Source organism: Emticicia sp. 21SJ11W-3, from assembly GCF_024138715.1.
GTDB lineage: Bacteria > Bacteroidota > Bacteroidia > Cytophagales > Spirosomataceae > Emticicia > Emticicia fluvialis.
Window position 1 is genome coordinate 1,960,049 of the sequence record NZ_CP092074.1, and the last position, 57,671, is coordinate 2,017,719.

The 57,671-nt window shown below is 40.0% G+C and carries 49 protein-coding genes and 1 pseudogene (2 of these 50 running past the window's edge); 23 read left to right on the forward strand and 27 right to left on the reverse strand.

The window, feature by feature from the left end; translation table 11 throughout:
* On the forward strand, nt 1–874 hold the 3' end of the coding sequence (locus MB380_RS08285) for a DUF3857 domain-containing protein (protein WP_253534485.1). The gene continues 1,022 nt to the left of window position 1, outside the view; the window shows 874 of its 1,896 coding nt (coding positions 1,023–1,896); its start codon lies beyond the left edge, outside the window; the stop codon is at nt 872–874.
* A gap of 23 nt (nt 875–897) precedes the next feature.
* Here MB380_RS08285 and hpt read toward each other — a convergent pair whose 3' ends face one another.
* Nucleotides 898–1,437, reverse strand: coding sequence for a hypoxanthine phosphoribosyltransferase (gene hpt / locus MB380_RS08290; protein ID WP_253534486.1), 540 nt, complete (start codon nt 1,435–1,437; stop codon nt 898–900).
* Nucleotides 1,438–1,575: 138 nt separating this feature from the next.
* On the opposite strand from hpt, the gene MB380_RS08295 reads away from it, so the two are divergent.
* Nucleotides 1,576–2,790 (forward strand): lipopolysaccharide assembly protein LapB, encoded by a 1,215-nt coding sequence (locus MB380_RS08295; RefSeq protein ID WP_253534487.1) that lies wholly within the window; start codon nt 1,576–1,578, stop codon nt 2,788–2,790.
* An 81-nt stretch (nt 2,791–2,871) separates the two neighbouring features.
* Here the strand turns inward: MB380_RS08295 and MB380_RS08300 are convergent, their stop codons facing one another.
* Nucleotides 2,872–3,342 (reverse strand): Lrp/AsnC family transcriptional regulator, encoded by a 471-nt coding sequence (locus MB380_RS08300; protein ID WP_101728498.1) that lies wholly within the window; start codon nt 3,340–3,342, stop codon nt 2,872–2,874.
* 242 nt (nt 3,343–3,584) lie between these two features.
* Here MB380_RS08300 and MB380_RS08305 point away from each other — a divergent pair, with 242 nt between their 5' ends.
* Nucleotides 3,585–4,253, forward strand: a complete 669-nt coding sequence (locus MB380_RS08305) for an NAD-dependent epimerase/dehydratase family protein (RefSeq protein ID WP_253534489.1) — start codon at nt 3,585–3,587, stop codon at nt 4,251–4,253.
* 67 nt (nt 4,254–4,320) lie between these two features.
* Here MB380_RS08305 and MB380_RS08310 read toward each other — a convergent pair whose 3' ends face one another.
* Nucleotides 4,321–4,938 (reverse strand): porin family protein, encoded by a 618-nt coding sequence (locus MB380_RS08310; RefSeq protein WP_253534491.1) that lies wholly within the window; start codon nt 4,936–4,938, stop codon nt 4,321–4,323.
* 228 nt (nt 4,939–5,166) lie between these two features.
* Between MB380_RS08310 and radA the strand changes: the two genes are divergently transcribed.
* Entirely contained in the window at nt 5,167–6,546 is a 1,380-nt protein-coding gene (gene radA / locus MB380_RS08315; protein WP_253534493.1) for a DNA repair protein RadA, read from the forward strand.
* 79 nt (nt 6,547–6,625) lie between these two features.
* Here radA and MB380_RS08320 read toward each other — a convergent pair whose 3' ends face one another.
* Together MB380_RS08320 and MB380_RS08325 are read right to left on the reverse strand one after the other, a co-directional pair.
* Nucleotides 6,626–8,599 (reverse strand): M1 family aminopeptidase, encoded by a 1,974-nt coding sequence (locus MB380_RS08320; RefSeq protein WP_253534495.1) that lies wholly within the window; start codon nt 8,597–8,599, stop codon nt 6,626–6,628.
* Nucleotides 8,600–8,611: 12 nt separating this feature from the next.
* Entirely contained in the window at nt 8,612–10,957 is a 2,346-nt protein-coding gene (locus tag MB380_RS08325; protein ID WP_253534497.1) for a TonB-dependent receptor, read from the reverse strand.
* Nucleotides 10,958–11,411: 454 nt separating this feature from the next.
* On the opposite strand from MB380_RS08325, the gene MB380_RS08330 reads away from it, so the two are divergent.
* The 13 genes from MB380_RS08330 to MB380_RS08390 all read left to right on the forward strand — a co-directional run bounded on the left by MB380_RS08330 (nt 11,412) and on the right by MB380_RS08390 (nt 26,157).
* On the forward strand, nt 11,412–12,938 hold the full coding sequence (locus MB380_RS08330; RefSeq protein WP_253534499.1) for a lipopolysaccharide biosynthesis protein: 1,527 nt from the start codon (nt 11,412–11,414) through the stop codon (nt 12,936–12,938).
* A gap of 64 nt (nt 12,939–13,002) precedes the next feature.
* Complete coding sequence (locus MB380_RS08335; protein ID WP_253534500.1) at nt 13,003–14,085, forward strand: EpsG family protein; 1,083 nt, start codon at nt 13,003–13,005, stop codon at nt 14,083–14,085.
* A 15-nt stretch (nt 14,086–14,100) separates the two neighbouring features.
* Entirely contained in the window at nt 14,101–14,949 is an 849-nt protein-coding gene (locus MB380_RS08340) for a glycosyltransferase (protein ID WP_253534502.1), read from the forward strand.
* On the forward strand, nt 14,927–15,976 hold the full coding sequence (locus tag MB380_RS08345) for a right-handed parallel beta-helix repeat-containing protein (RefSeq protein WP_253534504.1): 1,050 nt from the start codon (nt 14,927–14,929) through the stop codon (nt 15,974–15,976). The genes MB380_RS08340 and MB380_RS08345 overlap by 23 nt, the downstream gene beginning before the upstream one ends.
* Nucleotides 15,948–17,132 (forward strand): glycosyltransferase family 4 protein, encoded by a 1,185-nt coding sequence (locus MB380_RS08350; protein WP_253534506.1) that lies wholly within the window; start codon nt 15,948–15,950, stop codon nt 17,130–17,132. The genes MB380_RS08345 and MB380_RS08350 overlap by 29 nt, the downstream gene beginning before the upstream one ends.
* Before the next feature lie 13 nt (nt 17,133–17,145).
* The gene (locus MB380_RS08355) at nt 17,146–18,432 is read left to right on the forward strand and encodes a hypothetical protein (RefSeq protein WP_253534508.1); all 1,287 of its coding nucleotides are present in this window, start codon (nt 17,146–17,148) and stop codon (nt 18,430–18,432) included.
* Nucleotides 18,433–18,505: 73 nt separating this feature from the next.
* Nucleotides 18,506–19,807, forward strand: coding sequence for a hypothetical protein (locus MB380_RS08360; RefSeq protein ID WP_253534509.1), 1,302 nt, complete (start codon nt 18,506–18,508; stop codon nt 19,805–19,807).
* Nucleotides 19,808–19,838: 31 nt separating this feature from the next.
* Nucleotides 19,839–20,867, forward strand: coding sequence for a sugar-transfer associated ATP-grasp domain-containing protein (locus MB380_RS08365; RefSeq protein ID WP_253534510.1), 1,029 nt, complete (start codon nt 19,839–19,841; stop codon nt 20,865–20,867).
* Between the two features lie 226 nt (nt 20,868–21,093).
* Nucleotides 21,094–21,720 carry a sugar transferase gene (locus MB380_RS08370; RefSeq protein ID WP_253534512.1) on the forward strand — a complete coding sequence of 209 codons (627 nt, stop codon included), beginning with the start codon at nt 21,094–21,096 and terminating at the stop codon, nt 21,718–21,720.
* Entirely contained in the window at nt 21,680–22,231 is a 552-nt protein-coding gene (locus MB380_RS08375) for a GNAT family N-acetyltransferase (RefSeq protein ID WP_253534514.1), read from the forward strand. Before MB380_RS08370 ends, MB380_RS08375 begins: the two co-directional genes overlap by 41 nt.
* 110 nt (nt 22,232–22,341) lie before the next feature.
* A complete protein-coding gene (locus MB380_RS08380) occupies nt 22,342–23,358 on the forward strand; it encodes an ATP-grasp domain-containing protein (RefSeq protein WP_253534516.1) in 1,017 nt (338 codons plus the stop codon).
* Nucleotides 23,359–23,526: 168 nt separating this feature from the next.
* A complete protein-coding gene (locus tag MB380_RS08385; protein WP_253534518.1) occupies nt 23,527–24,552 on the forward strand; it encodes an ATP-grasp domain-containing protein in 1,026 nt (341 codons plus the stop codon).
* 87 nt (nt 24,553–24,639) lie between these two features.
* On the forward strand, nt 24,640–26,157 hold the full coding sequence (locus tag MB380_RS08390) for an NAD(P)H-hydrate dehydratase (RefSeq protein ID WP_253534520.1): 1,518 nt from the start codon (nt 24,640–24,642) through the stop codon (nt 26,155–26,157).
* Between the two features lie 35 nt (nt 26,158–26,192).
* Here the strand turns inward: MB380_RS08390 and MB380_RS08395 are convergent, their stop codons facing one another.
* Nucleotides 26,193–27,455, reverse strand: coding sequence for an OmpA family protein (locus MB380_RS08395; protein ID WP_253534522.1), 1,263 nt, complete (start codon nt 27,453–27,455; stop codon nt 26,193–26,195).
* A gap of 134 nt (nt 27,456–27,589) precedes the next feature.
* Between MB380_RS08395 and MB380_RS08400 the strand changes: the two genes are divergently transcribed.
* Both MB380_RS08400 and MB380_RS08405 read left to right on the forward strand, forming a co-directional pair.
* Nucleotides 27,590–28,096 carry a peptide deformylase gene (locus tag MB380_RS08400; protein ID WP_253534524.1) on the forward strand — a complete coding sequence of 169 codons (507 nt, stop codon included), beginning with the start codon at nt 27,590–27,592 and terminating at the stop codon, nt 28,094–28,096.
* Nucleotides 28,097–28,148: 52 nt separating this feature from the next.
* Nucleotides 28,149–28,325: a hypothetical protein gene (locus MB380_RS08405; protein ID WP_253534526.1), complete on the forward strand. Its 177-nt coding sequence runs from the start codon at nt 28,149–28,151 to the stop codon at nt 28,323–28,325.
* Nucleotides 28,326–28,368: 43 nt separating this feature from the next.
* Here MB380_RS08405 and MB380_RS08410 read toward each other — a convergent pair whose 3' ends face one another.
* The 7 genes and pseudogenes from MB380_RS08410 to MB380_RS08440 form a co-directional block, all read right to left on the reverse strand.
* The gene (locus MB380_RS08410; protein WP_253534527.1) at nt 28,369–29,265 is read right to left on the reverse strand and encodes a flavin reductase family protein; all 897 of its coding nucleotides are present in this window, start codon (nt 29,263–29,265) and stop codon (nt 28,369–28,371) included.
* Nucleotides 29,266–29,278: 13 nt separating this feature from the next.
* Complete coding sequence (locus MB380_RS08415; RefSeq protein WP_253534529.1) at nt 29,279–30,454, reverse strand: cation:proton antiporter; 1,176 nt, start codon at nt 30,452–30,454, stop codon at nt 29,279–29,281.
* A 50-nt stretch (nt 30,455–30,504) separates the two neighbouring features.
* Complete coding sequence (gene fahA / locus MB380_RS08420) at nt 30,505–31,731, reverse strand: fumarylacetoacetase (protein WP_253534531.1); 1,227 nt, start codon at nt 31,729–31,731, stop codon at nt 30,505–30,507.
* Between the two features lie 26 nt (nt 31,732–31,757).
* Nucleotides 31,758–32,189 carry a MarR family winged helix-turn-helix transcriptional regulator gene (locus MB380_RS08425; RefSeq protein ID WP_253534533.1) on the reverse strand — a complete coding sequence of 144 codons (432 nt, stop codon included), beginning with the start codon at nt 32,187–32,189 and terminating at the stop codon, nt 31,758–31,760.
* 159 nt (nt 32,190–32,348) lie between these two features.
* Nucleotides 32,349–33,083 (reverse strand): annotated as a pseudogene (phhA, locus tag MB380_RS08430) (phenylalanine 4-monooxygenase); the annotation flags it as partial.
* Nucleotides 33,084–33,096: 13 nt separating this feature from the next.
* The gene (gene hppD / locus MB380_RS08435; protein WP_253534544.1) at nt 33,097–34,227 is read right to left on the reverse strand and encodes a 4-hydroxyphenylpyruvate dioxygenase; all 1,131 of its coding nucleotides are present in this window, start codon (nt 34,225–34,227) and stop codon (nt 33,097–33,099) included.
* A 14-nt stretch (nt 34,228–34,241) separates the two neighbouring features.
* Entirely contained in the window at nt 34,242–35,402 is a 1,161-nt protein-coding gene (locus MB380_RS08440) for a homogentisate 1,2-dioxygenase (RefSeq protein ID WP_253534545.1), read from the reverse strand.
* A 491-nt stretch (nt 35,403–35,893) separates the two neighbouring features.
* On the opposite strand from MB380_RS08440, the gene MB380_RS08445 reads away from it, so the two are divergent.
* A complete protein-coding gene (locus MB380_RS08445; protein ID WP_253534546.1) occupies nt 35,894–36,628 on the forward strand; it encodes a DUF4369 domain-containing protein in 735 nt (244 codons plus the stop codon).
* Between the two features lie 170 nt (nt 36,629–36,798).
* Here the strand turns inward: MB380_RS08445 and acs are convergent, their stop codons facing one another.
* The 14 genes from acs to MB380_RS08515 form a co-directional block, all read right to left on the reverse strand.
* Nucleotides 36,799–38,700 (reverse strand): acetate--CoA ligase, encoded by a 1,902-nt coding sequence (gene acs, locus MB380_RS08450; protein ID WP_253534547.1) that lies wholly within the window; start codon nt 38,698–38,700, stop codon nt 36,799–36,801.
* A gap of 92 nt (nt 38,701–38,792) precedes the next feature.
* Nucleotides 38,793–39,845, reverse strand: a complete 1,053-nt coding sequence (locus tag MB380_RS08455; protein WP_253534550.1) for an acyltransferase — start codon at nt 39,843–39,845, stop codon at nt 38,793–38,795.
* Nucleotides 39,842–40,075: a DUF6814 family protein gene (locus MB380_RS08460; RefSeq protein WP_253534552.1), complete on the reverse strand. Its 234-nt coding sequence runs from the start codon at nt 40,073–40,075 to the stop codon at nt 39,842–39,844. The genes MB380_RS08455 and MB380_RS08460 overlap by 4 nt, the downstream gene beginning before the upstream one ends.
* 17 nt (nt 40,076–40,092) lie before the next feature.
* A complete protein-coding gene (locus MB380_RS08465; protein WP_253534553.1) occupies nt 40,093–41,655 on the reverse strand; it encodes an MFS transporter in 1,563 nt (520 codons plus the stop codon).
* 38 nt (nt 41,656–41,693) lie between these two features.
* Nucleotides 41,694–42,125, reverse strand: coding sequence for a terminase gpP N-terminus-related DNA-binding protein (locus MB380_RS08470; protein WP_253534554.1), 432 nt, complete (start codon nt 42,123–42,125; stop codon nt 41,694–41,696).
* A gap of 175 nt (nt 42,126–42,300) precedes the next feature.
* Nucleotides 42,301–43,620 carry a hypothetical protein gene (locus MB380_RS08475; protein WP_253534555.1) on the reverse strand — a complete coding sequence of 440 codons (1,320 nt, stop codon included), beginning with the start codon at nt 43,618–43,620 and terminating at the stop codon, nt 42,301–42,303.
* Between the two features lie 119 nt (nt 43,621–43,739).
* Entirely contained in the window at nt 43,740–45,356 is a 1,617-nt protein-coding gene (locus MB380_RS08480; RefSeq protein WP_253534556.1) for a SulP family inorganic anion transporter, read from the reverse strand.
* A 75-nt stretch (nt 45,357–45,431) separates the two neighbouring features.
* Nucleotides 45,432–47,303, reverse strand: coding sequence for a proton-conducting transporter membrane subunit (locus MB380_RS08485; RefSeq protein ID WP_253534557.1), 1,872 nt, complete (start codon nt 47,301–47,303; stop codon nt 45,432–45,434).
* 2 nt (nt 47,304–47,305) lie between these two features.
* On the reverse strand, nt 47,306–49,843 hold the full coding sequence (locus MB380_RS08490; protein ID WP_253534558.1) for a YbcC family protein: 2,538 nt from the start codon (nt 49,841–49,843) through the stop codon (nt 47,306–47,308).
* Between the two features lie 248 nt (nt 49,844–50,091).
* Nucleotides 50,092–50,484, reverse strand: a complete 393-nt coding sequence (locus MB380_RS08495; protein ID WP_253534559.1) for a hypothetical protein — start codon at nt 50,482–50,484, stop codon at nt 50,092–50,094.
* A gap of 263 nt (nt 50,485–50,747) precedes the next feature.
* A complete protein-coding gene (locus MB380_RS08500) occupies nt 50,748–51,422 on the reverse strand; it encodes a carbonic anhydrase (protein ID WP_253534560.1) in 675 nt (224 codons plus the stop codon).
* The gene (locus MB380_RS08505) at nt 51,388–52,971 is read right to left on the reverse strand and encodes a SulP family inorganic anion transporter (protein ID WP_253534562.1); all 1,584 of its coding nucleotides are present in this window, start codon (nt 52,969–52,971) and stop codon (nt 51,388–51,390) included. The genes MB380_RS08500 and MB380_RS08505 overlap by 35 nt, the downstream gene beginning before the upstream one ends.
* Nucleotides 52,972–53,169: 198 nt before the next feature.
* On the reverse strand, nt 53,170–53,475 hold the full coding sequence (locus MB380_RS08510; RefSeq protein WP_253534564.1) for a hypothetical protein: 306 nt from the start codon (nt 53,473–53,475) through the stop codon (nt 53,170–53,172).
* 223 nt (nt 53,476–53,698) lie between these two features.
* Entirely contained in the window at nt 53,699–55,195 is a 1,497-nt protein-coding gene (locus MB380_RS08515; RefSeq protein ID WP_253534566.1) for an alpha/beta hydrolase, read from the reverse strand.
* A 203-nt stretch (nt 55,196–55,398) separates the two neighbouring features.
* Here MB380_RS08515 and MB380_RS08520 point away from each other — a divergent pair, with 203 nt between their 5' ends.
* From MB380_RS08520 to MB380_RS08530, 3 genes are all read left to right on the forward strand, one after another.
* Entirely contained in the window at nt 55,399–56,598 is a 1,200-nt protein-coding gene (locus tag MB380_RS08520; protein ID WP_253534568.1) for a class I SAM-dependent methyltransferase, read from the forward strand.
* Nucleotides 56,599–56,645: 47 nt separating this feature from the next.
* Nucleotides 56,646–57,242: a tRNA-(ms[2]io[6]A)-hydroxylase gene (locus tag MB380_RS08525; protein WP_101728541.1), complete on the forward strand. Its 597-nt coding sequence runs from the start codon at nt 56,646–56,648 to the stop codon at nt 57,240–57,242.
* A 204-nt stretch (nt 57,243–57,446) separates the two neighbouring features.
* On the forward strand, nt 57,447–57,671 hold the start of the coding sequence (locus MB380_RS08530; RefSeq protein WP_253534570.1) for an MGH1-like glycoside hydrolase domain-containing protein. 2,430 nt of this gene lie beyond the right edge of the window; only the first 225 of its 2,655 coding nucleotides appear in the window; it begins with the start codon at nt 57,447–57,449; the stop codon falls past the right edge of the window.

Below are 57,671 nucleotides of genomic sequence, written 5' to 3' on the forward strand. Positions count from 1 at the left end.
CTCTTATGAGGCGCTGGTGTTTGTCGGTGAAAAGAAAGCCGATATTCAGACAGATTTTCCTTCTTTTCAGTTCAATCATGTTATTTTATGTGTACCCATGCCTAAAGATACACTCTGGCTTGAATGTACAAGCCAGAATAATCCGTTTGGCTATCTGGGCAGCGTTACCGGCGACAGGCACGTACTACTGCTTGCCGAAAACGGCGGCAAGCTGGTAAAAACACCAACTTATAAACCGTCTGATAACCAGCTTTTAAGAACTGCCTTTGTAAATATCAATGAAAACGGCGAAGCTGATGCCGAAATAAAAACCGAGTATACCGGTTTACAACATGAGATTTTTGCTGAGGTTGCCAATTCTTTAAACACCAACGACCAGAAAAAGTGGTTGTATAAGAACCTGAGTTTGCCAAGTGTAGAAATTATCAGTTTCTCGTTAAAAGAGAAAAAAGATAAACTACCTTCTGTGGAGGAAAAACTGAATCTGCACCTGAGAAACATAGCCAACAAAAGTGGCACACGTACATTTATTACTGCAAATATGTTTAATCAGCAAGGAGGGGTACCTCTGGTTTCGGCAAGCAGAAAAACTGAACTTCAACTCAACAACAACTACCAGGATATAGATAAAATATCTTTTAAAGTACCTAAAGGGTATGCGGTAGAATATTTACCTGAACCCGTAAAAATTGACACCCGCTTTGGTACCTATATTTCGGAGGCCCGCTTAAAAGGCGATACCATTTACTATGAACGAGACCTGAGCATCATTAAAGGCCGCCATGCCCCATCGGTATATAATGAATGGGTCAATTTCAGAAAAAAGATTGTTAAGGCCGATAAAAATCAGATTGTTTTAATCATGAAACCGTAACGGTACTGGTGCTTTGGGCGAAACTATTCGTCTGCTGGTTGTAGAACATAAATGGCGTCCAGGTTTCTGCCCTGGCCGTCATAATCAAGCCCGAAGCCCACCACAAATTTGTTTTCAATTTCAAAGCCTGTATAGTCTACCTTTAAAGGTACTTTCAAGGCATCTGGTTTCAGTAGCAAGGTCATTATTTTTAATGAGGCTGGCTTTTGGGCTGCCAATTGCGCCAGCACTTCATGCATAGTAAGACCGGTGTCAACAATATCTTCTACAATTATTACGTGTCTGTATTTTACGTCTTCTGTAAGTCCCAGGATCTGTTTTACCTGCCCGGTCGATTCAGTTTTCTGATAGGATGCCACCCGTATGAACGTAATTTCGCAATCAATTTCAATAGACTTGAACAAGTCGCTCACAAACATAAAAGAACCATTCAAAACACCAATCAGTAATGGATTCTTTCCTTCATAATCTTTGTTTATCTGATGTGCCAGGGCTTTGATTCTGTTCTGTAATTGTTCTGAATCAATAAACTGAACAAAGTTTTTATCTTTTATATGTTTCATATTATTTGGCGACAGAAGGCCGGAGGTGTATTTTGGCTACAATTTAGTAATTTTGGGTTAGAAAATTAATTTTAAGAAAATTTTAAGTTTTGCAATTTTATTTTTGTTCCTTTCGTTAATCTGGAAAATCTGAATAAAATGAGAGTAAAATATAGCTGGTTGATTCTTTTACTTGTATCGCAGGCTGCTGCTGCGCAGTTTTCGTGGTTTGGTGGCACTACCAAAAAGAAACAACATGAAATATTATTGGCCAACAGAGCTATACAAATTGAGGCAACCGAGGCCATAAATAATATGTATAATTTTAATTATGATGCCGCCGAGCGGGATTTTAAGTGGTTGACGGTGAAATACCCTGAACATCCGATTGGTTATTTTCTGATTGGCCTGAATGAATGGTGGAAGATACTACCCGATAGTAAGAATGAGAAATATGACGACGCCTGTTTTTATTACATGGATAAAGCCATTGACCTGGCCGATGACATGCTGGATGATGACAGTGAAGACAAAGAAGCCGCATTCTTTATGTCGGCGGCGTATGCTGTAAAGGGACGCTTGCATTCAGAACGTGAAAACTGGATAAAGGCCGCCTGGGCCAGTAAACAAGCCATGAAATACCTTGAAAAATGCCGGGGCTTTGGCGATTTCAGCCCCGAACTGGCTATTGGCGATGGCCTATATAATTACTATTCAAAGTGGATTCCTGAGAATTATCCATCTTTAAAACCTATGCTGATTTTCTTCCGTAAGGGTGTAAAGAATGATGGTATTAAACAATTGGAGTATGTAGCACAAAATGCTTTTTATACCCGCATGGAAGCCAAGTATTTTCTGATGCAGATATACTCTATGGAAAACCAGCACCTGAAAGCCTATTACCTGGCGCAGCAGTTGCATCAGATGTACCCTAACAACTCCTTTTTTCATAGGTATGCTGCGCGCACGGCCTTTGTTATGGGTAAGTCGGCAGAGGCTGAGCAACTGGCTGAAGAGCTGCTGCATAATGTTAATTCGGGCAAAACGGGTTATGAAGCCACTGCTGGCAGATATGCCGCGTATATACTGGGCTATATAAACATGAATTACAAAAATGATATACCCAAAGCCAAAGAGTATTACCTGAAAACAATAGAATATGCCGAACAAGCCAAAGCCAAAGAATCGGGATATTTTCTGGCAGCCAATATGGCATTAGCTAAGGTTTCAGTAACCGAAAAAGATTATCCGAAGGCCATTCAATATTATACCATTGTGATGAATAATGCCGAAAAGAAATCTGACAATTATAAAGAAGCCAAAAAACAGATTGATGATTTGAAGAAACAAATGAAGGCAGCTAAAAAGAAGTAACCTTTTGCGAAAGATTTTTTCGGATAAAAAAAGAGCCTTTTCCGGCAGGAGAAGGCTCTTTCGTATAGAAAGCCGTTATTTTCATGGCACAGGTAATACCTGACTGTCTTTGAAACTGGAAAGAATAACCATTGTTTGTGTATTGGCTACTTCTTCTATTTCATTAATAGTTTCCATTATCAGTTTTTGATATGAATTAATATCTTTGGCAATAACTTTCAATAAGAAATCGCAAGAACCTGTCACATGGTGGCATTCAATAATTTCCGGAACCCTCAGTATTTTCTCTACAAAAGCATCAGTAATAGATTTTCTATGGCCTGAAAGAGAAACCTGAACGAAAGTCATAACACCAAGGCCAACTTTTTCTCTGTCAATCTGGGCATGGTAACTTTTAATAATTCCTGATGATTCAAGTTTTTTTACACGTTCTAGTGTAGGTGCAGGTGATAATCCAATTTCTTTTGAAAGCTGTGCGTTGGTAATCTTGCCATTGCTTTGGAGAATCTCCAGAAGTTTATGGTCGATTGGGTCGAGTTTATTAATACTCATTGCTTATAGGTATTTTGAAGTGCAAAATTTTATTTGGCGCAAAGTTATCGGTTTTTTCTTTAAAAGCCTAATATAATACGGAATAGTTGCCAAAATGGGAAATTATTTTTTGTAAATCCTGAAAAATCAAAAAACTGCCTTGTTGCTTTTATTGAAAGTAAATATGGAATGTAATTTTTCCAATTAGTGTTATTTGATTAATAAAACAGAATTGATTCAGGTAAAATAAAATACGTATAGAAATGGCTTCTCAGGTAAACGTAATTGTAACAGGCGCCACTGGCATGGTAGGCGAGGGGGTTCTGCATGAATGCCTTTTACACAATGAAGTGGCTCAGGTATTGGTTATTAACAGAAAGCCTTGTGGTGTGCAGCACCCTAAGTTAAAAGAAATTATTCATAATGATTTTCATGATTTTTCTGCAATTGAATCTCAGCTGACTGGATACAACGCCTGCTTTTTTTGTCTGGGGGTTTCGTCTGTGGGCATGAAAGAAGAGCAGTATTACAATCTTACCTATTCGTTAACCATACATGTAGCCTCTACATTAGCAAAACTTAATCCGGACATGACATTCTGCTATGTTTCAGGTTCAGGTACCGACAGCACCGAGGCTGGCCGGTTAATGTGGGCCCGAGTAAAAGGAAAAACCGAAAATGATTTGGCGAAATTGCCATTCAGGCAAGTGTTTAACTTCCGTCCTGCGGCTATTGAAGCCACCAGAGGCCTTAAAAATGTGCTGCCATATTATAAATACTTTAGCTGGCTTTTTCCGATTGTTAAGTTATTTGCCCCAAATGCAGTTGTGAAACTCAGTGAAGTAGGTTTGGCTATGATTAACACAGTAACAAAAGGGTATGAAAAGCAGATTCTGGAAGTAAGCGATATAAAAATACTGGCAGCCAGATAAAAGAAAAGTCTCGCTAAAACAGAGAGACTTTCTTGCATTTAACCAACAGTTACATTTCTGTAAATGCTTAAATAATCTTTAGAGCAAGTGTTAATTGCCAGCCACTTGCTTTCTGGCTGAACTGAGCATTGTTTTGCAGGTTCAGGGCAGATATCTCAGACAAACTACCTTCTTTTCGCAGGTCTATATCAAATCTTAAAAGCTTAATGCCTACACCAACCTGATAACCAAAGGTGGCTTTTTTCATGGCTTCATCAAAACTGCCCGATGAATAGCCCTTAATGGCGTCTTTCAGGCTTTGGTCTTCGCTAACTTTAAAAGTAGCTACCGGGCCACCCATAATGCGTATAAATTTAAATACTTTTACACCCAGTAGAACAGGTACATCAATGTTACTGTATTTATACTTTACTTTGCCAATGTTCTGCACTTCAATGGTACCGCCGCGTTGGGCAAATAATACTTCCGGTTGTAGAAACAACTTATTACCGACACGACCAAAGGCACCAAAAACATAGCCTGTCTGGGTATCAAGGCTTTCTTTTATATTGGTTTCCATGTTTCCGGCATCGGTATAAACCTTATTGAAGTTTACACCGCCTTTAATTCCTATGCCAGACTGGGCAACGGCAGAGGTATAACAGGTAATAAGAGCAAAAAGACCAAGCAATTTGATTTTTTTCATAAAGTTTTTTGTTAAAATGTTGGCAATGAACAATGATTTTGTTTCTGACTGTAAAGTTGAATCATCAATATTTCTGTAATGATTAACGATAATCAATTTCAAAATTGTATTATTAAACTCATTTTCCAAACTGAATGTTACCAGTTTTTTATTTAACAGCCAAAACGTATTTATTTTATATAACAATTGTGTATCTGCATAGACTTTAAAAATTTAATAGAAATCTAAATGGCAAAAATCAGAACCGCATACTTCTGTCAGAATTGTGGCTATAATTCACCTAAATGGTTAGGTCGTTGCCCATCCTGCGGTGAGTGGAACACCCTGGTTGAGGAGGTTCTCACAAAAGAAGAACCCGAGAAAGGTAACTGGAAGTTCTCAACATCTGGCGCACCTAAAACGGCCAGTAAGCCTAAAACCCTGGCTGAGATTTCAAAACATGAAAGATACAGAATCATAACTGAGGATAATGAGTTAAATCGTGTGCTTGGCGGTGGGCTGGTACCGGGCTCGTTGGTTTTAATTGGCGGAGAACCGGGCATTGGTAAGTCTACCCTAATGCTTCAGATAGCACTAGGGTTGCAAGATTATACGGTATTGTATGTGTCGGGCGAAGAAAGCGAGCAGCAGATAAAAATGCGTGCCGAACGAATGGGTATCATGAACGAGCGCTGTTACATTCTGAATGAAACTTCTACTGACAATATTTTCAGACAAATAGAGTTGACAGAACCAGATATTGTAGTAGTAGATTCTATTCAGACACTAACTTCACCTTTAATCGAATCAGGCGCCGGGAGTGTGTCGCAGGTGAAGGAATGCACCGCAGAGCTAATGAAGTTCTCGAAAGAATCTGATACGCCGGTTATAATGATAGGGCATATAACCAAAGACGGCTCTTTGGCAGGGCCTAAAGTACTTGAGCACATGGTAGATACCGTTCTGCAATTTGAAGGCGACAGGCACATGACTTACCGGATACTGCGTACCACCAAAAACCGATTTGGCAGTACCTCTGAACTGGGCATTTATGAAATGCAGAGCGAAGGGCTCAGGCAGGTAAGTAATCCATCAGAAATATTGATTTCGCAGCGCGAAGAAGACCTGAGTGGCATTACCATTGCTGCCATGCTGGAAGGTAACCGCCCCTTACTGATTGAGATACAGTCTTTAGTTAGTGCGGCTACTTATGGTACGCCTCAAAGAACCAGCAATGGTTTTGATAACCGGCGTTTACAAATGCTATTGGCCGTTCTTGAAAAAAGAGGGGGATTCAGGTTGGGTACTCAGGATGTATTTCTGAATATTGCAGGTGGGCTGAAGGTGGAAGACCCGGCCATTGATCTGGCCATTTGCACATCGCTGGTGTCGTCATTTGAAGACCTAAGCGTGCCTCATTTGTTTTGTTTTGCCGCAGAGGTGGGTCTTGGCGGAGAGGTACGCGCGGTAAACAGAATAGAAAACCGCATTACTGAAGCTGAAAAACTGGGTTTTACTAAGATATTTATTTCAAAGTTTAATATGAAAGGTTTGAATCCGAAAAACTATAAGATAGAAATTTTTGCTGCCAGTAAACTGGAAGAGGTTTTTACTGAGCTTTTCGGATAACAAAAGTTTTTGCCGATATGAGCCTGCTGAGGCAACTCGCGGGTTCATAGTTTTATCAATCCGGTATTTGATTGTTTTGTTATCTGACAGCCAGAACTTTTGCCTGCGAGTACCCACCACAGGAAAGTCTGATAATATAATTGCCCGCAGGCAAGTTTTGCAACTCAATTTTTCTTGAATACTTGCCTACGCTTAGTTTTTCATCAGGCAAGGCTTTTATTTTTTTGCCTGATGAATCAAAAACAGAAATGGATAAACTGGTATTTTGTTTGATTGAGAAATCTACCGATACTTCGTCTGCCGCCGGGTTAGGCAATATTTTCCAGTCAACAAAATCGACCTTTGGTTCTACTCCTGTAAGCGAGGGCCTTTCTTCTTTTACATTTTTCAGAATCTTGTTTTCAGGGTCAAAAATAACTTCAAGAACCTCGCCTTTCAGATTCGGAACTTCAATTTGAAAGGTTTCTTTATCTACAAAAACAGTAGTGGTAAATTCTGTTGAAGCAGTAACAATTTTAATATCTACCGGCATAGTAAAATAAGCTGGTGTAGTATTTTTTTCCTGCGTTATTTTTAGGGTTAAGGTGGTCGTTCCGACAGAAGTCGGCCTGACATCCCAGGCATAAGTATAAACCGGGAAATTCTCTCCGTATATCCATTGCTTAAAAAAGTAATCCAGATTTAAGCCAGTGGTGCTTTCGGCAATCTTCTGAAAATCTTCAGTGGTGGCTGACTGATAAGCTAGCGGTGAGTTAAGGTAATTCTGCAATATTTTAAAGAATTTATCATCGCCCACTATTCCTCTTAGCATGTGCAGTACCACCGAACCTTTGGCGTAGGTTCTGTTATAGTTAAAAATCTGGTTTTCGTCTTTGGTGTTCTGCACATAGATGCTGCCAATAGCTTTTTTTGCATAAAGCATATTTGAGTTGATGTCTGCCTGATAACCTGCTTTGCCACCGGTTGCCTCTGCATAAATTGACTCGCTGAAATTGGCAAATCCTTCGTTTAGCCAGATGTGTTCCCAGCTTTTGCAGGTAATTTTATTGCCAAACCATTGATGCGCCAGCTCATGCGCCACAAGGCTGCTTTCAAAGTTCCCCATTGAGCTGCAGGTCTGGTGTTCCATGCCACCGCTTATTTTGCATTGGGCATGACCATATTTTTCTTTTATAAAGGGGTACTGCCCGTATTTTTCGGTGAAAATCTTCAGCATGGCAGGCGTTTTGTCGAGCTGTTCTTTTACGGAAGGCGACAAATACTCCGGATATACATAATGCGTAACAGCCATTGAATCGTCAGGCGTGTATCTGAAATAATTTTTGTATTCTGTATAGTTGGTACAGGCAATAGAAATTAGATAGTGGGCAATGGCGTATCTGTTCTTCCATTGGTAGGTACGCGTTCCGTCTGAATTATCAGTTACCTGCTCAAGAATCCCATTTGAAACAGATACAAATTCTTTGGGCATAGTTACCCAAACATCAGAAGAGTCGGCTTTGTCAGCCGGGGTGTCCTTACAGGGAAACCAGCCAGGCGCACCATAAGGTTCGCTGAGTGTAGAAACAATAGGGGCGGGGTTTATTGTGCCATGTGTGCCAAAACTGAAACTACCAAAACCCGTATTAGCCGGGTAACCTCTGTAGAAAACAATTATTGTAACGTTTTCATTTTCAGCGTAAGGGTAATCAAAATAAATATAGAGTCGGGAATCTGCCTGATTGAAAGCCAGTTTTTTGCTGCCGAGTTTAATTGAATCAACCTTCATATTATTGTTCAGGTCAAGAAAACAATCTCCAATGGCTTTTACGGTTTTAAAGCTGATGGCTGCCTCGCCTTTCAGGTATTTTTGTGCGTAAGAGATATCCAGATTCAGCTTGTAATAGCCAATATCAATGGTTTCGTCGCCAGTGTAAGCGGTTGCACCGATACGAGCATTTTTTTTAAATGCTGCCTGCTTGGTAATAGCACAACTTTGCCCACCTATTAAGGTTTGGCCAGACGCAAACAGCGGCAAAAGTAAAATAGCAAGCAACAAAAAACTGTTTCTCATGTTTTTAGTAAATCAGAATTCCCAACGGTAACTTAGAATCGGTATAAGGCCTAATTGATATTGTTTCACCACTTTTTTCTGATACACATCATAATAGCTGTAGGCTATGTTCTGATGCCCTGCTACATTTTGCAGGTCTAATGCCAGGGTGCGAGCGTATTTTTGTTTAGATTTTTTCAGGTAAACGCGTAAATCAGGTCTGAAATAATCAGGTTGTTTAATGGTGAAAGCTTTGCTGGTCTCGTAAACAGCCTGGCCATCCCTTTGTGAAAGTGCCTCATTAATTGGTGTTTCAAAAAATCCACCTAACCAGATTACCCGTATGCTTGCGCCAATGGTGCGGTTTTTACTTCTGTTCCACTCTTTACCTGCCGTCAGGTTAAAGATATGCTTGCCGTTATATCGGCTATTTCTTTTTATACCGTCTCCGCCTATATATGTTGCATTGTAAAGTGTTCCGTTTACAAGGGTATAAAATCCATTAGTAAGATATTGCTGATAAGTAAGTTCAATACCATAGTTTTGGCCGGTTCCTTTATTTTGCAAAGGGTCTCCTGAAAAATCTTCAACCAGATTTAAGGTTGAAAAGGTACCGTCTCCTTCCTGAGCTGACTGCATTGTGGAAACCTTAACCGGCGCATTAAATATTTTCTGATAAAACAATTCAGTTTTAAAATAAGAACCGCTTTTAAAATAATACTGGTGGCTTAGTACATAATGATGTGCTTTGGTGAAATTGAGGCCAAGGTTTTTATTGATTTGAGAACTGGGGTCAATACCAAAATATACCTGCGGTAATTGTAACTGGCTGTGCAGGCCGTAAGCTATACTTAAAGATTGGTTGGTAGTTAATTGATAACCAACTGAAACCCGAGGTTCAAGGGATTGGGTTTTGTTAACTGTATAATTCAGATAATGTAAACCGATGTTTGCGGTTAATTTGTAGACAGGTGTCAGTTGCCAGTTTGCGTAAGGTTGTAACACATAGCCGTTGCCTTTGCCTAGAGCTTCTTTATTGCCCGATTGTGAATAGATGGCATCAGACTGATGTGTGATAAAAGCGCCGACTTTCAATAAGTTTTTTGAGTTTATTTTATAGCTCAAGGCACTGGAAACTGAGATTCTACTTTTGGTTACACTGTCTGATTGGGTTAACTGTCTTTGAAGAGTTGTTTTGTCGAGCATATATCCTTTGCGCACACTTTCTAATCCGGAGCCCACCAATACGGTTCTCCACAAAAGTTTGTTACCAATGTTTTTGCTATGCGTGGCACCCAAAGCACCCATTTTGTTGGTGTAATTAATATCGTAGCCGTCTTTCTGAACTTCCCATAAAGAGACATCACGGTTACCTTCAAAATAATTACTGCTGAGCCCGCCCATCCCAAAAATTGCAAACGAACCAGCTTTGGTGGTAGGTAATGAAATATTGAACGATAAATCCTGAAAAGTGATGTCTTCACCGCCAAACGTTACCCCCATTAATCCTAAAAGACCTGTAAATGAATAACGGTAATTAACCAGATAACTGCCATTTTTTTTAGTTTTACTGAATGGGCCTTCGGCAGCTACATCAAGGCCTATTAGTCCGGCCTGAGCTGTAAATTCATGTTTCTGGTTGTTTCCTTTTCTAAGGCGCATATCCATCACACCAGACAGTGCATTGCCAAACTCGGCAGGAAAAGCTCCGGTAAGGAAGTTCATATTGCCCAGTAATTGTACTGAAAGAATATTTACTCCGCCTGAGTTTTGCGTAACACGGTCGCTGAAAGTGCCAGCATTACTCAGGTGGTTAGGGTTTACTATTTCGACGCCCTCCAGGCGCCATTGCATACCATTCGGAGAGTTACCACGAATAACCATTCCATTGGCCTGATCATTTGAATTGGCCACACCCGCATAGGCAGATGCCAGACGTGCAGGGTCCAGGTATGTACCCGGATAGCGGAAAATCTGCTCTGTTGTAATCGTGTGTATGCTTGTAAGCGAGCCTGATAGGTTATTTGATGGTGCCTTTACCTGTGCTTCACCCAATAGTTTGGTGGCCTCTTGCAAGCGTATTTCAAGCACAATTTCTTTACCAGATTCAACCAGTATTTCAGAGATGGTTTGCATTTCGTAACCAACTGAACTGATTTCTATCTGATAGCGCCCTACCTGCACTTTCTCAAGTCTGAAGTATCCGTTTTCGTCTGTCTGGGTACCCTGTTTTGTGTTTTTTAAGGTTACACTGGCTGCAGCCAAAGGTTGTTCAGTATTGGTGTCGATTATTCTTCCACGAATGGTCTGGGTGGTTTGGGCATAAACGCAGGCAAAAGGTAAAACTATGATGAAAAACAGGAGAACTTTCTTAAACATTTGATTGTGTAGTTGAAATATAAGCGTACTTTAAAAACATAACAATGCCCGAAGGGGAAACAAAAGCCTGAGGCTAATTGCCCTTGTTACAAATTGCTGCAAATCTACATAAATCCAGTTTCAGAACCTTGTTTTTTTGCCGTCATGATTCATAAATGTTCAGTATGCTTTATCATTTAGGGGCATACAATAATTGAGCCCCATCTTAATTTTTTTCATATACAAATTTATCATACTCATTCACAGGTTGTTATGTGCCGCATTTAGACCAATCCGGATCCGCTTTTTATAAATGTGGTAGCTAAATTAACATTGATATTATACTCAATTCGGGTAAATGTTGTAATATTGTACCCTCACAAACCTGACGCATTAGTCGGTTTTGAATTTTCCCTGTCTATTCTGTAGCCAGGTGCTGTGAAATACTTTGATACATTAAATTTTCATTTTTAGCTTGACGAACTCAGCAAAAATCGCAAAGAACACCTTCTTTCTGTATATCCGTATGTTTTTTACTTTGGGTGTGGGCTTGTACTCATCCAGAATCTCACTCAACGTTTTAGGTTTTGAAGACTACGGCTTGTATGATTTGGTAACGGGTGTGGTTATGGTTTTTAGCTTTTTGCAAAGTTCTTTGATGGTCACCTCTACACGTTTTTTTAATCTGGCTCTTTCTGAGAATAATAGTGCTCACCTGAAAGATGTTTTCGGTAGTGCATTATATCTGCACCGTCAGTTTGCATTAATTCTTTTTTTAGCATCTGAAACCCTGGGCATTTGGTTCTTGAACTACCGACTAAATATATCTGATTCAAAATTGCTTGAGGCAAATATTCTCTTTCAGTTTTCAACGTTAAGTCTTATGTTTCTGGTAACCCAGATTCCGTATCAGTCAATCATTCTGGCCAGAGAAAAAATGTTAGCATTTGCTTACATTTCGGTTCTAGAAGCCCTGCTAAAGCTATTGGTACCCTTTGCACTTTTATGGGTGAGCAACATTCAATATAAGGTTGCTATTTACGGTGGTTTGGTTTTCTCGGTTGGCGTTGTAATCAGATTGATTTACAGGAATTACTGCCATAATGAATTTCAGGAAACAAGAACAACAGCTGTTGGCAATAAAGATATAGTAAAAAAAATGAGGACCTTCTTTGGATGGGACCTCTACAAGAAATTCAGTGAAATTCTGCTGGTTCAAGGTGTTAAGGTCAATCTTAATTTGTTTTATGGTGTAATAATTAACTCGTCTGTTGCTATTGCCAACCAGGCTCAGGGTGGAATAGCCGCATTTGTAAATAATTTTACTTCGGCTATCAGACCGCAGACAACACAAAGTTTTGTTACCAAAGAGTTCAAAAAGCTAAATGCAATTATTGATCAGGGTACACGAATAGGTTTTTTCTTGCTGTATGTAGTTTGTGTACCGGTTATTTTTAATGCAGATTTCGTTTTTTCGCTGTGGCTTGGCAACGTTCCTGGTTTTGCTGTGCCATTTTTTAAACTAGGCATTTGCGCAGTTCTTATCAGTGTAGTTACTTACCCCGTTTTGATGACTATTGAGGCCTCTGAAAAAATGAAATGGATGAGTTTTACCTGTGGTACCTTAAATATAATTGGCCTGATTGTAGGATACTATCTTTTGAAAGCCGGATATCCTGAAACAACTCCGTTTATAATTAAGATAATTATTGAGGCTGTTTTCTTTGTTTTTTATGTTTTATACCTGAAAAAAGTGGTTTATTATCAGTTTCAGATTCGTCATTTTTTACTCAAAGTCATCTTACGCATTGCAACTGTTGTAATATGTTCCGTAACTTTGCTATACTGGTTTAATAATGCGGTTTTGGATGCTGAGTCTTTTTTTCGCTTAATATTGAATTTTGCAATTTGTTTATTTACAACTGTATTACTAGGTTTTAGAAAGGCAGAAATCAATTATGGTTTCAATCTAATTATTCTAAAGCTCAGGCAGAAACGCTGAATAAAATGATTTAAATATTGTTTGCCTATTCTTAAATTTAGAATCTGCGTTTATTGATATTGTGATGGAGAATTATCAATTATGGATTTCGGGAGTCTACTTATTTATGAGCATTCTGGCGCTCGTGAATGCGTTGTGTCTCGACTTTCTGAGAAAAAGAATAAAAGGTGAATTATACATTTTTAATATCTTTATTCTGCTTTTCTTTATTCTGATATTTGGATTCAGAGATTTGGAGATTGGAACCGATACTTGGTTATATGACTGGCAATATACAAATCCTGAAAAAGTTGAATATGGCTTCGATTTCCTGATGCCATATATTAACAAGTGCCTGTATCTGGTAAGTAATAATTCAACGGTTTTCTTTTTGTTTATGGCATTTACCTTTATGGTTACGTTTTCTCTTGCATTAAAGAGTTTATCTAACTATTATCAGGCCAACTGGTTTTTGGTATGTTTCTCTTTATTTAGCTTTTATTTCTTCTATAGTTTAGGAACGAACATAATAAGGCAAGGCACCGCCTTAGGATTTTTAATGCTTGCAATTGTTAACTACGCTTTAAATCCTGGCAATAAAAAACTGGTTTTCTTCTTTGCAATTTGTTCGCTGGGTATACACTCAACCCTAATTGTGGCAGTTTTTATCTTTTTGCTGAGTATATTATTACGAAGAATAAATCTCATATATTTTTACCTGACTTATTTATTGGTTATTGTTGCGGCCGCACTTAATATAGGAATAATGCAGCTGGAACCCATTATTGGATTATTACTTGTTGACGACCGGCGTTCTTCATATCTTACCAATGAAAGCGTGGTTTATACAGTTGGGTTCAGGCCTACTTTTGTTTTGTTTAATACTTTTTTTCTTGTAATTTTTATGTTTATATATAGAACACTCAAAGAAAAGTCTGAGCCTTACAAGCTTATTTTTATTTATTATATACTCACGAGTGTCTTTTTCTTTTTTACGTTTCAAATTCCGTATTCAGACAGATGGGGTGTTATATCCTGGGTTTGTATTCCTTTTTTAATGGCGCCTCTGTTTTCAGAAAAGAACGCATTCAGACTTGCAACAGCAGGCGTAGCTACTTTATTTGTCATTTATGTTTTTTTTCAGTTTTATTTAGTAAGTGGAAATTAAAAAGGACAATTTGAAATGGAGGATAATTTTACCGGGCAAGCTGAAGCTTTAGTTACTGTAGGGTTACCGGTATATAACGATTCTAAATATTTGAAGTTCGCCATTCAGTCAGTAATAAATCAGACTTTTACCCGATGGCGCTTGATTATTATTAATGATGGCTCGGTTGATAACACAGAAGAGATTATAAAGGGTTTTCTGTTTGATAAACGGATAACTTATTTAACCGGAGAAAATGAAGGATTAGTAGCGCGTTTGAATCAGCTGTCAAATTTGTGCAAAACAAGGTACTACTGCAGGATGGACTCAGATGATATCATGCATCCTGAAAAACTTCAAAAGCAAGTAGATGTACTTGAAGCCCATCCTGAAATTGATGTATTGGGTACAAATGCATACACCATTGATGCCTCTAATATAGTGTTAGGGATGCGTAATGAATACCATGAGATTAATTACATTAGAAAAGTCAGGTCATTTATTCACCCGACAATCATGGGTAAATCTGAATGGTTCAGGGCTAATCCGTATGACCCGGATGCCATAAGGCTTGAGGATGTGGAACTTTGGTTCAGAACGGCCGGAAAATCTAATTTTATGATCATTACCCAGCCTCTGTTCTTTTACAGGGAAGTTGGCGAAAACTATTTTAAAAAGTATGTTCTGATTGGAAGAAGTAGATTTAAAATACTTGAAAAATACAATGGAAATACCAAATGGCAAAAGTTTTTTATCAAGAATGCTTTTGTAGGAATGGTGTATCGGTTATTTAATGTTTTCAATAAAGAACAATGGCTTATAGCCAGAAGAAACAAGGTTAACTTTGAAGAAAGGAAACACTATGAAAACTATTTACACTCTTAGCGTCTTAATTATAGCATTTTGTAGTTTCGTTTTTTCAATAGATATATTTGAGGTAAAAGCTGTGCCTGAGAATCTTTCCAGAAGATATTTCAACCCTGATGCTAAATTCAGTGTTCCTGCAAATACGTATCGCATTACTAATCAAGAGCTTAAAAATCAGCCCAATTTAACGGCATATATACAAGATATTCTCAACAGGCACACATCTGTTTTATTGGCTGATACAGTTTTAAGAATTGAAAAGCCGGGGCTGTTGATTCCATCAGGAAGAACCCTGTATTTTAGTAAAAATACACTGATTGAGTTTGTAAGCCAGGCAACATCAAGATTAGACGATATTCTAAAGATTTACGATGTGTCTAATGTGAGAATTTATAACGCAAAAATTAAAGGAAGTAAAAATCTGGAAGGACAGAAAGGGGAATGGAGTGCAGGTATAGCCATTCTTAACGGAACCAATATTTACATAGAGAATACCCATATTTATAATACATGGGGAGACGGATTGTTCATAGGTTCTGAAAGCAATGGTGTTTCAAAGAATGTAACAGTAAGAAACGTCTGGATCGATAATGCCAGGAGAAATGCAATATCTGTTACTTCTGCAATTAATGCAAGCATTCATAATGTATTATTAAGTAATACAAATGGCACCTTGCCAGAGTGCGGGGTAGATGTTGAACCCAGCTTGTCTGGTGAATACCTCCAAAATGTTAAGTTCAGAAATCTGTATTCTTATAACAATAAAAATGCGGCTTTTAATATAAACCTGGGTTCATTTAACTCAGACACCTACCAATACCCGCACCCCGTGGATATTGAACTGAATAACTTCGTTGATGAGCACTCCACACGTTTTGTAGGCATAAACATTAATAATGCTCACAATAAGTTTACACCTGCAGGAAAAATACGTATATTCAATGGCACTTCTTTTTCATCGAATCATAAAGTAGAATTTTGGAAAAAGGAACCAGAGGCCAATATTGATTTGATTTATGGAAATATCAAAAAGAAAAGTAATTAGAACCAGTACCGTGCCAGGTTCGCTTCGTGCATTATTGAAAGGACAATTGGCTTTTTTGAACCAGTATTTTGATGTGATAGCGGTGTCAGGCAATGGCAAATCGCTTGAGCATGTAAAAGAAACAGAAGGTGTGCGTACCTTTGCATTAGAGATGCAGAGGCAGATATCCCCGGTAAATGATTTTATTTCATTAATAAAGCTCTACCTGCTATTTAAAAAAGAAAAACCACAAATTGTTCATTCTATTACACCTAAAGCCGGTTTGCTATCTATGCTTGCTGCCAAATTGGCTGGTGTGCCAATCAGGATGCACACTTTTACGGGTCTTATTTTTCCGTCTAAAAAAGGGCGTTTGCAAAAGTTGCTTATAAAAATGGATCAGCTTTTGTGCTGGGCTGCTACTGATGTATTTCCAGAAGGTGAGGGAGTAAAAAAAGACTTAATCAATTTCGGAATCACCACAAAACCATTAAAAGTATTAGCAAATGGTAATATTAATGGAATAGATTTTAATTACTACGACCCCGCGGCTTATTCAGACCTTCAAAAACAGGAACTAAGACAATCACTAAACATAAATCAGGACGACTTTGTATTTGTTTTTGTTGGCCGGCTGGTAAGAGACAAAGGAATCAATGAACTGGTCGCGGCATTTAAAAACCTGCTGTCGATGGTTGAAAAAGAGCAGGCAAATAGGTTAAAGTTACTTCTGGTCGGATATTATGAGCAGCATCTTGATCCCTTATTGCCTGAAACAGTTACGGAAATAGAAGATAATCAACAGATTATATTTACAGGTGCCCAGTCAGATGTAAGACCTTATTATGCTATATCAGATTGCCTTGTTTTTCCGAGTTACAGAGAGGGTTTCCCTAACGTAGTTCTTGAAGCCGGAGCCATGTCTTTACCCAGTATTGTAACAGATATTAGCGGAAGCAATGAAATAATAACAACCGGGTATAACGGAATAATTGTACCCAAAAGTGACACTGAATTACTGCTGGAAAACATGCTTTATTTGTTTAAAAACAAAGATGCCAGAACTGAAATGGCCTTCAACAGCAGAAAGAATATAATTGAAAAATATGACAGACAATTAGTGTGGAATGCAGTTTTAAACGAATATAATTCTGCTCTGGCTAGTAAAAATATCTGAAATTAGTTTTAAAGTGAAAAACATACGCTACTACATTTTCTGGTTGGCCGATTACTTAAAAGGTTCAAAAATCAGGAAACACTATAAAGAAATTGAGAGCATCTATAAAAGCGAACCTGGGTCGGTAAAGCAAAAAAACAATAGACTATTTGATTTATTAACTTACGCTACTCAAAACACCGCATTTTATAAAGATTGTGATGCCCAGGATTTAGGCACTTATCCGGTACTTACCAAACAAAGTATTGTGCGTAACATTGAGGCCTTGTTTTCAAGAGAATATGCCGATATTAAGGAATCTCTTAAAACCATGACCACCAGTGGTTCAACGGGTACCCCGCTTAAGGTATATCAGAACATCGAAAAAGTCAGAAGAAATAAGGCCGATTTATTGTTCTTTTACAAAATTGGTGGTTATGATATCGGAGACAGGTTTTATTTCATGCGCACATGGACAAAACTGAACCGGAAATCGGCACTTAACCGATTTTTTGAAAATCTGAAAGAATTTAATCTGATAAATCTGGATATTGAAGGCGCAAATCAATTTACAGAGAGCATGGTTGCAGACACAAGGCCAAAAGTACTTTTAGCATATGCCTCAACTATCCATGCACTTATGGCCAATATCAGAAATGTTAACATAAATTGGCGTATTAAAGCTTTTTTTACTGGCGCTGAGGAGTTACCGGTGAATATAAAGAAGCAGATGCAGGAGACATTCCGGTGTCCTATTATGTCAAGGTATTCAAATCAGGAATGCGGGATTTTAGGGCAGCAACCTATTACCGGAGAAAACTTTTTCAGGTTAAACGAGGGCAGTTATCATTTCGAGTTTTTAAAGATTGGGTCAGACGAAAACGCAGAAGAAGGAGAAAAAGCAAGGATTGTCATTACAGATTTATTTAACAAGGCAATGCCAATAATCAGATATGATACCGGTGATATCGGTGTTTTTCGTATTGATCAAGAGGGCAAAAGAATTTTATCTGAAATAAATGGCCGGTATACTGATTTTTTAAAAACGAATGATGGTAAAATGCTCTCTCCGCATGTAATTACCAATCTGATGTGGGAATATAACCATATCGTCCAATTTCAATTTATTCAGGAGAGCCTCACCGCTTTTAAAATGATTTTGAAATATGCAGGTGGAGAAGACATTACAACCATTGCCAAAGACCTGGAAACAAAACTAAGAGATATTTTTGGCCAGCAAAGTGTAATTGAAATTATCAGAGCAGACGAAATACCGTCTGAGAAGTCAGGAAAAAGAAAGTACATTATTTCTAAAATTTAGCGCGTGTGGTTGGTGTTGTTAGTTTAGCCGGGCTTCAAAAACCTGAGGCAATTAAATTTCCTGCTTGTTAATAATGAAAGACATAAGGTATTATATTTTTTGGATTTCAGATTTTCTGAGGGGCTCACCCGTTTACAAGCACTTTAGAGAGGTAAGAGATATTAATAAAAATGAACCTTTGTTCGAAGTAATAAAGAATAGAAGGTTATCGTCAATATTGTCGTATGCCGCCGCTAACTCTCCTTTTTACAGTCGTTTTAACCATCAAAGCATTGAATCGTTTCCTGTTTTGAAGAAAAAGGATTTTCAAGACAACATGGATTCAATGTTCTCTCGCCAGTATCTGAATCTGAAAGACAGATTGAAAAAAATGTCTACCAGTGGGTCAAGTGGTATTCCGTTCAAGATTTTTCAGGATTCTGATAAAGCCGCAAGAAATAAGGCAGATCTGCTTTATTTTTACGAGCTCGGTGGTTATCATCCCGGAGACAGAATCTACTCAATGAGAATCTGGAATGACTTGAATCAAAGAAGCAGTTGGACACAGCTCAAAGAGAATTTCCGTATGTTTGATACCTCTGAAATTGACGATAGCGGAGCCCGGAATTTTGTTAAAACCATGCTTGCCGATACCAATTCGAAGGTGTTATTGTCTTATGCCTCTTCATTTGTAAGTTTAATGAATCATATCAGCCCAGGTGAATACAGATGGAATATTAAGGCAATTTTTACTGGTGCAGAAGAGCTACCAGCCGACACCAGGCGTAAAATGCTTGAGCTATTCAAATGCCCGGTTATTTCAAGATATTCTAATCAGGAAAACGGTATTCTTGCGCAACAGCCTGCAACCGGAGGAGATTTTTTTTGTCTCAATGAGGCCAGTTATTATTTTGAGTTCCTGAAAACTGATTCGGATGCACCTGCCTCTGCGGGGGAAGAAGCCCGTATTGTAGTTACCGATTTGTTTAACAAGGCAGTGCCGATGATCAGGTACGATACCGGAGATATAGGTAGATTCCAATTACAAGAAGATGGCAGAAGGGTACTTACAGAAATTAGCGGCAGAAAACTAGACTTTCTGAAAACCACTGATGGCAAAACCATTTCACCTTATGCAGTAACAATTCTAATGCGAGAACTCTTCAATTTGAATGATAACATTAGTCAGTATCAATTCATTCAGGAAACCGAATTGCATTTTACCTTGAAAATAGCTTACAAGAAAAAAGATAAACCAACTATTGATGAAAATGCAATGGTCGAAAAACTGAAAATGATTTTTGGTAAGGAGAGCATAATTTCAATAATGACAGAATTTAGCATTCCGATGGAACCCTCTGGTAAAAGAAAATACATTGTTTCGAAACTCGGATAGGTAAATCTGTTCTAAAATCATTGTAAAATGTATGAATATAAACTCAATTATTAAGTTTGCTTTCTACTTTTTGCTGGATTCTGACCGGAAGCCGATTTTTGCAATGCTGAAAGATATCAGGGCTTTGAAGAGCCAATACAATTACAACCAGATGAGCCATTATTTTACATGCCTGATGTACAAAAAGAATTCTGGTATAGTAAGCGGTTATTTAAGTAGAGAGGAGCTATTGACGATACCAGAAAAATTTCATCTGCACAATGGGTATCATCCTGTATTGAGCAATAAGATTGCTTTCAGAATGTACCTTCAAAAAAAGGGTTTACCCCTTGTAAAATTTCTGGGAGAAATAAAGCACAATACAATCATCAGCGATTCCGGGGAATTGATACCTTTAGCTGATACATTTAAAGTACAGTCCGTTGTTCATAGCTGGCTTGAAAAGCACGGGAGTATATTTATTAAACAGGCAAATGGGCTTGGAGGGAAAGGCATTTTTAAATTTGAAAAGGGCCAAACTATTAACCTCTCATTATTGCCCTCCCATGAAGCGTATATTATTGAGGTTGGTATTAACCAGCATAACCTTTTAAATAACATCAACCCGAATTGTGTAAGCACACTAAGAGTCAGCACTTTTTACAGTCAGGGTAAAGTAGTTATGCTAAGTAGTTTCCTGAAAATGGGTACCGGGAATTCTTTTGTTGATAATGGCGCCATGGGAGGTATTTTTGTAAATTATGACATACAAAAAAATGAGCTTGACGAAGTGGCCTACCAGCTGCCCAAATGCGGAGGGCGTTCATTTTTTCAGCATCCGAATACTGGTTTTCTTTTCAAAGGATGTACCCTGCCTTATCCAGGGGCTATTATTAACCTGGTAACCGAGGCCGCACTGGCGTTTCCGGACAAAGAAATTATAGGTTGGGATATTGCCTATACTAACCATGGGCCAGTAATTGTAGAGGGCAATAATAATCCGGATCTGACCATGACCCAAATTTGTGCGAAGGGAATCAAGAATAATCCTGATTTCAAATTGGCCTATAATTTACCATAGTTGCCTTAACAGTTAACCTTATTTTTAGTGCCAGGTATGTTTTGAGTAGCCGTGATATTGAGTATTAAAAATATTACATTAAAAAAATTAAGTAATAATGCTTAGTTAATCTGTTTATTTTTTCTATTTTTAAATAAATATTAAACCCGCTCACTAAAGTTTTACGTTTTTCAGAGATTTTTACGTATAGACGTAATTCTTTAATATGAGCTTATTGTTCCCAAAAATGTATCGATTTTTTTTCAAGCGATTCTTTGACATCTTTTTTTCTTTTTTTGGGTTATTGATTTTTAGCCCAGTTTTTTTAGTCATTACTGTCTGTTTGTATTTTGTAAATGAAGGAAAACCGTTTTTTTTTCAGAAAAGACCGGGAAAAAATGGGAAGATATTTTCAATTATCAAGTTCAAATCAATGAATGAAAAAAAAGATGCCAATGGTGAATTACTGCCGGATAACCAAAGACTAACCGGGATAGGGGCATTTATCCGCAACGCATCGCTTGACGAAATACCCCAGTTGATAAATGTTCTGAAAGGTGACATGAGCCTTATTGGCCCCAGACCATTGCTGATAAGATATCTGGATTATTACAATGATTTTGAAAAAAGAAGGCATGAGGTTAGACCTGGTATAACCGGCTGGGCGCAAATAAATGGCCGTAATGCTATTTCATGGTCCAGAAAATTTGAATTAGACGTGTACTATGTCGATCATCTCTCTTTATGGTTTGATATCAAAATTCTATTTAAAACTATAAAAAAAGTACTTTCTTCTGATGACATTGCGCTTGTACCCATAGAGCAATTTTTTAATGAAAAGATTAGAAATAATGAAAGTGAAGAAGTTAAGTAGCACCCATTTAGAGAACCGTTTGGCCTGGTTAAATCATCCTGACGTTTACCAGTACATGAATATGCAGTATCCTTTAACTTTTGAGGAGATGGACAGTTGGTATGATAGAATTAAAGGTAATCAGCTGCGGATAGATTTGGTTTTTGAAGAAGAAAATGAAGTGGTAGCTATGACCGGGTTAACAAATATTGATTTTGCTGATGGTTTGGCCGAGTATTATATTCTGGTTAATCCTGATAAACAGGGCCAGGGTTTTGGTAAATTTTCTACCCAATTTACTACAAACTATGCATTTAATAAATTCAATCTCAATAAAATTTATTTGTATACAAACAGCTATAACGAAAGGGCAAATAAACTTTATTTAAATCTAGGATTTCAACAGGAGGGCTTACTCAGAAAGCATAAATTCAAAAATGGCGGCTTCATTGACCGCTGTATTTTTGGCCTTTTAAAAGATGATTGGAAACAACAGTCGTATTCATCCGACATTGTTTCTTTAACATTTTAATAGGTCTCATATCAGTGCTGTGGCTATTTTGCTTTAAACTATAAATGCTGTTTCTTTTACAAATATTTACCTATTAGTGTAGGAAACATATTTGATTTTAATGATTTAAGATGAATATTTTGTTCACTTGCGCAGGCCGAAGAAACTATCTGATTAATTATTTTAAGGAGGCCTTAAAAGGTAGCGGAAAGGTGTACGCTACCGATTCAAACCTTACAGCCGCGGCCCTTGCAGAAGCCGACGTGGCTATTCATGTGCCGTCTATTTATGATGATACATATATTGATACCATTCTTGAAATTGTAAAAAAGAACGATATCAAGGCGGTTATCCCTCTCATTGACCTTGAATTGCCCTTATTGGCGGCTTCAAAGGAGCTTTTTAGTAAAATAAATGTTCAGGTAATTGTTTCCTCTGCCTCAGTAATTGATATTACCTTTGATAAGTTGCAGACTATCCGATTTCTTGAGACGGCGGGGCTGGCGTCTCCCCAAACTTTTGTGAGTCTGGATGATGCAAAAGATGCGATAGAAAATGGAAGCCTGCGTTTTCCGGTAATTCTGAAACCAAGATGGGGAAGTGGTTCTATTGGAATAGACATTGCAGAAGATAGCACAGAACTTGAACTAGCCTATCAACTCCTGACCAAGCGGTTATCAAGAACAATACTGGCCAAAGCAAATAGTGGAAATGAGGATGCTGCCATTTTGATTCAGGAGAAAATTACAGGAGTAGAATTTGGAATTGATGTGCTTAACAACCTCAACGGAGAATATATTGGAACCTTCGCCAGAAAAAAAATTGGAATGCGCTCCGGTTCAACCGACAAAGCCGTATCGGTTCTGAATAGTGAGCTCGAATCAATAGGCCAGCGCATAGGAAGCCATTTGAAACATATCGGTAATTTAGACTGCGATGTGCTCAAATCCGGAGATAACTATTACGTTATTGATTTAAATCCCAGATTCGGAGGCGGATACCCTTTCTCACATCTGGCAGGTGTTAATACTCCGGCAATTTACCTTGAATGGCTCGCCAATGGTAATAGCATTGATCAATACATCAATTATATGCCCGGCGTATTGCATGCCAAATATGATAAACTTATAAGAATTAACACTCCTTAACTTCTTTTTTTGAGCCTCTACGGCTACACTCACCAAACATTCTTGCTTTTAAGAAACTAGTTGATTTGAATTATCAGATTCGGCGAGTATCTTTAAACCAATATGTAGATTATTCAATCGCTTTCTTTATTCAAGATGGAGTTTGAGTATAAAAATCACCAACCAAAAATGAATGCTATATTATTCTGCTCTGTGGGCAGGAGAGTCAGACTGCTGAAAGATTTAAGAAAATCTCAAAAAGACCTAAGTATCGTAGCAATTGATAAAAATCCATTCGCTCCGGCTTTATTTGCGGCAGACCGCCATTTTATTCCACCGGCAATAACTGACGGCCAGTACATTGAGTACCTGCTAGATTTGTGCCAATCTGAAGGTATTTCGGCAATTACTACGCTTATTGACCCTGAAATTGAGATACTCGGGAAAAACAGACATAGATTTATCGAAAACGGTGTTTTGCCCTTGGTGCCTACAGAAGAAACCGCAAGTATATGCTATGATAAGTACCGAATGTTTGAGTATTTACAAGCGCATCAGATACCAACCATTCTGACTTACCGTACTTATGAAAATTTTGTGGAGGGTCTTAATAATGGAGAGATTTCTTTTCCTGTTTTTATAAAACCCAGAAAAGGAAGCGGAAGCATAGGAGCTGCAAAAATTAATGACCTTAACGAACTGAAACAAAGGCTTGAAAATGCACAAACCGACTACATTATACAGCCATTGATGACAGGCCTTGACTTGGATGTAGATGTTTATGTTGATTGTATAAGCGGTAAACCTGTTTCTATATTTTCAAAGCGAAAAATAGAATCGCGTGCCGGAGGAGCCATCAAAACAGTATCTTTTAATGACATCAATCTGGTTAATTTTGTAAAGAAAGTAATAAGTAAGTTTGAGTTTTACGGGCCCATAGACATAGACTTATTTTATGTAAATGGTCAGTATTATTTGTCTGAAATTAATCCGAGATTCGGCGGGGGTTATCCTCATGCCTTTGGTGCCGGTGTTGACTTCTTCCGGCTTATTGTTAATAATCTGAACGGCATAGAAAACATTGAGCAGATTGGAAATTATGAAGACGATGTCATGATGTTGATGTATGAAGATTTCATAATAGAAAAAAAATCAGACTTAATTCAATCGGCCTCTAAAGTACAGCCACTTACTATTGAAATGAATCTGATTTAAATAAGTATGTTGCTTGTTGGCAGACGAGACGCCATATCAGGCCACAATTTAAAAAAGAGTTAGGTATTCATTAGAAGCACAAAAGCTATGAAGATTCTATTGACAAGAAGACGTACTAATGATGGTAATTATGTGTCTGATGTAAAAGCGGCAGATGAGTACACCATCGCAAACGAGCCGATTGCCTCAATAGATCTCATGGAGCGCGCTGCACGTGCATTTGTGAATTTCTTTGAAAGCAAATATGCGGTTTCTTATAAAAAAATTGTGGTTTTATGCGGGCTGGGTGATAATGGTGGAGATGGCCTGGCAATTGCCAGAATGCTCTATCATTCAGGTTATGACGTAGAGGTTTTTGTAATGGATTATTCTGAACGAAAGTCTGATAACTTTAAAATAAATCTTGGCAGGCTTGTTAATAAAATTGATGCCCGGCTATGCAAGACAGATGTCGACTTGCCGGTCATTAATCCTGATTATTTATATATTGATGCTTTACTAGGGGCCGGGCTTTCAAGGCCTCTTGAAGGGATACTTAAAACACTGGTAAGCAGTCTTAATACAAGTGGCGCAGAGCTGGTTTCAGTTGATATTCCGTCAGGTTTATTTGCTGATTCACCCAACGGGTCTGATGATGTAATTGTAATGGCAAACCAAACCATTACTTTTCAGACGCCCAAACTTGCTTTTTTTCTTCCTCAAAATGCTGCTTACGTGGGCGATTGGTGGGTGGTTGATATAGGCTTGCATGACGGATTTATCAGTCAGTTTGATTCCGGATATGAATACACTGATGCCCGAATGGCCAGGCAATTAATAAAACCAAGAAATAAATTCTCTAATAAAGGTAATTTTGGCCATGCTTTAATGATTGCCGGCAGTTATGGTATGATTGGCGCCGCCGTTCTATCTACCCGGGCCTGTCTTCGTTCGGGCGTTGGTAAAATAAGCGTGTACACCCCGGCTTGCGGGTATGCAATTCTTCAGTCCTCAGTGCCGGAAGCCATGTGCCTGCCTACCGGCAATCAGAAAGAACTGGAAGATATGCCACCCCTAGACAATTATCAGGCTATTGGTGTCGGTTGTGGTATTGGTACAAATCACGGTACTGCCAGCATGATTGAGGCCATCCTGAAAAATGTTAAAGTGCCTTTAGTTATTGATGCCGATGCATTGAATATCATTGCTGCCGATAACCATCAATTAAGCCTGATACCAGCAGGTGCTGTGTTGACACCCCATCCGAAGGAATTTCAGAGATTAATTGGTAAAACTTGGGCAAATGACTACGAAAAACTTGAGCTTCTGGCAGCTTTTGCCGTAAAGCGCCAGTGCATAGTTTGTCTCAAAGGTGCATTTACCGCAATTGCCTCGCCGGATGGTAAAATTTATTTTAACTCAACAGGTAATGCCGGAATGGCAAAAGGAGGCAGCGGCGATGTACTGACCGGTATGATTCTGGCCCTGCTGGCACAGGGCTATGCCCCAATAAATGCTGCTTTACTGGGCGTATATGAACACGGGTTAGCCGGTGACAGAGCCGCTCAGCTTAAAGGTACTACTGCCATGATAGCATCAGATATCATTGAAAATATCAGTTTCTGATTATTTCCAGGTTTTCTTCAATAACCCTGAACCTTCTAGGGCGTTACAATTACAAACTCTACTCGTCGGTTTTGCTTTCTTGCCTCCTCAGTGCTGTTGTCTGTAATGGGTTTTGTATCGCCGTATCCTTTAAACTGAATGCGCTTACCCGCAATTCCTTTCTGAACCAGATACTCACGTACATTAAAAGCCCTCTGTAAAGATAAGCGTTTGTTCTGCGCTGGGTCTCCTACATTATCAGTATGGCCTTCAATCACGATGGTCATGGTTGGGCTATTCTTCATCATTTTTAGTAAGCCATCTAACTGCTCATACGATTGGTCTAACAAGCCAGACTCACCGGTATTAAAATATACTTTATCAAGCCTGAATTTGTTTTCTTCTACCTTAACCGGAGCAGACTCTTCTTTTGCTGGTTCTTTTTTGGGGGCAGCAATTGCCGGAGCTTCAGCGGGCTTGGTTTCAGCTTGTGGCGGTATTGCTTTTGGTTCAACTTTTTCAGGCGTTTTTGGCGGAACAGGATTCAGATAAATATCCTGGGTAAACTGCTGACCTTTCCTGAGTTTAGATAAATCAATACTGGTTTCTGCCGTTTCATACCCGGCAGCGGTTGCTGTAAAAGTGTATGCATCAGGCTTTAACGAGAAAGAGAAACCTTCGTTCAGTTTCACTATCTTGAATCCGGTTTTTTTCGTATCCTTGTCTACTTTATAGGTTACTTTACCACTAATTGTTTTTTGTGTTCTGGAATCAATTAATTTGCCTCTGATGGTAAGTATTACGTCAGGGTTTGTTGAGCGAGTTGCATTTTTTGGAGGATTTTTGATGTGTACACCGTTAAAATTCCAGAAAAGCAATTTTTGTCCGGGCAGGTTTTTACCCTCAACAAGATTAAACACTTCTAAACCCGGGTCAAGCCTTTCAAAATAAACACTGAATTTATATACTTCGCCCGGATAAACCCGCTGCTCACTTTGTTCATCAGACAATTCCACTATTCCCACTGATTTTATGTATCTGAAATACTTTCCGTTCGCGCTCAGATAACTATCAGGATTAAAAGAAATAGTTGTGTAGGTCTTTTGTTCCTGATTAGGTAGCGGAAAACTGTAGAGGCGGTTTTTGCGCTTGCTTAATTGGTATCTGAAATGAATAATAGTATATTCACCACGTAATTCAACTTTAGTGATATCCGTTTCGTCACTGCTTTGGTCATCAATTCTGGGAAATTCAGTAACAATCTGACCATAGCTTTCTACAGCCAGGAGTAGGAGGAGTAGCAGATAAATTTTTTTCATAGCAAAAATATTTGTTGCACCGATGGTAACGTCAAGGTTGTGTTTTTCATTTTTATCACAACGTTAATATTTGTTAAAATAGTAAAATACCGGCTATGAAACAAGGTTGAAGCACAGAATAATTAATTTGTAAAATGAAACATCTGAAAGACCTGCTTTTATTGGGCGACCCCCGTTTATATGAAGTTTGCGAACCCGTTAAACAGGAAGAATTGCCTTTTGTGCATGAATGGGTGAAAGATTTGCACCAGGTAATGGAAGAAATACGGGCAAAGTATCAGTTTGGCAGGGGCATTGCTGCCCCGCAATTGGGTATAATGAAACGACTGATATACATTAACATAGACCGCCCTGTTGTAATCATTAATCCCGAATTTGAGAACCTTAGCCTGGATATGTTTGAACTCTGGGACGATTGCATGAGTTTTCCGAATCTGCTCGTTAAAGTGAAACGTCATCAGTCGCTTGTGGTAAAATACAGAAATGAAAACTGGCAGGAACAGCGTTGGCAGGTAGAAGGGGCAATCTCTGAATTGCTGCAGCACGAATATGACCACCTCAATGGCATATTGTGTACCATGTGTGCCATTGACACCCAGTCATTCAGATGGCGGCCAACACCTCCAACCGCCTACCAATAGGCTGGCACGCTTTTTTAATCAGTTTCAATAAATTCACTAAACTTTAAAAATCATGAAACTGATTAATTATCTATTGGCCATTTGTGTTGTTTTGGGTATATCTTCTTGCGATGCTATTGTTGGTATTTTTGAAGCGGGCTTCAATACCGGCGTTATTATTGTACTGATTGTAATTGTGCTGATAATAGCCGGTTTGTTTAAAATGTTTGGTGGAAGCAAGAAACAATAATTTGGTTTGAACTGACCTTTACTGATAAACTGCTGCAAACTGGCTATTGATCAACAGGATTCAGATTTTGCAATAACACCAGCCAGGCCTCCTTTACTTTGTTTAGGCTTAATAGTCTTTGAGCTTCATGGTGAAGAAAATCAGTAAGAGCAGCGATGTCTCCGGCGGCCGCTTCAAAAAACTTTTGAATAGCCGGTGTCTGACGGTAGGCCTCTATTTCTTCCGGCAATGGTAAAACTTCTGTATTACCAAGTTGCCCCAGATGGTTACCGGTAAGTATTTTTGAAAGTCTGATTTGCTCAGGTATGGCGTCATAACCGATTCCGATTTTGGTATTGGGCTTTTCAACCTCAAACAGGGCGGGTTCATTCACACGCGCATACCAATCGGCACCCAGGCGTGCAACCCAATCGGTTTTACGTTGATCAATTCGTCCGTTTTCGCCGATAATGTTATCAGCGAAATGAGCCATGATAATCTGGCAGATAAACAGGTTCATGGTGCCAATTTCACGTACTTCAAGCACCTTGCACTCAAACTGAGCCGGTGACTCCTTTACTCTTGGCGGCCTTATGAGTAGTGAAGGTTCTGGCGTAAAGCCTGATTTAATAAACTCGTTTATACCTTTAGGATACTCAACACTAGACAACGACATCTGTTGAACCATGCTGTTATCTACCATATTTATTACCACCTCGTGCACTTCGCTGATATTGAGTGCTGTATCTTTTTTAGAATTGTCTCTGCTTCGGTTATTGGGGGCAAATACAAGTAAAGGTGGATTAATGCCCATGATATTGAAGAAACTGAACGGGCTAAGGTTTACATTGCCGGCATTATCTATACTGCTTACCAATGCAATAGGGCGCGGCGCAACAGTGCCGGTCAGATAACTGTAAAATATTCTGGGTTCTAAATCCAGTGGGTTAATAGTAAGCATTAATCAGTAATTATTATTGGTTTGTTGAAAGGTTTCTGGTTTTTATCATCCCAAACATCATGGCAAGGGCTGTAAGAAAAATTACCTGGGTTAATAATCCTTTATTTACCTCAAGTATCTGGTGTGAGTCTGGTATGGCCAGAAAAAGTAAAATAGTAATAAGTCCTCTGGGGGCAATGAATAACAGCGGGTCAGATTTAACCTTAAGTAATCTGAAAATCAGATAGCGCCCCCCAAATATAAATACAAGAATAACCAGGGCATTTACAAAATCTCTTGCGCTCAGAACCGCTTTCAGATTGGTGTAATAGCCGAACATAATAAAAAAGAATGACCTGATTACAAACGTAACTTCGGCTATCAGGTGTTCAAAAGAATGCACCTCTTTTTTAATGGTTTCGCTGTTTATCCATTTCTTCATAAAGTCAAACTTAATCAGGTTTACATTATTCAGAAACAAACCAAACATAAGAACCAACACCAAAGAGGGCAGGTGATAAATTTTGGCAATTACATAAAACAGAATCAGGATGGTAATAATGGGTATATACTTGATGTGGTGATTCAGCTTGCTTATCATGCTTCCGAGCGCCAGACTGGCTACAATTGAAAGCGCAACTATAATGACGATGTCAAATAAAAAAGAGGTAAAGGTTGCCACCCCGAATGTATTGTGCAGAACCAGAAAGTTAAAAAAAATGATGCCAAGAATATCAGAAATAGAACTTTCATAGATGACAAATTCGCGGCTTTCGGCATCAAGATTTTTTACACTGGGTATGGCAATGGCACTGCTGATGATTCCCAGAGGAATTGCGTTAATCAGGCAGGTAAGAAAAGGCTTATGAATAAGAAAATATAGCCCTGTGGCCAGCATAAGGCTAAAAAGCGCCAGGCCAATAAAAGCGCTCTTCACTGTCGATACAAAAAGGGTTCTCTTCTGAGCAGTGATTTCAAGCTCCAGCGAGCCCTCCAGTACAATAAGAATCAGGCCTATTGTACCTACCACTGGCAGATATGGCTCAAGATTAGGTATTTTTAGACCCAGATAAGTGGTTATTATCTGCGATATGATTCCTACCGAGAGTAAAAGGATAACACCCGGAATTTTTGTGTTTTTTGCCGATATATCAAAGATATACGCAATGAGAATCAGCGCACAAATGATAAGAATTATAGTATTTGTCATGAAGTTGCGGTATCTGGCGTTTAGATTCAGGGCGGTAAATTACAAAAAAATCAATTGGCTGCAAGTATTTTACCGCTCACTTCACCAAATCCCACCCGCAGCCCATCTTTTTGGCTAAACCCTTTTATGGTCAACACATCACCGTCTTCAAGAAAGGTTCTCTGTTGGTTATAGTCTAATTTAATGGGTTGCCTGCCTCCGTAGGTTAGTTCCAGCATAGAGCCGCAACTATTGGGTGTCGGCCCGCTGATAGTGCCTGATGCCAATAAGTCACCAACTTTTAAATTACAGCCATTTATAGTATGATGTGCTATTTGTTGTGCCAGATTCCAGTACATATACCTGTAATTAGTACTTGAAATTCTATATGTGTTCTGGTTGGGGGTTTGTAAAGCTACCTCCAGCTCTATATCAAAATTACGGTTACCATCAAATTGCAGGTATTCTAAGGGTTGAGGGTTTTGCAGTGGGGTGTTTACCCTGAAATCCTCAAGCGCTTCAAGTGTTACAACCCATGGCGACATGGAAGACGCAAAGTTTTTACCAAGAAATGGCCCCAGCGGCTGGTATTCCCATCGCTGGATATCACGTGCTGACCAGTCATTAAAAAGTACCAGACCAAAAACATAATTTTCGGACTTTGCGGTGCTAATGCTTTCTCCTAAGTCAGAATTTCTACCAATAATTGCTCCAATTTCCACTTCAAAATCCAGTTCTTGGGTAGGCGAAAAAATAGGTAAACGGCTATTGGCTGGAATTATTTGCCCTTTGGGCCTGATTATGGGTGTGCCGGATACCACAATTGAGCTTGCTCGGCCATGGTAGGCAATGGGCAGGTGCTTCCAGTTGGCAACCAGTGGGTTATCCGGCCTGAACAGCTTGCCTACATTAGTGGCGTGTTCAAGACTTGAATAGAAGTCGGTATAATCGCCCACCCGCACAGGTAGATGCATTTTTATGGATGCAACCGGATGAAAAATCTGATTAAAATGCGTTTTGAGTGGAGATTTCGGTTTTATGAGCCATTCTTGCAGTTGTAGCCTTATTGCACCCGTTTTCTTTTTGCCTAAACCAATAAAAGTATTGAGGTACGTCTGATTAAAAACATGACGGGGGATTTCGAGCAGACCAAGCCGGCGCATTTGCTCCAGGTCTATTACATAATCTCCTATGCGCACACCCACGCGTGGTGCATTTTTGCCTGTACTAAATATACCAAAAGGAAGATTATGAATTGAGAAGTCTGTGTCTGTTGCTATATCTAACCAGGAATTCATGTTGATTTTTTTAGGCCTGTACCTACCTAACTGACATTTTTATGAATAGTGTTCATGATTCTTACCAGTTCATCATAATCTGCATTAGTCAGCCCGTCCCAGGATTTCCGTCTGATTTCTCCTATCACCTCCAAAGCAAGTGCGTGCAGTTTTTCACCCTCTTCGGTCAGGTATATATTAAATTTTCTTCTGTCTTCGTCTGCCATCTGGCGTCTCACTAGCTTTTTCTCTACCAGTAAATCCAAAATTCTGGTTACAGTAGGGGCATCTTTGGCGGTATCTACAGCCAGGTCGTTCTGGCTGATGCCCGGCTTAGGCATAATGTGGTCAAGCACTACCCATTGGTCAACCGTTAGGTCTATGCCGTTATCGGTAAGGCCTTTTTGCATAAAGCTGCGGATGCGCTTAATGGTAGTGTCAATTTTAAAAAAGTATGAGCGTTGGTCAGAGTGTGTCATTTTTTATATAGTTCTTCCTTTTGTGCATTGAGCAGCTAAATACGCTGTTCTTTTGATTACCTCCGGTTTGGGCAAAATTGAACCAAACTTTAAAAAGAATATGCTGCAATAATCTTTTTTGGCTATAATATGTTTTACAAAAGTAGGAAAAAGCGTCAATTATTGACACACTAATAATTGTTGCTCCAGAATTTTTTCAAATTGAGGCAGTGAACCATACAGTTGCTCGTAAGAATCAACAATGAAGTACTTCTTCTGGTACTCATCAATCTTTACTTCAGTTGCCAGTATTTCTCTGATATTATAGGGTACCCTTTCAGGCAGGTGGCTATACAGGCAATATTCACTTTCGCCGCTTGACGACAAAATACCACCTCCATAAATTTTCAACTGATTGTCTTCTTTTATCAAACCAAACTCAACCGTGTACCAGTACAGCCGTTGCATAAGTTTAACAGCTGTTTCGTCTTCAATATATTTTAATGCAATTTTACTGAATTCAGCCAGAAAATCGCAAAATGCCTGATTAGTAAGCAAGGGTACATGCCCAAATGTATCATGAAACATATCCGGCTCTTCAAGATATTCCAGTTGGTCCGGGCTTCTTAACCACGTAGAAGCCGGAAACTTTCTGGCGGCCAGCAGTTCAAAAAACTCTTTTATAGGCACAAGCCCCGGCACACCAATTACCGACCAGCCTGTTAGTGCCTGCAGACGGGGAGTCAGTTCCTCTTCAAAATCAGGTATGTGGTCAGCCACAAATCCGGCTTTTTCAATGCCTACTAAGTAATCTTTGCTGGCCAGTTGCGGTAATTTCAGGGTTTGTCTTTTAAACAGCATACGCCACATCTGGTGGTCTTCTGCTGTGTAGGACGAATATGACTGATTCATGTTTTTCCGAGTTTTGTTACAAAGTGCCTCTCAATACCTGTTCTCGTTCAATGGCTTCAAAAAGAGCCTTAAAGTTACCTTTTCCGAAAGACCTGGCACCTTTTCTTTGAATAATCTCAAAAAACATGGTGGGGCGGGGTTCTATGGGTTTGGTGAAAATCTGTAACAAATAGCCTTCATCATCCCGGTCAACCAATATGCCCAGGGCTTTCAGTTGTTCTATCTCTTCATCAATAACGCCAATTCTTCCTTTCAACTCCTCATAGTAGCTTTCCGGCACGCGCAAAAACTCAACTCCGCGCTCTTGAAGGAGGGTTACTGTAGTAATAATATCGTCGGTGGCTACTGCAAGGTGCTGCACACCGGCGCCGCCGTAAAAGTCAAGATATTCTTCTACCTGAGATTTTTTTTTGCCCTCGGCCGGCTCATTGATAGGAAACTTAATGCGACCGTTACCGTTAGCCATTACCTTGCTCATCAATGCGGTATATTCAGTAGAGATATCTTTGTCGTCAAAGCTCACCAGTTGAGAAAAACCCATTACCCGGCCATAAAAATCAACCCATTCGTTCATTTCATTCCAGCCTACATTGCCCACCATGTGGTCAACGTATTTTAAACCAACCGGGCTTGGGTGGTAATCTGGTTTCCAAGCCCTGAAATTGGGAAGGAATACACCTTTGTATTGGCTTCTTTCTACAAAAATATGCACGGTATCGCCATAGGTATGAATACCCGAACGTACAACCGTGCCGTTTTCATCTGTTTCCGCAATGGGCTCCATATAAGGTCTGGCACCGCGAGATATGGTTTCATAATAGGCATCGCGGGCATCGTCAACCCATAGCGCTACTACTTTTACACCGTCACCATGCTTGTCAATATGTCGACCAATTTCAGTTCCACCATGTAGGGGAGAGGTAAGCACCAGCCGGATTTTACCCTGCTGCAAAACGTAACTTTCTCGGTCTTTCAAACCTGTTTCCAGCCCTGCATAGGCTAGTGGCTGAAACCCAAAAGCCGATTGATAATAATGCGCTGCCTGCTTGCAGTTGCCCACGTACAGTTCCAGGTAATCGGTGCCGTTAATTGGCAGAAAATCGGTGCTTTCTGATGGTTCCAGCGTATTTATTTGTTGATGAAGCATAATTGTCAGTTTTTTTATTCTATCCAGCTATTAAAATATTTTCCGTCGTCCAGCTTTAAGGCTTCTTCTGTCAGCATTAATGGCCTGAAAGTATCAACCATTACTGCCAGCTCATGCGTTTCTTTCTTGCCGATACTTCGTTCCATTGCTCCCGGATGTGGCCCATGCGGAATACCGCCCGGGTGAAGCGTAATGTGCCCGTGTGCAATGTCGTTTCGGCTCATGAAATCGCCGTCTACGTAGTATATCACTTCATCAGAGTCTATATTGGAGTGATTATAAGGTGCAGGAATTGCTTTCGGGTGATAATCATATAACCTTGGACAAAACGAGCAAACCACAAAGGCATCTGTCTGAAAGGTTTGATGTACCGGAGGTGGTTGATGCACACGTCCGGTTATCGGCTCAAAGTTGTGTATGGAAAAACCCCATGGATAATTGTATCCATCAAAACCTACTACATCGAAGGGATGATATTGGTACATCAGGCTATGTAATTGGTTCTGTTTTTTGATTTTGATGATGAATTCACCTTTTTCATCATGGGTTTCCAGGTGTTCCGGCAATTTATAATCACGCTCACAAAAAGGTGCCTGTTCAAGCATCTGACCGAAATAATTGCGGTAGCGTTTGGGTGTATATATAGGCGAGTGAGACTCTACGTATAAAATGCGGTTGTCGGTGGTATCAAATTCAATCTGATAGATTACTCCCCGCGGGATAACCAGGTAATCGCCATATTCAAATGCAATATTGCCAAGTTGGGTGCGCAATGTACCGGTACCTTTATGAATAAAAAGTAGTTCGTCGGCATCGGCATTTTTATAAAAATAATCTCTTAATGGTAGTCTGGGTGCTGCAAGGCCAATAACGCAATCTTTATTAACCAAAAGAGGTGTGCGGCTGTCGAGATAATCGTCCTTCGGTTCTACATTAAACCCTATCAGCTTGCGCATCATGAGTTGATTTGTTGCTGCCAGCCGAGGGGCAATATCCTTGCTTTCCTGTATTTGCATTACCTGCGTAGGCCTATGAATATGGTACATCAGAGAAGACATACCATCGAAACCGATGGTACCGAATAACTGCTCATAATACAATCCTCCACTATCCGGCTTTTCGAATTGTGTATGGCGTTTAGCAGGTATTTTCCCGAGTTTGTGATAAACAGGCATATTTGCTATAACAATTATTGTTATGCAAATAAAATAAAATTAATTGTTATGACAAATAAATTAGTAATATTTTTTTATTGAATAGGATAAAATGATGTTTTACTAGGTGGGTCAATATATTTAAAAAGGACTTACTTTGAGGTAGGACCTTTTCAAGGAGCATCTTTGTTTGGATGCTAATCATGCAAAATGTGCATTTATTAAGTCACACTTTCATAACATTGAATGTGCAATTTTTTAACTGTTGTTTCAGTTAGAATATTTAGTTTTATCCTTAGAATTGCATTGTTAAACTGAACTTTTGAGAAATTTATTAACAGAACACAGAATTGATTGGAAAGATTTATCTATACATTGACGGCAGGCTGTAATGAAGCAAGTTTCTATTTTTTAATTGCTATGAGAAAAATGACAAGACTAATTTTTCGGTAAAATTGTTTTCTAACTTCCCACATTCATCAAGCACTATTTTATCCTGATATCCATTCCTTATGCGTATACTGTTTATATTTTTTCTGCTATTGTTTAATTTATCGGCTCAGGCTCAAAGGTTTCGACTAACTGGAGAAATTAAATCTCTTGAAGAAGGTTCCTGGGTTTACTTATCCTATGATGTGCAAGGGCAAAGAATTCTTGATTCTACTCAGGTTAAGGCAGGTGTATTTCAATTCTCTAAAAAGCTCAAATACCCGGTTTACGCATATATATCTGAAAGTAGCTATGAATTATATGAAGGCGATAATCGATTTTCTTTTATGCTCGAACCAGCAAAATTCTCAATTTATTCAGATAGTCATATATACGCAAGTGAAGTGAAAAATTCTAAATTGAATGAAGAGGGTCAGGAGTTAATTAGGCGAATACTTAGCTTTTCTTTTTCTATGAAGCGAAATAGTGTTATACAGGAATATCCTGAATACCGTAGACCGGGAGAAAAAGTTATTCTATTATCAAAAAATGTTGAAGAAAGGGAAAAACAAGAATCAATTCTTAGGGATAGTATATGTGTTGAATTTGCGAAAGCATATCCGGATTCTTATCAATCAGCTCAGGTTTTAGCTAGTGTAATGTCTTGGAATGAAACCAATTCAGCTATTTATCAGCGAGCTAAAAACGTATTCGACCGTTGCCCCAGACGTTGGAAAAGGGCGCCTGCGATAAGAGAAATTATAGAACGAAAAATGCCGAGAACCGTATTTGTAATGGGGGAGTTGTCTTTCGATTAAATTGGAGTGATTAGCCCCCAGTTTCGTAATTCTGCTGTTTTAAAAATGATAAAAGGTCGCCTTCACAACAATGAGGCGACCTTTTCTTTAGCAAAATAAATTAATCCGTGTTTGGTGGAGCGATTATCCCCAATGGAATTGCCCCAATGGAATTGCCTAACAAACCGGTATTACTTCATGCCTTGCGCTCCTTCCTTAATTTCCTGCACCACGCTTGGGTCGAGCAGGGTAGAGATATCGCCCAGATTTGAGGTTTCCCCTTCTGCTATTTTGCGTAGAATACGGCGCATAATCTTACCCGAACGCGTTTTAGGTAAACCACTTACAAATTGTATTTTATCTGGCTTGGCAATGGGGCCAATAACGCGCGATACCGTTGCCAATATATCTCTTCTTGTCAAATCGAGGTCGTTCAGATGGCTCTCACAAATGACGTATGCGTAGATGCCTTGTCCTTTAATATCGTGCGGGTATCCTACCACCGCCGATTCAACCACACCTGTATGCATATTAATGGCGTTTTCAACTTCTGCGGTGCCTATCCTATGGCCAGATACATTCAAGACATCATCAACCCGGCCGGTAATCCGGTAAAATCCGTTTTCATCACGCATAGCGCCATCGCCGGTAAAATACAGATCAGGGTAGGCCGAGAAGTAATTGGTTCGGCAACGCTCATGGTCACCCCAGGTGGTACGGATAGTAGAAGGCCACGGGAATTTAATACAAAGGTTGCCGCTTACATTGCCACCGAGTATCTCGTTGCCGTTTTCATCAACCAGCATCATTTGAATACCAGGCAGTGGAAGAGAAGCCCAGGCGGGTTTAAGCGGGGTAATGCCTGCCAGTGCCGATATCATAATACCCCCGGTTTCGGTTTGCCACCAGGTGTCAACCACCGGGCATTTATCTTTACCTATGTTTTTTGAGTACCAATGCCAGGCCTCCTCATTAATGGGTTCACCTACCGAACCAAGAACTTTTAATGAGCTAAGGTCTTTACTGTCAACGTATTCGGGGCCAAAGCCCATTAACGAGCGAATGGCCGTTGGCGCTGTATAAAGTATATTTACACGGTGTTTGTCCACAATGTCCCACATACGGCCGGCATCGGGGTAAGTAGGCACGCCTTCAAACATTAAAGAAATAGCACCACAAGCCAAAGGGCCGTAGAGAATGTAAGAGTGTCCGGTTATCCAGCCAATATCTGCAGTACAAAAATGTACCATGCCAGCCTTATACTGAAACACATTCATAAATGTGTAGGCAGAATAAACCATATATCCACCGCAGGTATGTACCACACCTTTAGGTTTACCGGTTGAGCCTGATGTATATAAAATAAACAAAGGGTCTTCGGCATCCATTTCCTCGGCAGGGCACTCATTGCTTACATATTTTACTTCTTCTTCCCACCATACATCACGGCCTTTAATCATACTTACAGGAGTGCGGGTGCGGGTAGCCACAATTACTTTTTTAACCGACGGGCAACCAATCAGCGCATCATCTACGGTGTCTTTCATGGGTATGGCTTTGTTGCCACGCACGGCGCCGTCTGTGGTAATAACCGCCACACATTGCGAGTCATTAATGCGGTCGGCAATAGACGAGGCAGAAAAACCACCAAAAACAACTGAGTGTATGGCACCTATACGCGCACAAGCCAGCACGGCAATGGCCAGTTCAGGTATCATGGGCATATAAATACAAACCCTGTCGCCTTTCTGAACCCCGTTTCTTTTCAAAACGTTAGCAAAAGCGCATACGCGGTCAAACAACTGGCGGTAGGTAAGTGTAATGCTATCTTCGTTGGGGTCGTTGGGTTCCCAGATAATGGCAGGCTGCTGGGGTTTTTCTCTTACGTGGCGGTCAAGGCAGTTTTCAGTAATATTTAGCTTGCCACCCACAAACCATTGTATTTTTGGTTCTTTAAAATTCCAGTCTAAAACTTTTTTCCAGGGCTTTTTCCATTCAAAATTATTAGCCGCAATTTCAGCCCAGAATCCCTCCGGGTCTTGCACACTGGCCTCATAGGCGGACTGGTACTCTTCAAAGGTTTGAATAAGCATAATTTAATAAGGGGGTATTTTAAAACAATAATAATAATGGGTTGAACGCAATGCCAGAAACAAACGTACACTATTGCAAATATCGCAGTTTATCACCCTACAATCCAACTTCCGGCTTTAGGAATTTTACTGATTATTTTTACAATCAGATAACTGATAACTGCGCCCAGCAGGAAATGAACGGCGATTCCTACTAAAGGATGTATCCAGGTAAAATTGATATGAAACTGTCTTGACAGTATGCGTAAAATCAAAGCATGTACCAGGTACATTCCGTAACTGCTCATATCCAGCTCTGCCATTATTCCGGGTGCAAAGGGTTTGTCATAGTGCTGTTTGAACAACAGGAACATCAGAACAGACATTAGCATAACAGGCACGCTGAGGTAATCGGTGTAATCGTAAACATATATGCCGGCCTGCCATGAAACATCATAACAAATATAGGCTGTTAGCACCCAAGAAGCCAGAAATGAGAGGATAAGTAAGCTTTTTGGTAGAATTGTGCCTGAATTACCCAGCCAATAGCCTAATACAAAGTAACCGATAAAGCCTGAAAAATACCGGAGCTCAAATTTTATTTCAATACCAAACCACTTGTTTAGCAAGGTGTAAACTACATTTCCAGTAAACCATAAAACCAGGAAATACAAAATTTCGGTACGTTTGGTTAAAGGATTCGCCGAGGTTTCTGTACCCTTTATCCAACGGCTAATTACCGGTGTAATGGCATATATTCCCAAAAGCATATACACAAACCACAGGTGGCCAGACCCACCTCCGTTACCAGCCAGTATTTTACTGATGAAGTCGCCCAGGGCCCAGGGAGTGCGCTCACTCGGCACACCTTTAAAGTTAGACCATATCATGTATAGCAGGCTCCAGATCAGAAACGGAACAAATATACGGCTGAACCTCTTTTTAATAAAACTGCTTAGCTCTTCATATTTGACAATGAGTAAATAACCAGAGAGCATCACAAATACTGGCACGGCAAATCTGCCAAATACGTTAATAATATGGCAAATCCACCAGTCAGTCAGCGGTATTTTCTTAACATGTAAAGAGCCGTATCCTGCTGCATGCAGCAAAACGACGGTCAGTGTGGCCATAACCCTCAGGTTAGTTACCCAGTGTTTTTTCATAATTTTTCGCCGTCCTTGGTGCTATAATCACCCTGCCAGGCATAATATCCAAATATAGACATGCCCAGTGAAATAATGGGCGCCAATATAAAAGTGTAAATAATGGCAGGTACGAGGTCGTTGCCACCTGTTTTCCAAAGAGGTACAGCCTGAAAATAGATAAGATAGATTCCGGCACTTACACCAATTACAATCCAGATAATGCCTAATATTTTTCTTAATGCGTTCATTGTTAGTTGCTTAAAGGTTAGTCATGAATGTTCCGGTCTTTGCCATTTATATAAAATAGCCCAATAAAAAAGCAGACCCCAGCTATAATAATGGGGTAATACAAGCCTTGCAGATAGGGTTTGTCTATTACCAGAGCTTGGCCGGCATTGGCTGCTTTGGCGTTAATTTCATTGGCCTGAGTAGCCAGAAAAGTAGCAATGGCCGGCATTAACCCGCCAAACACCCCATTGCCGATATGGTAAGGCAATGACATTGAAGAATACCTGATTTTTGTAGGGAACATTTCAACCAGAAAAGCGGCAATTGGCCCATAAGCCATGGTAACAAATATTATCAGGCAGAAAACCAGTAAAACCAATGTCCATTTATCAGCATCATTGAGAGTTATCGTTTTCTTTACTTCTGCCTTTGGTACATTAACCGATTTATCGGCCAGTATGGTGGTTCTGGCAACTTCTTTCATAATAGTGCCATCTTCGTAGTCGTGCATAGAGGTGGTAATAATTACCGAATCTGCCAGAGTTTTTTCCATTAACTCCACTTTAACAGTGGTTTTATCTGTGGTATTGATTTCGGTTTTATTAGCTACATTGGCGGTCTGATATATCTTTTCAAAAATAGGTCTGTAAAGTAGTACCGCCAGAAACATACCTGCCAGCATGATGCCCTTACGTCCGATTTTGTCTGACAAAGCACCAAAAACTATAAAAAACGGTGTGCCCATTATAAGCGCCCACATCATAATGCTGTTGGCTTGCACGTCATCAATGTTACAGGTCTTCAACAAGAAATTCTGCGCATAAAACTGGCCTGTATACCAAACCACGCCTTGCCCCATGGTAGCCCCAAAAAGTGCCAGTAGCACAAACTTGAAATTAAGCCTGTTGCCGAACGACTCTTTTAATGGGTTGGCAGAAGTTTTACCTTCTGCCTTTGCCTTGGCAAAGAGGGGAGACTCTGACATATTCCGACGAATGAGAAACGACACAAACACCATAATTATAGAAACCAGAAACGGCAAACGCCAGCCCCAGTCTTCAAATGCTTCTTTTGTCATTGATTTCCGGGTAATCATAATTACACCCAGAGACACAAACAGCCCTACAGTAGCCGTGGTCTGAATCCAGGATGTCCAGTATCCGCGTTGACGCGCCGGAGAATGTTCAGCCACATAAGTGGCGGCACCGCCGTATTCCCCGCCCAAAGCCAGGCCTTGTAACAGCCTTAATAATAGCACCAGTATGGGTGCCAAGGCACCTATGGTTTCGTAGCTGGGTATTAGTCCGATAGCAAAAGTGGCGCCTCCCATCAACATCAGAGTAACCATAAAGGTGTATTTCCGGCCAATTAAATCGCCCAGGCGACCAAAAACCAGAGCGCCAAACGGACGAACCACAAAACCTGCGGCAAATGTAGCCAGGGTGTTAAGAAAACCTGCTGTGGGGTTGTCGGTTGGGAAAAACTTGGAGGCTAAAACAGTTGCGAGGCTGCCAAAAATGTAAAAGTCGTACCACTCAATAAGCGTACCCACAGAAGAAGCTCCTATGATGTAGCCTAAACTTTGTTTTTTTTCAGACATTTTAAATGAGTAGATGTTAAGGGAATAGATTTAATTAATTATTCTTTGGTCTTTTTAGAACGCTCCCACCTGATGAGCAAATAGCTGTCGTTAATTTCGGTTGTTATGGTGCCTGTACCTTTCAGGTTTTCTTTGTCTTTATAATAGGCCAGTAATTCTTCATGTGTAACTACGGAAGAGGTTGGCTTGTAATCATTGGGGTGGTCCGGAATCATAATCTTGTATTTTTCTACCCAATTCATAACCGTAACATGGCTTACACCCAAAAGCCTCTCAATTTCTCTGAAACTTACACCGTCCAGATACAATTGCAGTGCTTTGGTTACCAGATAACCATCCAGGTTTCTTCCTTTTTTTTCAAGGGTAAAGTTATACCCGCAGTCTTTGCATTTGTATCGTTGTTTTTCCTTCACAATCCCGTTTCTGGAAATGCTGGCCGAATCGCAATGAGGGCATTGAGGCAAAACCATTATCTGCTGGGTTTTTTAGCAAATATAATTTTTTTGCGGAATAGTACAATTCAGTAGCAGTTTAATCTTCAATAAAGAATTTAAAATCTGCCTTAATCAGAAATTAACATGGGCTATTAACAACAAAAGCCCCTCAGATAGGCGAGGGGCTTTAAAGTATGCGGTCGGATCACTGTTAATTAAAAAATACCTGATACTGTATAATTGTAGAGCCTTTGCGGTTGCTGAACTCTCCTTTGCCATTGGCATCAGTCAGGAATATCGGGCGATTCTGGTACGCCAGTGTCAACTTAGATGTATGTCCATTCAGCAGCCAGTTTACACCAAAGTCCCAGTAGTTCATCCCCTGATTCAGCCGTTCATAATTGGCATGTTGTAAAGAAACATAAGGCATTAGTGTGGTTTTGCCTATCAGGTTATCTTTCAGCTTATAACCTACCTGCGCGTAAATCACGTTTCCGGTTCCATACCCCGGAAAACCATTACCCGACCCATTGATTACATTTTTCATCGTGGTGCCATTGGTAGGGTTCATGGCTGCAATATTGCGTATATAATTTTTGCCGAAATCAAAATGCCCCACAGATGCATAAGCGCTGATGGCCTGGCCGTCTTCACTTACCGGTGCATCATAAAAAGCGTCCAGAGAAAGCTGTACCATATTTGTTTCAACGGTATCTACTTTGTTGGCGGCCATTGTCCACATAGCTTTAGGCTGATAAACAAAACCTGCTCCTATATTAAACACCTTTTTTTTGCCCAGGTAAGTGCCTGTCATATAGGGAGTAAGGTTTGACTCCTGGTCAAGAAATTGCCACTGAAAATACCCGTTCCATTGAAATTTAGGAGGTTTTGATGAAAAATTGGCGATGTCGGGGCTGATAACAGCACTGTAAGAAGATGCTTTCTGAAAAGCCATCGGGTCAGACAACACCACGCGGTAATCAAACTTACCTAATTTACCTTTGGCATAAACCGCCAGTTTTCTAAGAAACTGGTCAGTAACATCGTTGGTTGATTGCTGATAAAGCGGGGCATCAACACCCAGAATACTACCAACTGACGGAGAGGCAAAACGTGCCAGACCACTCCAGGCAGTTAAGCCACCACCTAAAGAGAATTTATTCTTTACAAGGGCATACTCTCCAATGGCGTCATGAACAAAAAAGCCAAACTTACGGTCCTGAATGCCATTAAAGTTATTTTCTCCCAATTGGGTATAAATAAACACCCTGTCGGTCAGTTGTCCATAAAGCTGCATTCTGAACCGGCGGATGCCGATGTCCCATCCGTTTTTTTTGGCATAACCAAAAATGGTTGAACCCTCATTAAACTGAGTGTTGCGTAGCCAGGTCTGATTTACGATCGTGAATTTCAGATAGCGAGACCCGTCTTCGTTCAGTGTTAGTTTTCCATCTTTTAATGCCTGTGCCATAGAAAGTACAGGCAATAAGATAACAAGTAGCCCCGTTAGGGCTATTTTTGATGACTTCATAAAGCTAGAATTATTTGTGAGATTTAGGAGCAGGCTTTAAGATAACTGTTACAACAAGAAACCGTTTCTTGTGAGCATTCTTAAAGCCTGCAACTGATAAAACTTCAAAGTTAAGAAAATTATGCAACCGTGGCCAGTTTAGGCTTTTTACGGGCCGCCAGCTTATGAGAAGATACAGGTTTGTGGTCTGCAATACCAATTATTTCTACACTTCCGCCATCTCCAAGGTTTTCGTAATCGTGTTGGAAGTGTTCCAGATTTTCCATTACCGAGTGGTCAATTAACTGGGTGTTTTTCAAATCAATAAATACTTTGAATCCCGGAGGAATGGCATCCAGTTTGCTTTTTATACCCAGATAATTGGTAAATACTGCCGATTTATCAATTTCAACCACATAAGTATCTTCAGTAAAAGAAACCTGTACCGGGGCTTTGAATAAAGAACGCACCGGCGCTCCTCCGCTGATAATATGATTAATGATTTCTACCGCAATACCTGCAGCTATACCAACCAACAGGTCTTCAAAAAGAGTAAAGAAAATGGTAACAAGGAAAATGGCCAATTGCTCTTTACCAATTTTGAAGGTCTGTACAAATTCTTTCGGATGTGCCAATCTGATACCCACTGTAATAAGCATGGCAGCCAAAGCAGTGTTAGGTATTAACTCAATCAGGTGCGATGCCAACAAAACGAAGCCCAGAATAAAGAAACCATGGAAAAAGTTGGCCCAGCGGGTTTTTGCGCCATTGGCTACGTTGGCCGAGCTACGCGCTACTTCTGAAATCATTGGCAAGCCACCTAATACGGCAGCAATGGTATTACCAATACCAACAGCTATGAGGTCTTTATTTGCGTTTGATTTACGTTTGTATGGGTCAAGGATATCTATAGCCTTTACAGTTAGCAGAGATTCAAGAGAACCCACCAACGCAAACATAATAACGTATTTAATAAACATTGATGTTTGGGCAAAACCAGAGAAATCGACATTTACTTTGATGCTTTCCATCAGATTACCCAGGTGAACCAGCGCATAGGCAGGTTCGGTATGTTGAAAATCAAGCAACAACTCGGCAGGAATCGAGAATATTAATACCATTAAAGGTGCCGGAATTTTTTTGATTGGGTGGTTAATAAACGGCCATATCAACATAATAAACAAACTTACCGCGCCTACAATGGTGGCTTTGGGGTCAAGGTGCATCAGGAAGTCTGGAATATTGCCTAATAGCGCAAACGGGCCTTTTCCTTTGGTCATGGCCGGGTCTACATCAAGCAAAACCGGAATCTGTTTGGCAATAATAATAAGACCAATAGCGGCCAGCATACCATGTATGGCCGAAAGCGGGAAAAAATCAGCCAGTTTGCCCAGCTTTAATACACCGAAAAGTATCTGGATAATACCAGCAATAACCATGGCTCCAAGAGCCAGGTGCCAGCCTTGTTCTCCACCGCCAAATTCACCTACAGCTCCGGCAACAATTACTATCAAACCGGCTGCAGGTCCTTTAATTGTTAACCTGGCACCCATTAAGAAACTTACTACTATACCACCAATGATGGCTGATACAAGCCCCATAATTGGTGGGAACTCCGACGCTTTGGCAATACCAAGACTAAGCGGAAGCGCCAATAGAAATACGATGAATCCGGAAATGGCATCTGTTGACCAGTTTTCTTTCAGTCCGGCAAGGCCGTCCAGGGGTAGTTTTAGTTTTTCTTTTACTTTGCTCATATTCTTGTAGTTTTAATCAGCAGGCCATTGCCTGCCAGTAATTGAAAATTTTGTACAGTAACAGTCAGGGTTATTTTAAGATGATCGATAGGCTACTTCATGATTAATTTTATAATGCGGCCCCATAAACACCCTTGCGTAGATTCTGAAAATGGCAAGGCCGTCAAGAATCAGACTTAGTGCGGTTAAGGCAATGAGCAGGTATTGGTTTTTACCTACATGGCCCAGTATGATGTCTTCTCCGATAAACGTAGGAGTGATGGGGAATCCTGAAATACCAAGGCAAGCCAACAGAAATACAAAAGCCAGCCCCGGATATGTATATGAATGCCCATGGTAGGTGTCCAGGCTGATTGATTCTTTTTTGCTGATAAGAAACTGCATGCATGAGAAACCAATTATGGCCGACAAGAAGATGCCACTCAGGTAAAGATGAATCTGGCTGAACTCAAATTGCTCATTAAAAGCAATAGAAAGCGAGGTAAATAGCTGATTTATGATTACCAAAGACCACGCACGGCGGGCGTCTGACCTTTTGGCAAATGCCCTGAGAGACATGATCAGGCCAAGCACCGCAAAAAGTATAGGCAGTGCGCCCATCAGTTCTTTTGATATGATATCTTCATGATACACCAGATAGAGGCCAATCAGATAAACCGGTATAAAAAAGAAGTAAATGTCTTTAAACCCAAAGGTGGCAAATGCCCGGCCCAGTTTCTTAAGCGGGTTCCAGAGTGTTTTAAACATCAGGGCGTCCAGATTCCATTCTTTAATGCAGAGTACATAAAAACTCATTTTTATTTTTCCCCAGAAGTTATCTTTCATGTCGGTCTGAGGCTTAATAAAGTTAAAGAACTGGTCGTGTATCAGATAGCTAAGCACCGAAGGGGATACCAGCAACTGGTAGGTACGAAGAAAAGTATTACCCACAAAGTGGATAAGCACAAGCCAATGCCAACCTAAAGCTACTTCAATAAACATTATGCCTATTTGTGCTATAGAAGAGTAGGCTATCTGGGTCTTAACTGTAGATTGAACCCTGCCAATACCTGTGGCTATCAATGACGTAAACAAACCAAAAATGATGACAATGATTTTAAAGGTTGTGTTTTCTTCCCACAAGGGGTAAGTTCTCAGCATCAGAAAAACGCCGATGTGAACTGATAGCGAGCCATAAAAAATAGCGCTTGATGTGGTTGGGCCTTCCATGGCACGCGGTAACCATGAAGAAAACGGAAACTGAGCCGATTTTACCAGCGCTACCACCAGAAATACAAGCGGGATAATCAGTTGAAAAGATTTGTCATGGAGAATCTCAATATGCCTGCTTTCAAGCGAATAAAGCTCCTGAAAGGTAATGCTTCTCTCAAACACATGATGGCAAAACCATATACCCAACAAAAGGAAAATATCTGCAAGGCGATAAAAAGACACTACCTTAAGCGCATTTTTAACAGGCAGGTAGCGGTCGCGGTAATAAGAAATCAACAAAAACGAAGCAATACCTATGATTTCCCAACCAATAAACATGGTTTCGAAATTGCCTGAAAAAATAATGAAATTGATACCCAGATAAAAAAACAGAATAGTATTAAAAAAGCGTTTGAAGCCTCTCTCACGGTGCATGTAGTATCTGCTGAAAACGCTTACCAGAAAAGTGATGGCACTGGTAACCATTCCGTAAACTACGGTTATTTTATCGAAGTAAAAATTGATTGAAAAATGAGACTCATGGGTTGCATAAAGGTCAATACCTTTATAAAAAATACCCGGGGCTCCGTTCATCAGCCAAACAATGGTAAAGACACTACCCAGAACGAGATGCCCAACAATGGTGGTGATAGTTACTCCGAAGATGATTTTCTCCTGCCTGTTTGGAAAAAACGTACTCAGGATAAACCCTGTAAGCGGAACCAGAATAAAATATATCAACAATTGGTTATTCATAATTATCTTTCTATTACATGAACAGGTAGGTTTTCTTTGGTAGCATTGGTAATATGGCTTACCTGCATTTTAGTGGCCGACTCCAGAAACGCGTGTATGTCATCCAACTTATTTACTTTATCAGAAAGCGGTTTGAAAGGCTCAAATTTTTCATTTCTGAAGAAATAGAACTCGTTGGTGTCTGGATGAATAGATACCAGATGCACCCATTCATTGGCAAACCATTCATAAAGTGCAGCTTCAGACCTGATGGTATTCAGAATTACTTCAGGGTAATGCTCAACCATAATTACCAGTCTTACAGGGTCATGCACTTCAATCATCTGTTGGGGTAAGCCCGGGCGTAAATCTCCGTCGCAGCTACTTACAACACCTACCAGGCCTACAATATTATGAGACAGCTTGGTGCCGGCACCCATTTTGGCGTTATCCATTCTTGAGAAGAAGTACTCCAGATTAATACCACCGCAAACGGGCGGCAATGGCCGCATAACACCTAATAGGCGTTTTCCGTCAAGGTCAGTCCGGTAATCATAAGAGTTCATGAATGCCCGGCGGTCAAGAAAAATATTTTTTGTAAGACTGCGATGCCCGACAAAGCACAAAGCATTGGTGCTGTGGCCCAATTCTGGCCGAGGCTCAAAAAATGAAACAGACCGTTTCCTGATGGCCTCACGTACTTTTTTGATGTCTTGTTTTGTGTCTATAGATACAAACCTTCTTGAGCGTTCTTTGGCGTTGAGGTCCAGCGCGTTTTCAAAGGCTTCTTTGTTTGCCTCATGCGCCTTCCGGTTTTGGGCAGATATCTGAAGTTCATCATAGAAAGCAATTTCATCGCTTGATGTATCGTGCAGGGCGCCAATAAACTGGGTTTGCTCTGGTATATGAAGCCCGCCTGCATCAAGCAAGGCTCTTACTTTGGGGTGATTGGCCATTGCCGCAAAAACCCTGGCATTAACAGAACCCGGTCTACCACTACATGCGCCGCAGTCATAAGCTCCATGGTGTGGATTATTGGCACTGCTGGCGCCATGCCCCACTACATAAACTAGTGGCGCAAAATCTTTTACCATACCTATGCCTCTCAGAAGGCCTTCTACTCTTACCGCCATTTCTTCAACGGTAAAGCCAACCTGCAGGCCGTTTTCTATGTCGTCGGGGCTTTTGTTTTCAAAATGCAGTTGGCCGTCAATATTCATGTGTCTGAACGCACTGGCAAACGCGGGGCTTGATTTTGGCACAAACAAGCCTTGTAGTAATTTCCAGGCTGCCATTAAGCCCAATGAAAGAGAAATGAAAAAGCCCTGAACAAAATTGTGAGATTGTTTGGTATATAGCAGCTCGTGTTTTTTCTTTTCTTTTACATCATATTCTTTCACCAGATACTTCGGTGTAACCGGGGCAGGGCATAGTTTTTCATAGAACTTACCATTCTGCGGCTGAAAATAAAACTCAACCCCAAAAAAACCAGGGCATCCGAGCGTTTCTGAATTCGTATCGACACTTTCAAGGTGCCGGCGAAGCGAATCTTCACGCTCGTCGATACAGAATATAGCCTGAAAACTTTTCTGAGTTACATCATCTTTATCAGCATAATTCAGCTTGGCATATTTTACCGCCGAAAATACCTGATCATAATAGCTCCATTCAAAAGCATCCTGCCATATTTTTAAAACCTCCTGTCGCTCGCTTGGTTCTACTTTGGCAAAGAGGTCTAAAGGCGGTGTGCTTACCTGGTTTGTCAGTGCGTTCCAATGCTCGCCCAATGCAGAATCGAGTGCATCAATCTCAAGTAGCAAATCAAGGATTATCAGGTCTTTAAGCGATATTTTTTTATGATATAAAACGGTATCAGGATTATCCTCTATAGAAGCCACCAGTCCGCTCCATCCTCTGTGGCTCCATTGCTGGTCAAAAATATATTGTTCAAAATAAGCCTCATCACCAACCAGTATACCCAACAAGCTGCTTATTGTTATGGTCTCGTCAAGCAGTAGGTTTCTGGCTCTTTTGTTTTTAAAGAAACTGCTGTAACTACCTTTTTCTAGTTGTCTGATGGCAAACAGCAGGCCTTTGTCTTCAAACGGAAAGTGCCATAAGGCAATGCCCTGATCCAGGTAGCTACCGAGAATCCTGAATAAAATAGGTTGTACCAGGTTATCCAGGTCTATTTTATACACTGATTTCCAATAAGCTCTTAACCGGCCTACCCGAGGATTAAAAGACTGTTGAAAGTCTTTTTCAAGCACAAGTTTTTTCCAGTGTTCAAAATCTTTCTCCCCCTTGCGGTCTTTAATAATTTTAGAGAGTACGTCTGCCCTGATGCGGCCGTTTTTGTACAAAGCTCTGTAATCATTAACAGGGAAAGCCACTTCAATTCCAAATATTTCAGATGCCTTATAAATAGCATCATAAAATTTCTGACTCTGAAAGGCATGCAATGAGTTGTGATGGATAAAGTCTTTCAGGGGTGTTTGTGAAGGTAAGTAATGCTTTAATTCATGTAAAACATGATGCTCGTCGAAATTCAGATTGCGCATATTTCACTATAATTTATTGTTTTTTTGACTTGTCGACGGTGATTTACCTTAACTGCCCTTTCTCATTAGAGGAAACCCTTAGCCCCTTTCTCCTCTTCAGATACAAGGGCAGTAAACAGGTAAATAATGCTGTATGAAACCGGGCCGGGTTTTAGGTAATGCTTTACCGGACGAAAACTATTTATGCCTACTTGCATTCGGTCCAGAATTGACCGACTGATAAGAACAAGGCATATAATTGAAGATGATTAAAGGAAAATAAAATGTCTCCAGGAACAATAAAGGAGATACAAATGGCGATTGTTAGCCGTTGAATGGCTATGCGCTTTGGCAATTACCTGTCGGGAATTAAATGACTGAATCAATATAACCGGATGATGCTGATAAAAATTCTCCAGAACGTCATCATCGGGCATTACTTCTTCGGCCATAATTACTTCAGCAGGAAGCTCATGGTGAAAAAAAGTAGATAATGTAAACGGATGAAACAGGGCCGACTGATGCAGGTTGACAGGAATATCTGCCGGCACAGTGGCCAGTTGAGGTGCAGCAATTGAGTTGGTGTAAAACAAAGATATCAATACCAACCATTGAATGGCCAGAATCCGAAAAGAATGGGTATTGAAAAATCTTTTAAACATTACAATTTGAACAATTTTCCTCCTGAATAAGAAACTACTGTTGCAAATGTAAGAAATAGCTAAAATGACACAAGAGGGGTTTTTATAAAACGGACTTTAATCTTGGATTTGTCCTATTCTGTTAGCCCGAATGTCCAATCGTAAACGTTAATTTAATCAGCTTTTAATCTGATTTTCAAACGATTAGAAATAAAAAAAGACGCCCGTCATAGCAAATGTAATTTGCTGACAGACGCCTTTAAAAACAAACGCAAACTGTCTCTTTAAACGTCTACCTCTTCTATCGCTTTCTTCTTTTTCTTGTTAAAATCAAAGTTGTAGACATCTTCCAATGCATCATGGTCTTTCGATTCAATCTCAATAATAGGTTTAATTAAACCTGTTTTCAGGTCTACCACCCAGCCATGTATCATCGGGTACTCGCTATTAGACCAGGCATTCTGCACAATGGTTGTTTTGGCAACATTTTTTACCTGTTCAATTACGTTTACTTCCACCAGGCGGTCAAATCTTTCCTGATCGTCATCAATGCTCTGTAATTCGTCCTGATATTTGGTATAAACATCTTTAATGTTTCTCAACCAGTTATTGATTAATCCGTAGTCGTTGTTGGTCATCGAAGCCTTTACGCCTCCGCACTGATAATGCCCTACCACCAGAATATGCTTAACCTTAAGCACCTCAACAGCATATTGCAAAACACTCAGCATACTCATGTCAGTATGTATTACCAGATTGGCCACATTCCGGTGAACAAAAATTTCTCCGGGTTGCGTGCCAGACACCTGGTCGGCTGGTACGCGGCTGTCAGAGCAACCAATCCACAAAAACTCAGGCTTTTGGTCAGCTGCCAGGTTCTTGAAATAGGTTGGGTCTAGCTGAAGTTTCTCAGAAGCCCAAGCTTTATTGGCTAATAAGAGTTTTTGATACGATTCCATCACTTTTCCTGTAGTTTAATTTTCTTCTTTTGATATTCTTAAATTCAATATTAATATGTCTTGATTTGGCTTCTGCCTGAAATTCTTCAAGTGTCAGGAAAATGTCATGGTCAATAAATGTAGTTCTGGTACCGTCTATCAGCACAATATCGCCCGAATTAAGGGAAGCCAGGTTCTGCATCAGCTCCGACTTGTTAAAATAAAATATGTCTTTATTAAACTGAATCAAAACATTGTTCTTGTCTCTTACTACCGACATAGAACCTTTATAGTTGGTATATAAAATGTATATCATAGCTACCAGTGTGCCAACACCTATACCTGTAAGAAGGTCAGTAAAAACAACGGCCGCCACAGTAACCACAAATGGTATAAACTGGTCTGGTCCTTCTTTAAACATGGTTTTAAAAACGCTTGGTTTGGCAAGTTTGTACCCAACCATAATTAGCACCGCAGCTAAAGAAGCCAACGGAATAAGGTTGAGCATGGAAGGAATACTCAGGGTACAAATTAAAAGAATGAGTCCGTGAATAATAGTTGACATCTGCGATTTACCACCGGCAAGAATATTGGCCGAACTGCGCACAATAACCTGTGTTACAGGAATACCACCCAATAGCCCCGATACGATATTGCCCGTACCCTGCGCAACCAGTTCGCGGTTGGTAGGTGTAATTCTGCTTTGGGGGTCAAGTTTGTCGGTTGCTTCTACAGATAAAAGCGTTTCAAGGCTGGCAACAATTGCAATTACAAAAGCTGTTTTCCAGATGAGAGGATTTGATATAGCAGCGAAATTGGGAAAGGCTAAAAGGCCCGAAAACTCAGAAATAGAACCTGCTACCGGTAAAGTTACCAGATGGTTACTCTGTAAATGAAAATTGGCAGGTAAAATTCCCAGGCCGCTGTTCAGCAAAATACCCAGTAAAACGGCAATCAAAGGCCCGGGTATAATGCCCAAAAGTTTATTTTTTTTGATAAAGTTCTGGTCCCAGAGTATCAATACCAGAATTGATATTACCCCAATTACCAGTGCGCCCTCGTTAAAAAATTCAGTGATGTTCAATAATTCAGAAAAGGTGTTTTCACCGTCTTTCTGAGCAAAGGCTTCGTCTCCTTCATAATCTTTGTCTATTCCGGCCACATGCGGAATCTGCTTCAGAATAATTATTATACCGATGGCGGTGAGCATTCCTTTAATAACAGATGACGGAAAGTAATAACCGATTACACCTGCTTTGAGGGCTCCGAGAATGATCTGTATTACCCCGGCCAGCACAACTGTCAGTAAAAAAGAATCAAATGCGCCAATTTCAGTAATGGCATTCAATACAATTACGGTAAGCCCGGCCGCCGGGCCACTTACGCCCAGCTGAGACCCACTAACCAGGCCCACAACAATGCCACCTACAACACCTGCAATTATACCCGAAATGAGTGGTGCGCCTGATGCAAGAGCAACGCCCAGGCATAAAGGAAGAGCCACAAGAAAAACGACAAGACCCGCAGGAAGATCGCTTTTAAGATTTGAAAAATTTATACTTGATTTCATTGTTTTGGATAGATGATTGTTCAGATTGCTCTTCAAGTGGTTCTGGTGCAATAACCTAAACCCGGTTTAGAATATAGCCAGAAAAGCCTGCAGAAAACCCCAACAGCTTGCTCAATGCCTATGAATGGCATAAAGACAAATAAAAACGGATTTTACTTTGCAACAGAATGATAAGAGGCGAAGCCAATTGGTAAGGAATTACGCCTTTGGAGGGGGAGATTGTATGAATCTGTAAGGAAAACGCTCGGAGGATTTCGTATCTAAATAGGTACTTTTTTCAGTTTGAAAAACATCAAAAGTAAAATTGAGCTCGAAGAATGATATCAGATACTTGTTCGGCTCATTTTTGTTCTCCTGATTCTCATTTTCACATTCATTGCCGTCTCCTTCACAGATATCAACGCTGCAAGAGATTACCTCGCCAAAGAAATCTTTGACGTATTCGCTGAAGGTCGAACATTCGATAATCAGAAACAGAATGAAAACTGCAAATCTTTTGGTCATAAAATGAGAGTGGAATCCCTTTGAGTTGACAAAATAACGAAAAAATTTTTAAATTCGTTCATGCGTTCAGCTCTTGTACCATAAAAAAAACTGAGTTGTGGACATTTTATAAGAATTTAATTTTGGGTTTGTCTTTCGTTAAAGAATTTAAGTTTAAAATTTCCTTATTTTTAAGTGTTTTCTGATTGTTGTAAGCGGGTTATCATACCCGGTAGCATACTCATCAGTTCTCAAATCCATACTTTTTATAAAATTCGTTTCTTTTCTTTTGCATTTTATCTGCAAACCTTCTGTCAAACCATATAAAATGTCCTCCGCCTTCCAGCGGTTGAAAATCAATGTCTGCATTTCCGGCTGAAATCATATCTGTTGCAAATTTTCTGGCGGTTTCAAAAGGAACATTCATATCATTAGTACCATGAAACAGAAGTGCGGGCGGCAAGGTTTTATTTACCAGAAAATTAGGAGATATGCTTCTGGCCTGGTTTTTATCTGGTAAGTCTTTTCTTATCCACGCAGTTATGTCGTCGGTCAGGTCATACACGCCGGCATTAATAACCAGTGCATTAGGTGCCGGGCTAACGGACAAATTATCCGTTTTTTCGTTCCAGTTATTTGCCAATGCGGTTGCAAGGGCCAGATGCCCGCCTGCCGAGTTTCCGGTAGCAACAACTCTGGATGTATCAATATGGTAGGTTCGGGCATTTTCTCTTACCCATCTTATGGCCGAGCGGGCGTCTTTTACAGCTTCAAAGGGTAGGGTGCCATGCCTGCCATAAGTTCTGTATTCAACGGCACAGGCTACCCATCCTTTGACTGCATAGCTTTGGCAGGTACTGAAAAACCAGTCAGGTTTTCCTTCACTCCAGCTACCTCCATGAAAAAAAACAATAGTAGGCCTTCCCCCGGTGTATTGAAGTGTATCAGGCACAAAAACATGAATATCCAAACTAAAAGCCCCTGCTTTTTTATAGGGTTTTATAACGTGGTTTTTCAAGGCTGCCAGGTCTTCATCATACAGGCGTTTAACCTTCTTAACTAACGAGGTATCTGATGTGGTGCTTACAAACTTTTTATAATACTTGTCTATTTGCTTGGTTCCGTTGTTATCAATTTGGTTATACAGGTAATCAAACTGCCAGTATTCCAGACATTTTTTGTTGCTGATATAAGATTGGATGGTTTTCCATGAAACCAGAAAATGCTGGTTGTCCTGGTTTTTATAATTCCCTTTGCGCAGCTCCAGACTTGTTTTCAGGGCTATAAATGCCTTAAAGTAGCTAGTGAAGTCGGTGTTGGTTAATAAATCCGGTTTATTGAAGTCTGCCTGATTTGCCTTTAACAAAAGTGGAATTTTTGAACGATTGGCAGGTGAGGCATTAACATAAACTTCATGTGTTAAAGGATATTCAATCAAGAGTTTGTCGAAATAATACTTTATTTCTGCCTTTTGGTTTTGGTAAAATTTAGCATCAAGTTTGCCTTTATATTGTTGAAGCGCATGATTGAAAACTGTTCTGGAAGAATCTATCAATTGAATAAACTCCTTTTCAGGTCTGCTGTAAATAGTCTTGTAGTTGCGGTAAAAACTACCACTGAATTGTTTTCCTATCGTTTTTATTTCAGCAAGATAAGCCTGCTTCTCAGTGTCAATGGTTTGCGCCTTTAACAGACAAACAGTAACTAATTGTAATGCTAAGGCTAAGTAAAGGTTTTTCATCTGTAAATAAAGTATTAGTTTACTGATACTCTACATGCAATTTAACCATTTTTTAGGTTTTGTAATGTGTGCCAGGCATTAAAGTTTTTATTTGGTTTTTATTGGGTGGGCAACCGTTAAACCGCAAGTTTCATTTGCCGGGGCTGTCTAATTCTTTTAATTTTACTGCTTAATTGTGGTAGCAGGACGAACAAGCTAAGTAGATGAACATAGAAACACTCAGGCTCGCAAGAGATAAAGCATGGCAGTTGCAAATTACTGATATTCAGGCGTATGTTCTGAAAAATCCGGATAAACTGAAAACTGACTTTTTGCATCTGGTAGCCGACCAATGGGTAGCCAGGCAAAAAGCAAAATTTAAACTGCCGGGTTGGTATGCCAATCCGGATATCATTTACCCTGCATCCCTTTCAGTAGAGCAGTCTTCGTCTGAGGCTACTGCAGAATACAAGGCCCGACTTTTTTTTAATGCCGGATACCCGAATTTAATTGACCTGACAGGCGGAATGGGAGTAGACAGCGCAGCGTTTGCCAGAAGTCATCAGTCTGTCATTTACGTTGAAAGAAACAAAAGCCTTACCGAAATAGCAGCCAGCAATTTTAAAACGTTGGGGCTTAATAACATACAAGTGGTTAATGCAGATGCGGTTCAGTTTTTGTCTGCTGCAAATCTGGCTGCCGATACGCACTTTTATATAGACCCAGCCAGAAGAGACGCTTCAAAAAACAAAGTTTTTAAAATTGAAGATTGTGAGCCTGATATATTACAGATAAAGCATAAATTATCCAGCTTTTTAATAAAGTATTCACCCATGCTGGATATAAAGCTGGCCATGTCTCAGCTGGAAGCGGTGGCGGAGGTGCACATTGTAGCAGTGGACAATGAAGTAAAAGAGCTACTATTTTTGTGCCATAAATCCGACGGCCATGCTAAAATTACGGCTGCCAATTTAATAAATAACCACTGGCAAACCTTTAGCTTTAACTATGAGGCAGAGCAAATGGCTGAGGTGCAGTTTAGTTTGCCTTTGGGCTACATTTATGAACCCAACGCTGCCTTGCTTAAAGCCGGGGCCTTTAAAAGCATAGCTCAAAAGTACGGGCTGAACAAACTCTCTGTCAACAGCCATCTGTATACAACTGATAAGCTTATAAAAGATTTTCCGGGAAGAGTTTTTGCCTGCCAGTCGGTTTGCCGATTCGATAAAAGTGAGGTGCTGGCACATCTGAATAACAACCAGGCAAATGTAAGTACAAGAAATTTTCCAATAAAGGCAGAAGAAGTAAAAAAGAAGCTTGGCTTAAAAGACGGTGGCGACACTTATTTGTTTGCAACTGAAAATTTTAAGCACCAAAAAATAATATTGATTTGCCAGAAACCCACTGAACCATGGCAAACCTAAGAGCAAGGTTAAGCATAAGCACGCTGAATTTTAACAAAAGTTAATAAATGCAATCTCTAACTACTTTAGGCCTTAAATTACCTACTGACCCACGTTGGGTTGATATTGCAGAAATGAACCTGGCGGATATTCTCATAGACCATGCTTTTTGCGAGCAAAAGGCGGCTTCTTCTTGTATATCGCTCATTGTCAGATATCCGGAAAAAGAAAAACTGGTTGAAACACTTACACCTGTAGTTGCAGAAGAATGGGGGCATTTTCAAAGAGTACTAAAAGAAATGCGCAAAAGAGGCATAAAACTGTCTCATAAAAGGAAAGATGAATATGTAGAGAAACTTCAGGCCTGTATCACTAAAACTTCTGACAACGGCATCAGGCTAATGGAGCAGCTACTAATATGCGCTTTAATTGAAGCGCGCAGTGCAGAACGTTTCAAGCTGCTTTCAGAAAACATTGCTGACGAAAGCCTCAGGAAGTTTTATCATGAACTGATGATATCTGAAGCAGGGCATTACAGAAACTTTATAGAACTGGCCGAGGAATACATGCCAAAAGAGCAGGTCAGAGAAAGGTGGGTAAGGTTTCTTGAGCAGGAAGCCGAAATCATGAAAACGCTTGAAGTAAGAAAAGACCGTTTTCATTAATGCCACCTGATAACCAATTGTTTAAAGTACATTTGTGCTGCAAATGATGAGCAGCGACTGGTTATTTCAAAATTCTGAATTCTGCCGAAATCTCCTTTGCATTAAAGCAACAAGTTTTTTAATTTTTACAATTCATTAAATACCATACATTTCATCTTTTGCATTTTTTTCTATTTTTGCAAATACCACCTAAACAAACCTATCATGACTGAACTGGCGGAGAAGATAAGACTTAACCTAAGAAAAGATAACAAAGGATGGAAGCGATGGGGGCCCTACCTGTCGGAAAGACAATGGGGAACAGTGCGAGAAGATTACAGTGTTTATGGCAGTACTTGGGACTATGTTTCTCATGACATGGCTCGCTCGTGGGCCTATCGTTGGGGCGAAGATGGCATCGGTGGTATATCAGATAACAAGCAGTTTATG

What these genes read in the sequence shown, in the direction of transcription:
- hpt (WP_253534486.1), bottom strand. Translation starts at nt 1,437, where the DNA reads ATGAAACATATAAAAGATAAAAACTTTGTTCAGTTTATTGATTCAGAA.
- MB380_RS08295 (WP_253534487.1), top strand. Translation starts at nt 1,576, where the DNA reads ATGAGAGTAAAATATAGCTGGTTGATTCTTTTACTTGTATCGCAGGCT.
- MB380_RS08300 (WP_101728498.1), bottom strand. Translation starts at nt 3,342, where the DNA reads ATGAGTATTAATAAACTCGACCCAATCGACCATAAACTTCTGGAGATT.
- MB380_RS08305 (WP_253534489.1), top strand. Translation starts at nt 3,585, where the DNA reads ATGGCTTCTCAGGTAAACGTAATTGTAACAGGCGCCACTGGCATGGTA.
- MB380_RS08310 (WP_253534491.1), bottom strand. Translation starts at nt 4,938, where the DNA reads ATGAAAAAAATCAAATTGCTTGGTCTTTTTGCTCTTATTACCTGTTAT.
- radA (WP_253534493.1), top strand. Translation starts at nt 5,167, where the DNA reads ATGGCAAAAATCAGAACCGCATACTTCTGTCAGAATTGTGGCTATAAT.
- MB380_RS08320 (WP_253534495.1), bottom strand. Translation starts at nt 8,599, where the DNA reads ATGAGAAACAGTTTTTTGTTGCTTGCTATTTTACTTTTGCCGCTGTTT.
- MB380_RS08325 (WP_253534497.1), bottom strand. Translation starts at nt 10,957, where the DNA reads ATGTTTAAGAAAGTTCTCCTGTTTTTCATCATAGTTTTACCTTTTGCC.
- MB380_RS08335 (WP_253534500.1), top strand. Translation starts at nt 13,003, where the DNA reads ATGGAGAATTATCAATTATGGATTTCGGGAGTCTACTTATTTATGAGC.
- MB380_RS08340 (WP_253534502.1), top strand. Translation starts at nt 14,101, where the DNA reads ATGGAGGATAATTTTACCGGGCAAGCTGAAGCTTTAGTTACTGTAGGG.
- MB380_RS08345 (WP_253534504.1), top strand. Translation starts at nt 14,927, where the DNA reads ATGAAAACTATTTACACTCTTAGCGTCTTAATTATAGCATTTTGTAGT.
- MB380_RS08350 (WP_253534506.1), top strand. Translation starts at nt 15,948, where the DNA reads ATGGAAATATCAAAAAGAAAAGTAATTAGAACCAGTACCGTGCCAGGT.
- MB380_RS08360 (WP_253534509.1), top strand. Translation starts at nt 18,506, where the DNA reads ATGAAAGACATAAGGTATTATATTTTTTGGATTTCAGATTTTCTGAGG.
- MB380_RS08365 (WP_253534510.1), top strand. Translation starts at nt 19,839, where the DNA reads ATGAATATAAACTCAATTATTAAGTTTGCTTTCTACTTTTTGCTGGAT.
- MB380_RS08370 (WP_253534512.1), top strand. Translation starts at nt 21,094, where the DNA reads ATGTATCGATTTTTTTTCAAGCGATTCTTTGACATCTTTTTTTCTTTT.
- MB380_RS08375 (WP_253534514.1), top strand. Translation starts at nt 21,680, where the DNA reads ATGAAAAGATTAGAAATAATGAAAGTGAAGAAGTTAAGTAGCACCCAT.
- MB380_RS08380 (WP_253534516.1), top strand. Translation starts at nt 22,342, where the DNA reads ATGAATATTTTGTTCACTTGCGCAGGCCGAAGAAACTATCTGATTAAT.
- MB380_RS08385 (WP_253534518.1), top strand. Translation starts at nt 23,527, where the DNA reads ATGAATGCTATATTATTCTGCTCTGTGGGCAGGAGAGTCAGACTGCTG.
- MB380_RS08390 (WP_253534520.1), top strand. Translation starts at nt 24,640, where the DNA reads ATGAAGATTCTATTGACAAGAAGACGTACTAATGATGGTAATTATGTG.
- MB380_RS08395 (WP_253534522.1), bottom strand. Translation starts at nt 27,455, where the DNA reads ATGAAAAAAATTTATCTGCTACTCCTCCTACTCCTGGCTGTAGAAAGC.
- MB380_RS08400 (WP_253534524.1), top strand. Translation starts at nt 27,590, where the DNA reads ATGAAACATCTGAAAGACCTGCTTTTATTGGGCGACCCCCGTTTATAT.
- MB380_RS08405 (WP_253534526.1), top strand. Translation starts at nt 28,149, where the DNA reads ATGAAACTGATTAATTATCTATTGGCCATTTGTGTTGTTTTGGGTATA.
- MB380_RS08410 (WP_253534527.1), bottom strand. Translation starts at nt 29,265, where the DNA reads ATGCTTACTATTAACCCACTGGATTTAGAACCCAGAATATTTTACAGT.
- MB380_RS08415 (WP_253534529.1), bottom strand. Translation starts at nt 30,454, where the DNA reads ATGACAAATACTATAATTCTTATCATTTGTGCGCTGATTCTCATTGCG.
- fahA (WP_253534531.1), bottom strand. Translation starts at nt 31,731, where the DNA reads ATGAATTCCTGGTTAGATATAGCAACAGACACAGACTTCTCAATTCAT.
- MB380_RS08425 (WP_253534533.1), bottom strand. Translation starts at nt 32,189, where the DNA reads ATGACACACTCTGACCAACGCTCATACTTTTTTAAAATTGACACTACC.
- hppD (WP_253534544.1), bottom strand. Translation starts at nt 34,227, where the DNA reads ATGCTTCATCAACAAATAAATACGCTGGAACCATCAGAAAGCACCGAT.
- MB380_RS08440 (WP_253534545.1), bottom strand. Translation starts at nt 35,402, where the DNA reads ATGCCTGTTTATCACAAACTCGGGAAAATACCTGCTAAACGCCATACA.
- MB380_RS08445 (WP_253534546.1), top strand. Translation starts at nt 35,894, where the DNA reads ATGCGTATACTGTTTATATTTTTTCTGCTATTGTTTAATTTATCGGCT.
- acs (WP_253534547.1), bottom strand. Translation starts at nt 38,700, where the DNA reads ATGCTTATTCAAACCTTTGAAGAGTACCAGTCCGCCTATGAGGCCAGT.
- MB380_RS08455 (WP_253534550.1), bottom strand. Translation starts at nt 39,845, where the DNA reads ATGAAAAAACACTGGGTAACTAACCTGAGGGTTATGGCCACACTGACC.
- MB380_RS08460 (WP_253534552.1), bottom strand. Translation starts at nt 40,075, where the DNA reads ATGAACGCATTAAGAAAAATATTAGGCATTATCTGGATTGTAATTGGT.
- MB380_RS08465 (WP_253534553.1), bottom strand. Translation starts at nt 41,655, where the DNA reads ATGTCTGAAAAAAAACAAAGTTTAGGCTACATCATAGGAGCTTCTTCT.
- MB380_RS08470 (WP_253534554.1), bottom strand. Translation starts at nt 42,125, where the DNA reads ATGGTTTTGCCTCAATGCCCTCATTGCGATTCGGCCAGCATTTCCAGA.
- MB380_RS08475 (WP_253534555.1), bottom strand. Translation starts at nt 43,620, where the DNA reads ATGAAGTCATCAAAAATAGCCCTAACGGGGCTACTTGTTATCTTATTG.
- MB380_RS08480 (WP_253534556.1), bottom strand. Translation starts at nt 45,356, where the DNA reads ATGAGCAAAGTAAAAGAAAAACTAAAACTACCCCTGGACGGCCTTGCC.
- MB380_RS08485 (WP_253534557.1), bottom strand. Translation starts at nt 47,303, where the DNA reads ATGAATAACCAATTGTTGATATATTTTATTCTGGTTCCGCTTACAGGG.
- MB380_RS08490 (WP_253534558.1), bottom strand. Translation starts at nt 49,843, where the DNA reads ATGCGCAATCTGAATTTCGACGAGCATCATGTTTTACATGAATTAAAG.
- MB380_RS08495 (WP_253534559.1), bottom strand. Translation starts at nt 50,484, where the DNA reads ATGTTTAAAAGATTTTTCAATACCCATTCTTTTCGGATTCTGGCCATT.
- MB380_RS08500 (WP_253534560.1), bottom strand. Translation starts at nt 51,422, where the DNA reads ATGGAATCGTATCAAAAACTCTTATTAGCCAATAAAGCTTGGGCTTCT.
- MB380_RS08505 (WP_253534562.1), bottom strand. Translation starts at nt 52,971, where the DNA reads ATGAAATCAAGTATAAATTTTTCAAATCTTAAAAGCGATCTTCCTGCG.
- MB380_RS08510 (WP_253534564.1), bottom strand. Translation starts at nt 53,475, where the DNA reads ATGACCAAAAGATTTGCAGTTTTCATTCTGTTTCTGATTATCGAATGT.
- MB380_RS08515 (WP_253534566.1), bottom strand. Translation starts at nt 55,195, where the DNA reads ATGAAAAACCTTTACTTAGCCTTAGCATTACAATTAGTTACTGTTTGT.
- MB380_RS08520 (WP_253534568.1), top strand. Translation starts at nt 55,399, where the DNA reads ATGAACATAGAAACACTCAGGCTCGCAAGAGATAAAGCATGGCAGTTG.
- MB380_RS08525 (WP_101728541.1), top strand. Translation starts at nt 56,646, where the DNA reads ATGCAATCTCTAACTACTTTAGGCCTTAAATTACCTACTGACCCACGT.